Genomic DNA, 57671 nt, shown 5'->3' with positions numbered 1-57671 from the left:
CGAGAGGATGGCCCGGGCGTGGCCGGCGGTGATCTTCTCCTCGTAGAGCAGCTGCTGAGCTTCCTCGGGCAGATCGAGCAAACGCAGGGCGTTTGCCACCGTCGAGCGCCCCTTCGAGACCGCCTGGGCAACCTCGGCCTGAGTCATGGAACGCCGCTCCATAAGACGACGGTATCCGTACGCCTCCTCGATGGGATTGAGGTCGCTCCGCTGGATATTCTCGATCAGCGCGAGCTCCAGGGCCTGGTTATCGTCCGCCTCCTTAATACGGATCGGCACACGGGAGAGACCAGCGGCCTTCGACGCCTGCCAACGCCTCTCACCGGCGATGATCTGGTAGGAGCCATCTTCCATATGGCGAACGAGAATTGGCTGGAGCAGCCCGTCCTTCTCGATAGAGGTAGCCAGCTCTTCGATCTCTTCTTTCTTAAACTGGGTGCGGGGCTGATCAGGATTGGGAAAGATAAGATCGATAGCCACCTCGTCTGTAGTCCGGGCCGCCTCCGACACTTGAGAGGAAACCGGAGCAGGGGCGCTCACCTCGCGGGGAATGGGCTCAGAAAGAACTTCTTCGATTCCCTCCTCGGCGATCACAATACGCGTGGATCCCTCAGCTGCGGCAGTGCTCGCAGGCTCTTCCTCAGCCTCCACCGTTAGGCGCTGTCGATCGGGGGCGGGCTTCACGGGAACAGGGGGCTCATAGGATCCGGGGAGCAACGAGCTGAGACCTCGTCCCAGACCACCACGACGTTCTGGCTTAGCCACGAGCGATCACTTCCTTCGCAAGCTCGATATAGGACAAAGACCCGCGGCCGCGCGGATCGTACTGGGTAATTGGCTGGCCGAAGCTCGGAGCTTCGGAAAGCTTAACGGTACGGGGAATAGGTGTCGCGAAAACGAGTCGGCCGAAGTAATCCCTCACTTCATCGGCCACCTGTTTCGACAGGGTGGTGCGGCTGTCGTACATCGTCAACAGGATACCGTAAATATCGAGGGACGGATTAAGGCGTCCTTTGACACGTTTCATTGACTCAAGAAGTTTTGTCACACCTTCGAGGGCATAGAACTCGCATTGAATAGGGATAAGTAGCTTATCAGCAGCCACCATAGCGTTCACCGTCAGCAATCCAAGAGCCGGAGGACAGTCGATGATAATGAAATCGTACTTGCCGCGCATGCAACCCACGGCATCTTTGAGGCGATTCTCACGAGCCATCTCAGAAACGAGCTCAACCTCGGCGCCTGCCAGATTGATAGTAGCCGGAGCAACGTCGAGCCCAGGGCACACATCGGGAATAATGACTTCCTCAAGCGGCACATCATTGAGGAGAACATCGTAGATGCACTGGTTAATGAGCCCCTTCTCGATGCCGAGGCCGCTCGAGCAGTTACCCTGGGGGTCGAGATCGATCAGGAGAACCTGTTTGCCCATCTCACCGAGGGCAGCAGCGAGGTTGATAGCCGTCGTTGACTTCCCTACTCCACCCTTCTGGTTGATGATACCCATAACGCGCGTATGCCCGATAGCATGGGTCACCGGAGCCTTGTCTTTATAGCTCTTCAGAGTCCCCGTGGTGGATGCTGGAGGAGTATAGGTGTTCACCTCACGAACGAGAACCTCCATATCCTCGGCCTCGCGGGACTCCACGGCGGCCTTAATTTCTTCTTGCTGTTCCTGAGGCGAGCTGACTCGTCTTTCCTCGACAGTCTGGCTTTGTTTGTTGTCCCGTTTAAGACCATCAAAAAATCCCACAGGAACCTCCTTCCTAACGTGCAGCACAGTATAGCATCGGCTGGAATGACTTCGAGCCGTTGTTCATAAGAGTGGTTAACATTCTTGATGTTTCACGTGAAACATCAAGAGCGAGGGCGAAGAGGATCCTTTTGAGCAAGTCCAACTCGCCGAGGAAGCTTCAATCGGGGTGACCTGATTTTCTCGAACACCAGGATAGTGCGGGATGTTTCCCCATCGCTCAGCATCACCTGCCGCTGCGAGACGAGCTTCATACCGACGAGGGACTCAATAGCGCGGGCCTCCTCCATCTCTTCTTCCGAAGGACGAGCCTTATAGCAGACCAGGCGCCCTCCCTTCCTGAGAAGAGGAGCAGACAACTCCAGAAGGGAAGACAACCGGGAAAGCGCTCGGGCGGTGAGCACTGAGAACTCCTCAGGCCTCTCGAGGGCCAGCTGCTCTATACGGCCGTCATAGGTGGCAACCTGATCCGTCAAACCTAAGTCTGCGAGAATATCGGAAACGATGGCCATCTTCTTCTTAACCGAATCGACGAGCAGTGTCTGCCGCCCGGTCGCTATGGCAAGGGGAACACCAGGAAAGCCTCCACCCGATCCTAAATCCCCATACAAACCAGCAGGAGCTTCCTGCACCTCGGGGAGACCGACGAGAGAATCCTCGATATGAAGAACACGCGCTTCCTCGGGTGAGGTTATGCGTGTGAGATTCGTCACTTTATTCACTTCGAGAATCTGGGCCAAAAATCGGCTTACGAGCTCGTCCTGCTCTTTGGAATCCATAGCCCGTCGCCCCTCTCCGTGAATCGATGTGCTGCCATTGTAAATGAAAAGGGGCGGAGTCTCCTCCGCCCCCGAGATTGTTGTTGAGAAATTCTCGGTAACTACAGGGGAACCACCACAACGTGCCGGGCAGAGCCCTCGCCCTCCGAGATCGTCTCCACGCGATTGTCATCGCGAAGCGCAATATGGATGATACGCCGCTCGTAAGGCGTCATCGGGCGCAGGCCGACGCGACGATGCTGGCTGGCCGCACGGTTGGCGGAAGAATGGGCAATAGACTCAAGCTTCTGGCGCTGGCGGTTCTTGTAACCCTCCACATCGACCACAACCGGATATCGGAAGCCGATGGTGCGGATGGTGATCATCGAGACGATGAATTGAAGCGCGTCGAGAGTCTTGCCATGACGTCCGATCAGCACCGCCATATCATCGCCGCTGATATCCAAGATCAGCTCGCCCTCGTCACCCTCGTACTCGTCGATTGTCACATCGCCCACGTTGAAGTACTGGAGGATGTCCTGCAGAGCGGCGATCGCGGTATCGGCGATATTGTCGAGCATTTCATCCGTCACCACCAGCTCTTCGCCGTCCTCCGCCTGCTCGGGCGCAGGAGCGGAACCCGGCTCAACGGCTTCCTCCGCCTCGTCGACGATCTCGACAACGTCGGGTTGCTCTTCGGTCATAAGGAGCTCCTTTCCTCCTCGAACGGCCCTGCACCGGAATCTAGGACGTGCAGGCAAATAAAAGAGCGTGTTTCACGTGAAACACGCTCTTGGAACAACGATCTCTAGCGCTTCTTCTTCGGGCGCTTCTTCTTCTCCTTGCGGACCACATCGACCTCGATAGGCTTCACAACGAGAGACTCCTCTTCCTCACGCTTGCGATCCTGAGCGCGGCAACGCGCAAGGGTGAGTTGATTCTGGCCGATGCCGATCACCGAAGAAGCTCCCCAGAACAGCAGCACGCCGGCAGGCGAGCCCCAGGAGATCCACAGCATCATGATGGACATGATGCCGCCCATCATCAGCGTCTGGTTCTTCTGCTGGGTGTCCTCGGTCTTCAGCTGCTGGAGCACCATGGGCAAAAACGTGGCGCCAGCGAAGATAACCATGAGGATGAGATACGGGATAAACGTGCCGAAACCCTCAGCGAAAGCCCCTGAGGGAGTCTGAACCAGATTGGGAACCAGATTGTAGAAGGAATAGCTCGTGTCGCCCACACGGTCGCCCATCTCGCGCAGCACCTGGAACAAGGCGATGAAGATAGGCATCTGGAGAAGCATGGGGAGGCACCCGGCGAGGGGGTTGAACTTCATCTCCGCGTAAATCTTCTGCATTTCCTGCGACTGACGGGTCGGGTCGTCGGGGAAGCGGTCCTTGAGTGCCTGAATCTTAGGCTGCACCTTCTGCATAGCGTAGTTCGACTTCGCCTGCTTGTGCATGAGCGGCGCCACGATGATACGGAAGATGATCGTGACGATGATGATCGCCAGACCCCAGTCGTGGCAGAAGTTGTAGAAGAACTGAATGACGTCGAAGATCCAGTCCTTGAAGATATCCCACATACGCAACCCTTCTCGTGACGACAGGTAAGCCTCAGGGTACGGGGTCGTACCCGTGGGGTCCTCCCGGCCGGCACTTCAGTATCCGTTTAGCCGTCAGAACAAATCCCTTGCGGAATCCGTAGCGCTTGAAAGCAATGAGCCCGTACTCGGAGCAGGTGGGGACGAAGCGGCACGCGGGGGGAAGCAGGGGCGAAATAGCCATACGGTAGAACATGATGAGGCCTATCGCCACAAGGGCTGGGATTTTCCCTAGTGCCGCCGCAAGCCGCTTCATCGAGCCTCCCCGAAAGAGGAGAGCTTCTGCGCGATCCCCTCGCATTCCCCGAGCACTTTCCCGTAAGGCGCCTGGGTAAGCGCCCCTTTCGCGAGGAATACCACCTTCTTGCCTGCCCACGGCCCGCCCATCTCTCGGCAGAGAGCTCGCATACGCCGCTTGGCACGGTTGCGCCACACCGCGTTACCGAGCTTCTTCCCGGCAATAAAAGCAACACGACCAGGGAGGTCGTGTTGCGCTTCGTTGCCTCGGTCTTGGGCCGATGTCTCATCACCAACGATAAACGTTATATAACGAGTCTTGTAACGTTTTCCCGTGGAGAAGAGCTGGGAGATCTCAGTGCTGGACTTGATGGTATCCACGCCTGGGTGCTCCTAGACGGTGAGGCGCTTGCGCCCCTTAGCACGACGGGAAGCGAGAACAGCGCGGCCGCCCTTGGTGGACATGCGGGCACGGAAGCCGTGGCACTTGGCGCGCTTGCGTTTGTTCGGTTGATAGGTGCGTTTCATTGTTTTCTTTCCCTTTCATGGTTCAAAGAATAGTTTTCAAATTATATACCACACACCCTAGCTGTCAACGGGGAACTCTTGGTGAAATCGCGAACCTCACGTATCCGCGGGGTAGGCGAGCATTCTGTACAGGTCTCCTCCAGGACACCGACAGGTGATCTCTAGGCCAAAGCGGGAATCAGGCGAAAGAGGAGAAGGCGGTAAGTGGGGAAGGGGTGAAGCTGTTCCCCCTTGGACCGCGGTTGGGGACAGGATCGTGCGGAAGTCCCTTTTATATCTCTATCCTATTGTTGTTGTAATAATGTCGGTGGATTAGTTGATAACGAGAGTTTTCCCTGATCGCCTCCGACGAAGCGCTCGTTAAAACCCGTGCATTACCGCTTGCCCTTTTCCACCGGCCTTGAAGGGGAGAGGCTTGGGCTCAAGGGACGCTGGTGGAAAAGGGCAAGGGTTATCCCCCGTTTTCCCCGCATAACCCTCCGGATATCCGCCTAAAGCTCGCGGATGGTTCGCTGGAGCGCCTCGATCTCACATTGAGTGTTCCAATCCGTTTGGAGCTTACTCTCGATGACGCCCGTGGCATGCATCGCCGTCGAATGGTCGCGGTTGAATTTCGTCGCGATGTCGCTGAACGGGATGTCGAGAATCTGGCGGCACAGGTAGATGGCGATCTGCCGCGGGTAGACGAACGGGCGATTTCGCGCTCGTCCGACGAGATCTTCGTGGCTGATCTTGTAGAATTCCTCGACCACGCGCTGGATGTCCTCGACGACGAGATTACGCGTCATGCCTCCCGAGAAGTGGTTCTCCAAAAGGGAGCGCACCTCGGTCGTGGTTATGTCGTCGCGGTCGAGGAAGTTCATCCGAGAGACCACCGTGGTCACGGCGGCTTTCAGCTCGCGGATGTTCGACCCCGACATCTCGGCGATGCACATCTGAATATCGTCGGACGGCGTGAGGTGCCCGAGCCCCTCGTGCGCCTGGATCTCCTGCAGTACCGATTTCACGATGCCCAGCTTCGTCTCCACGTCCGGGGGCTGAATGTCCACGAGTGCCCCTCCGGCGAAGCGCGACTGGTACCGATCGTCGATTCCGAGTGCCTTCGGCGCGCGGTCGGCGGAGAGGACGACCTGGTGCCCCTGGTTGGTGAGCGTGTTGAAAAGCTGGAAGACGATATCGAGCGTGCGATCTTTCCCCCGAAGGCCCTGCACGTCGTCGATGAACAGGACATCAGCTTCCTCGTAGAAAGATTTGAAGTTCTTGAAGCTGCTCTTCTCCCGGTCGTGGGTGGCGCTCGCCTCGGCGTACTGGTTCAACAGCTCGGCGGCGTCGACGAACACAGTGCGCCGATAGGGCTGGGTCTCGCGTATGTTGTTCTGAATGGCCCGCATGAGGTGGGTTTTGCCCAGGCCGCTCTTCCCGTAGATGAACAAGGGGTTGAATCCCCGCTGCCCTGGTTTGTCGGCCACCTCGAGGGCCATGGAGTAGGCGTAGCGGTTCGAGTCTCCGATGACGAAATTGCTGAAGGTGAGGGCGGAAGTGGGCACGTCGGCCTCATCCGCCCCGCTCTCCGCGCCCGCAACTTCCGTCTCGCCCGTGGCGGCCTGCTCAGGGATAGCCGACGCCGGCACGATCGGCGCAGCAACGGACAGGGGAGGCGCGGCCGCGGCGGGGGAGGGGGTCGGGAACGGCACGGGAGCAGCCGTTTGGACCGGCGCCGGTGCGGCGGTCTCGGCCGCCTTGCGTGCCTCCTGCCCCGGATCGACGGCCACAGCCACGGCGAAGGCCACGCCGGTCAGGTCGAGAAGCGCCCGCTGGATGACAGGCACGTAGTTCTGCTCGACCCAGGTCTTGATGAAATCGTTGTCGGCGGTGAGCATGAGAAAGGAGTTGCTCATGGCCTGGGCTTCAAGACGGGAGAAAAAGGCTGCGACCTGGGATTCATCCACATCGGGGTAGCTGCTCACCTGCGCACAGATCCGCCTCCATTGTTCGTTGAGCTTCTCGCTGTCCATCGTCGTTCCTCCGCGTCGGACGCGCGCCGCGTCGCCGGAAAGCTGACGATGAGGCGCAAAGGGTGGTTATAGTCTATCGAATGGTTTGGGCTACCTGCTGCCCCAAGGGGGTAAGAACGTATTTCCCGTCGTATTTCTGCACGTAGCCGAGCTGTTTGAGCTTGTTGAAGTTGTTCGTCGTGTTCGATGCGGTAATGCTGAGCGCCGCGGCGACGTCCTTGTTTCCGAGCGGCCCTTCGAAGAGGAGGGTCTGGAGGAAGCGGGTTTGCGTGGAGGAGAGGTGCGCGGTAGAGGCGCTGGGCATCGGCGGCTGCCCTCCGACGACTTCGTAGAAGGGCTGCCCGCCCGCCGTGGCCAGGTAGGAACCACCGACCTGCGCTGCCGGATAGGAAGTCTGGACGACGACGGGCATTCCGCCGTAAACGGCACCAGGCGCGGTGTAAGATTGCGCCGGAGCGGGGGATGCGATCACGTGGCCCTGATAGGGAATTTGCTGCAGGGGTATCGGTTGGCTGCTTTGAGGCACCGTGACGGCCTGGGGGACCGCCTCGGGGGCGGCCATTCCATAAGCGGGCGCTCCGCCGGCGTAGGACTGGGCGGCCATCTCGTTCAGGGCATCCTCCCCGTCGTCTCCGGCGACGGAAATGGTGACGACGGCCCCTGTGCCCAGGTTGTCCTCGATAGTGATGGTTCCCCGGGACATCTCGAGGTACTCCCGCACGATGGGGAGACCCGACCCGACCCCGCGGATGTAGTTCCTCATGGGCTCCACGGCCGACGAGAACCCCGGCATCTGGGCCTTGTCCTTGCAGGGGATGCCCGGTCCGTGGTCGGCGAAGATGATGGTGTTCCCGCCGTCCCTCACGGTGACGAGCACCTCTTTGAACTGGGCGTGGATGAAGTTCTCCGACACCTCGCGAATAATTGTGTAGGAAATGGAGCCCCCGAGCTCCTGGGAGCTCTGATAGATGGTGGAGGCCAGGGCCTCGATGTAGGTTCCCGTGTCCGAGGGTTGGATCTTAATGACGCGGGGGCCGCTGAGGGCATCGTCGTACACGGCGATGTTGCTCACCGTGTTGACGAAGGAGTAGTCGTAGCCCTCGCTCTCGGAGGGGAGGCCGGCGCCGGCCGAGGAGTTCATTTCCATAGTGTTCGATCTCGTTCCGTGGGGTTCGTCGGTCATTCATCGTTTCGGAAGAAATTCACCGGTATTGTATCGTGTTTCAAGGTTTCCGTTGAGAGTTATGAACATTTTTTCAGGCCATTGGAAAGTAATTCACTACGAGTTCAGAAATTGTTGAAAACTTCAGTCGATATACCGCGTGTTTTTCAACTAATTCAAACTTATAAACAAAATATTCAGCAAAAGTGGAAAACTTTGAAAAGTGGAAAAGAAAAAAGAAGTCCAGTAATCCCCAAAAAGTGAAAAACTTTGCTCCGAAACCCTTGACAAGGGGATAAAACGGCTCTTCTCGGCACGAAGTGGGGGTGTTTTACCCTGCTTACCGTTACCTGGCGGTAATAAGCGAACAAAAGTGCCAAAGAGCGGGCAATGATTGTGGAGAAATGATATTTCACCAGGTAAATAAGGTATTTTCATCGGTTTAGAAATAACTAAACGATCTTCGATAAAAGCATGGAAAGCAGTTTGAAGGGATATCCACCCGGTGGAAACCTCGTTTTCCACCGATATTGCTGGGAAGAAACTCGGTTTTCCACTTTATCCACCAGAGAGTACACTCTATATTGTGGAAAACTCACCCTCCTTCCCCTTGTTGCGCCTGTGGTTCTGCCGAAGAGCGTCGCCGAGTATCTTTCATCGCGGCAGGATGGCGGTATAATGCCGCCTTGAGCTAAGAGACCATCTCGTGTATGCGAACTGCCGTGCCATGGCAGGGGAAGGCCCCATCTTGAAACTGAGCATCAACCGCACCGAGCTTGCCAACGCCCTCTCCATCGTCCTGAAAGGCGTCTCCACCCGTTCGACGCTGCCCGTGCTGTCGGGCATCCTCATCGAGGCTACGGGCGACACCATCATCCTCCAAGCAACCGACTTGGAGCTTTCCATCCAGTATTCGGTGGCCGCGCTCGTCGAGGAGGAGGGTCGAGCCGTGGTGCCCGGCAAGCTGTTCTCCGAAATCGTGAAGAACCTGCCCGATGCCGCCGTTCATGTGGAGGCGACCGAGGACCAGGCGTTCATTACCTGCGACACCTCCTCGTTCTCCATTCGCGCCCTTAACGCCGAGGATTTCCCCGGTTTCCCCAAGGTGGAGACCCATCAGCGCATCGAGATTCCCTTCCAGCAGTTCTCCACGATGGTCAAGCGCGTCTCGCGTGTGGTGTCGAAGGACGAGAGCCGCGCCATTCTCACCGGCGTGCTCATCACCCTGGAGAACGGTGTGCTGCGCATGGTGGCCACCGACTCCTACCGCCTGGCCATCACCGACGCCCCCATGCCCGACGCGACCGCCGATGAGTTCCAGGCCGTCATCTCCGGCACGTTCCTCTCCGAGATCGCCTCTCTTCCGAAGACTGAGTCGCCGGTATCGCTGGCCCTCGCCGACAACCAGATCGTGGTGACCTGCGAAGACACCGTGTTTATCAACCGCCGTATCGAGGGGAACTTCCCCAACTATAAGCAGCTGCTGCCCGACACCTACGCCACCCGCGCGACCTTGGAGGTCGATAAGCTCGTGGCCAGCGTCCGCCGCGCCTCGCTGTTGGGATCGGCGGCTTCCCCGGTGCGCTTCGATTTGAACGTCGCATCGCAGACCGCGCAGATTACCGCCGCCTCCCAAGATGTGGGCAGTGCTCAGGAGATTCTCCCCTGCACCGTGGAAGGCGAGGATGTCGAGATCGCGTTCAACTACGCTTATGTACTCGACGGCCTCGGTTCCATCGCCACCGACGAGGTGTATCTCGAGGTGCTTTCCTCCCTTAAGCCCGGTATTTTCCGCGCTCTCGAGCCTGAGAACTTCCTCTACCTGGTCATGCCAGTGCGCATTTCCTAACCGATGTTTCACGTGGAACGCTCTCAGATTCGGCTGTTGCACTGCGGCCTCGGTCCGATCCTCTTCAGCCGGGGCGGTCCCCGATGACCCTGCGCATTGAAGAGCTGACGTTCCGAGACTTCCGCAACTACGAGCAGTTGCACTTGGACTCCCTCGGCGATATCACCGTGCTCGTGGGGGACAATGCCATCGGCAAGACGAATATCGTCGAGGGTATCCAGTTGCTCACGGCCTTGACGTCGTTTCGCCACGGCACCATGGAGCAGCTCATCCGTCACGGGAGGCCTGAGGCTCGCCTCGAGATGCTCGTTTCCGATGGGAACCGCGCGCTCACTATCGATGCCCACCTCGACGGCAAGACGCGTAAGTACCGCCTGAACGGTAAGGGCAAACGGCCCTCGGATCTCAAGGGGCTTATCCCCTCGGTCATCTTCACTCCCGATGATTTGGAATTGGTGAAGGGTCCCGCCTCGGGCCGTCGGGCGGTTCTCGATGCCCTCGGCTCCCAGGTGAACAAGAACTATTACACTGTGCGCCGTGATTACGAGAAGGTCATCCGTCACAAGAACCGCCTGCTGAAAGACGATGCCGACCAGACCCTCGTCGCGGCCATCAACGAGATGGTTATCACCGTAGGAGCGCAGCTTACCTGCTATCGTGCGGCTCTCTTCGCCCGTGTGCTGCCCTTTGCGGCTGAGAAGTACCGTCAGATCTCCGGCGGCCGCGAGCAGTTGACCGCCGAGTACGTTCCCTCGTGGAGCGCTCCCCGAAACTCAACGGAGGAAAGGGATGCTTTCGAGCCTGAGGTTCTCTCCGGCGGCGTCTCCTCGTTCTCCCGCGACGAGGCCCGAGCCGCCCTCGCCCGCGCTCTCGATGAACGCGCCGCCGAGGAGCGCCGCCGCGGCCGGGCGGTAGTGGGACCCCATGCCGACGGCATCTCGTTCCTTCTCGACGGGAAGAACGCCACCCTCTACGGCAGCCAGGGCCAGCAGCGCTCCATCGTGCTCGCCTACAAGCTCGCCGAGGCCGCGGTCATCGAGGAGCTTCTGGAGCAGAAACCGGTGCTGCTCCTCGACGACGTGATGAGCGAGCTGGACGGCCGCCGCCGCGAGGCATTGGTGGAGGCCATGGAGCGGGGAAGCCAGACGTTCATCACTACGGCGAATCTCGATTATTTTGACCAGAATATGATTTCCCGCGCTAACGTGGTTGAGTTGCCCTACAAACCGCCGACGCCGGAAATATGATATTTTCCCCACAAAGAATCAAAACCACCCCTTAGAAGGCCCCATACAAGCCGTTCTCAGACCGCATTGAGAAAACTAGGTCATGTAACACGGGCCGCCATGCTATAATCGACACTCGGTCAGCGTCCGCCTCGGACGCATTTTCTATGTTAAGAGCGAAGGAGTGTCAGTGGCACAGAAACCAGATCATTACGACGGTTCTGACATTCAAGTCCTCGAAGGACTTGAGGCCGTTCGCAAGCGCCCCGGCATGTACATCGGCTCCACGGGCCCGCGCGGTCTGCACCACCTGGTCTACGAGGTGGTCGACAACGCCGTGGATGAGGCCTTGGCCGGGTACTGCGACACCATCGAGGTGTGGATCCATCCCGATAATTCCATCTCCGTCAACGACAACGGCCGCGGCATCCCCGTGGACAAGCACCCCAAGGAGAAGATTCCCACGGTCGAGGTCGTGCTCACCATCCTGCACGCTGGTGGCAAGTTCGGCGGCGAGGGCTACAAGGTGTCCGGGGGTCTGCACGGCGTGGGCGTCTCGGTCGTGAACGCGCTTTCCACTAAGGTGGAGGTGCAGGTGCGCCGCGACGGCAAGACCTACGAGATCGACTTCGACCACGGTAAGACCCGCACGAAGCTGCACGAGGTGGGCCCGGCGAAGGATACCGGCACCATGGTCACCTTCTGGCCCGACCCGGATATCTTCACCGAGACCACGACCTACGACTACGACGTGCTGGCGGCCCGATTCCGCGAGATGTCGTTCCTCAACAAGGGCCTGAAGATCATCCTGCACGACGAGCGCGTGACCGACGCCGACGGCAACCCCCGCACCGAGGTGTTCCAGGCGCTCGGCGGCATCGTCGACTTCGTGAAGTTCTTGAACGACGGCAAGGAGACGCTGAACAAGCCCATCTACTTCGAGGCCGAGAACGCCGACGGCACGGTGGAGGTGGCTCTCCAGTGGTCCAGCTCCTACTCCACCAATTCGGTCATGGCCTTCGCCAACAACATCAACACCCACGAGGGCGGCACGCACATGGACGGCTTCAAGCAGGCCATCACGCGTACCATCAACGACTATGCCCGCGCCAAGGGTCTTCTGAAGGAGAAGGACTCCAACCTCTCCGGCGAGGACGCCCGCGAGGGCCTGGCCGCCATCATCTCGGTGAAGCTGCACGACCCGCAGTTCGAGGGCCAGACGAAGACGAAGCTCGGCAACACCGAGATCCGCCCGCTCGTGCAGAACGCCGTCACCCAGGGCCTCGCCGAGTACCTGGAGGAGAACCCCACTCCGGCCAAGCGCATCATCGGCAAGGCCACTCAGGCCCTGAAGGCCCGCGAGGCTGCCCGCAAGGCCCGCGAGATGACGCGCCGCAAGAACGTGCTCGACTCGTTCAGCATGCCCGGCAAGCTCGCCGACTGCGCCAGCAAGGACGCCAGCCAGTCCGAAATCTTCATTGTAGAGGGCGACTCGGCAGGCGGCTCGGCGAAGCAGGCCCGCGACCGCAAGTTCCAGGCCATCCTGCCGCTGCGCGGTAAGATCCTGAACGTGGAGCGCGCCGGTTTGCACCGCTCGCTGTCTTCCGATACCATCAGCTCGCTCATCACTGCCATCGGCACCAACATCGGCGAGGACTTCGACGCCGAGAAGGCCCGCTACCACCGCATCATCATCATGACCGATGCCGACGTGGACGGTGCGCACATCCGCTGCCTGCTGCTCACGTTCTTCTACCGCTACATGCCCGAGCTCATCAACCTGGGCTATATCTACATCGCCCAGCCGCCCATCTTCGGTCTGAAGAAGAAGAACTCGCGCAGCCCCAAGGTGGAACGCTACATCTACGACGAGAAGGCGCTGTCCGCCACCCTGGCCGAGTACGACGATCCTGGCAAGTTCGATGTGCAGCGCTATAAGGGTCTCGGTGAGATGGATCCCGAGCAGCTGTGGGAGACCACCATGGAGCCGGCCACCCGCACGCTTCTGCAGGTGAACATCGACGACGCCGTGGAGGCCGAGCGCGTGGTGAGCGAGCTCATGGGCGAGCAGGTGGAGCCCCGCAAGGAGTTCATCCAGAAGCACGCCCGAGACGTCCGCTTCCTGGACATTTAAGGAGTAGGTAAGAGTAGAGGGAGTGCGGCCGGGGTGGCCGCGCGCAGGTTGCGCAGCGAACGAAACAGTCCACTGGACTGTTTCGCTGAGCGAGCCATTGCTTGAGCACGGCCACCCCGGCCGCACTCCCTCGGACAGAGCCTTGTAAGTTTCTAAAGAAAGGAAACTGATGGCAGATTTTGAAGACGAGAACTTCGACGCCGACGAGCGCGACGAGGTAGAGGCCGCCGAGGAGGACGCCCTCTACCTGGCCGAAGATGTCGACACCGATGACGAGGGCGACGAGGACGCCGAGCTTGCCAGCGCCAGCTCCACTATCGACGAGGAAGACGATGTGGAAGACGCCGACGCCGACGGCAACGAGCCGGGCTTCGTCTCCGAGGAGGAGCGCGCCCGCTCGCTGATCGTGGATATGCCCAACCCCCACGGCTCCATCATCGAGGGTGCCAACGGCGGCGAGGGCACCACGGTGCGCGCCGCGTTCCTCGGCAAGGAGATGCAGACCTCCTTCCTCGAGTACTCCATGTCGGTTATCGTGTCCCGCGCCCTGCCTGACGTGCGCGACGGCTTGAAGCCGGTGCATCGCCGTATTCTGTACGCCATGAACGAATCGGGCTACACGCCCAGCAAGCCGCACATGAAGTCGGCCCGTACCGTCGGCGACGTGATCGGCAAGTACCACCCCCATGGCGACTCGGCCGTGTACGACACTATGGTGCGCCTGGCCCAGCCCTTCAGCCTGCGCCTGCCCCTCATCGACGGCCATGGCAACTTCGGCTCCATCGACGGCGACTCCGCCGCCGCCATGCGTTACACCGAGGCCCGTCTGGACAAGCCGGCCATGGAGCTGCTGCGCGACCTCGACAAGGAAACCGTCGACTTCCAGCCCAACTACGACGAGAGCCTGCAGGAGCCGACCGTCCTGCCCTCCCGTTTCCCGAACCTGCTGGTGAACGGCTCGAACGGCATCGCCGTCGGCATGGCCACGAACATTCCGCCGCACAATCTCGGCGAGGCCATCGACGCCACCTGCCTGATGATGGACAATCCGGAGTGCACTACCGAGGAGCTGCTCCAGGTTATGCCCGGCCCCGACTTCCCCACCGGCGGTCTCATCATGGGCAAGAAGGGCATCCTGGATGCCTACGAGACCGGTCATGGCAACCTCACCATCCGCGCGAAGTGCGAAATCGAGGAGAAGAAGAACGGCCGCGCCTCCATCGTGGTGAAGGAGATTCCCTATCAGGTGAACCGCAAGCGCCTGCTGGAGAAGCTCGGCGAGCTCGTGCGCGACAAGAAGCTGCCCGAGATCAGCAACATCCACGACGCTGCCGATCGCAAGGGCATCGACATCATCATCGACCTGAAGTCCAACGCCATTCCGCAGGTGGTGTTGAACAAGCTGTACAAGCACACCCAGCTGCAGGTGGGTTTCGGCGCCAACATGCTGGCCCTGGTGAACGGCACTCCGCGCGTGCTGTCGCTGAAGGAGATCCTGCACTATTACATCGAGCACCAGAAGGACGTCGTCACCCGCCGCACGCGCTACGAGCTGGCCAAGGCCGAGGAGCGCGAGCACATCCTCGAGGGCTACATCATCGCCCTCGACAACATCGACGAGGTTATCCAGATCATCCGCTCGTCCCAGACCGACAAGGAAGCCGGCGCGCGCCTGACCGAGCGCTTCGGTCTCTCCGAGAAGCAGACCAACGCCATCTTGGAGATGCGCCTGCGCCGCCTGACCGGACTGGAGCGCGAGAAGATCGAAGAAGAGCTGGCCGAGCTCCGCGAGAAGATCGCCTACTACAAGCGCATCCTCGCCGACGAGAACCTGCTGAAAGAGGTTATCAAGGAGGAGCTGCAGGAGATCAAGAAGAAGTACGGCAACCCGCGCCGCACCCGCATCACCGGCGAGGCGAAGGATATCGAGGTGGAAGACCTCATCGCCGAGGAGAACATGGTCGTCACCATGACCAAGGCCGGTTACATCAAGCGCCTGCCCGTGAGCACCTACCGCCAGCAGAAGCGCGGCGGCAAGGGCATGCAGGGCGTGAACTTAAAGGACGCCGACTTCGTGGAGCACCTGTTCGTGGCTTCCACTCACTCCTACATGCTGTTCTTCTCCACCAAGGGCAAGGTGTATCGCCTGAAGGTGTACGAGATTCCCGAGGCGAGCCGCCATGCCCGCGGCACGGCCATCGTGAACCTGCTGCCGTTGGAGAAGGGCGAGTCCATCTCGGCCGTCATCGCCACGAAGGACTTCCCCGCCGAGGAGTTCCTCATGTTCGCCACCGCCCAGGGCAACGTGAAGAAGACCTCCATGGACCAGTACGACCGCACTCGCCGCGACGGGCTCATCGCCATCAACTTGAAGGAAGACGACGAGCTCATTTCGGTGAAGCGCGTGGCCAAGGGCGAGAAGGTCATCATGGTGTCCAGCGCCGGCAAGGCCATTCTGTGGGACGAGTCCGAGGCCCGCGCCATGGGCCGCGGCACCATGGGCGTGCGCGGCATGAACGTGCCGGCCGACGCCCACGTGCTCGGCATGGAAATCGCCCGCCCCGGTACCGACCTGTTCGTCATTACCGAGAAGGGCTACGGCAAGCGCACCAAGATCGAGGAGTACCCCGAGCATCATCGCGGCGGCCAGGGCGTGTACACCATCACCATGACCCACAAGAAGGGCCTGCTCGCGGTTATGAAGATTGTCGCTCCCGAGGACGAGATCATGATCGTGTCCGAGGAGGGCGTCATCGTGCGCACTCCGGTGAAGGGCATCTCCGAGCTCGGCCGTTCCACTCAGGGCGTGAAGGTGATGAACGTAGCCGACAAGGACAAGGTCTGCGCCGTGGCCATTTCCTCCACCGGCAAGAAGAAGGCCAAGAAGGAAGGCCCCGCCGACGAGAACCAGCTCGACCTGCTCGATGAGGAGAGCACCGACGGCACGCTCGCCATCGACGACATCGACGGAGACGACGGCGATATCGAAGAGGTTGAGATCGAGGCGACTGAGGAGTAGTTCCAACTCGTTTCAATCGCGAGAAGGGAAGAGCCGCACTAACCTGCGGCTCTTCTTGTCTGAATGGCTAGGAAAGTTCCCCGAAATCATCGGGTGAAATATGGTCGAGGAAGGTCTTGAACTCGGCCAACTCCGCCTCGGTCTGCTGCTCACCCCGGAACAGGAAGGGAAACGAAGCCGAATCGAGCACTGCTTCCTCAATATAGAGAGGTGCATCCTGGCGCAGCGCGAGGGACACGGCATCGCTCGGCCGCGCATCCAGGGTGATAAGGCGCCCCGCCTGGCTCAGAATGAGGTGGGAGAAGAACACCTGCCCCCGTGCCTGGTAAATGACGACGGAATCCACGCGCGCATCCAAGTTGGTCAGCGCATCCAGGAACAGATCATGGGTCATAGGGCGCTCCAACTTCACATGCTCGAGAGCCATTCCGATTTGCGCTGCCTCGGTGGGTCCCACCCAAATGGGAATGATACGCGACTTCCCCGCCGGCGAGTCCTCTACCGGTTGCAGCACGAGTACCGAGGGCTGTGTCGGGCCGGCCACGACCAATGTGAGCACTTTCAGGGGAACCATGCCGACCTCCTCGCTTCGCCTCAGCTTCCCGCGCCGTTCAAGGGGCTCAGCCGCACGGGTTCGCAGCTTCGTTTCGTGCCTCTTATTTTCCCATGTTTGCCGCTCGCCGCTCCGAAAATGAATTTTGCAATTCGGTAAAGTTTTTTCTTGACCCGCCCCTCTGTTCATCGTAAGATAGTCAAGCACTTTTTCAAGGGCCCGTAGCTCAGTTGGTTAGAGCGCACGCCTGATAAGCGTGAGGTCGCTGGTTCAAATCCATTCGGGCCCACCATTACTTTGCGATAAACGCTCCACCGTGAGCCGAGTTAGCCGGTGGAGCGTTTATTATATTCTGGCCCGTTTTCACGTGAAACATGCCAGGGCAATGATCGAGAAAGTGTATCGCCACGGGGCATTAGCTCAGCTGGGAGAGCGCGGGCTTTGCAAGCCTGAGGTCAGGGGTTCGATCCCCCTATGCTCCACCAATCATTTCAGAAGCCGGGTCATAGGATCCGGCTTCTTCTTTTTCACTCCCTCTTCGGTCTCTTCTGCAACGTGAGCGGTGGCAGATGGGCTTATCCCATTCATTTTTCCTATTCGATACCATGTCAACTTACTGTCATCTTCCCGTAAAGTCTGACAAATCTCAGTTTCTATCTATGATAGAAAAGTCAGATTGACTCCTGATACGGCCCAGTTCATCTAAAACCGAATTGACGAGTAGACAACAGCAAGTTGACGGCGGTACAATAGATGATCACAAATATCAGGGAATTTCGGGCGGATGCCCGTGCAGAGAGAGGAACCAGAGGCGGAGAAGGAGACTTCGCCTCGCAAGAGGAGCGGTGAACTATGAAGGCGATGACTCACCACGTTACGTATGAGTTCTCGAAGGCCAAGAAGGTGCTTGCCTCAATGGTCGCCGCCGCGCTCGTGGTCTCGTTCGGCAACTTTGCCGTAGCGGGCACCCATCAGGCGCTGGCGGACGATCAGACTGTCGAGGTGCAGTTCAAGATCGAGGCGCCCGGCGCTACCGTTGAGGTAGATGGCCAATCGTTCACGGCGGATTCGGCGGCTACCTACGCCGCCGCTACTGATGCCGATCTGGCGTTTAGCGTCGATGCCGGTGCCGACTCCTCTCCGGTGACTGTGTCCTACGCAACCGAGGGAGGCCAGCCCCAGGCCCGCGCTGCCATGGGTTCCAAGCAGCCTTCCGATAATCTGATTATCGGAGAGTCGTCCGCAGAGGACGACTCTATTGACGCTTCTGATGCGACGGCTGAGAGTGACCCTTCCGCTCCCGAAGATGCGACGGATAGCTCCGAACCGGAAGGCGCGGTCGAGGCAACTCACGACGGCGCTATGTATATGGAGCAGGAGATGGAGGTCATTCCGGAAACGGCCGTCATCCTGCAGGATTCCATTGAGGACGATGCCACGGCCCTTGCTTCCACGAACGGCGACGCCGTAGAGGAGGAGCTCGTCGACGAGTATCCCCCGATGGCCGCCGCTCCTACGGTGGACGATAGTGAAGAAGAGGCAGTGGAGTCCATTACGCTGCCCGCCAACGAAGACGGCACCTACACCATTCCCATGAGTGTGCTCTCCTCGGCCGCCGATCGCGGTGCCACGGTAGTGGTCACCATTGTGGCTGATGAGGGCGTGACCACGTGGGCCGAGGTGGCCGATGTTCTGCAGAACGGCGAGCAGGGCACGGTGAAGCTCGCCGCCGACATCACCGAGGGCGTAGAGCCGGTGAAGGTGCAGGGCAACAAGACCCTCGATCTGAACGGCCACGACATCACTGCCGAGTACGCCGAGCTTCTCTTCAAGGTGAACAAGGGAGTTACCCTCACCATCACCGACACGAGCGAGAACGCCACGGCGAAGGAGCTCGAGGTAGTCGATTCCGAGTTCAACGGCAAGAAGATTCCGAGTCCTGCTGACGGAGAAGAAGCCCGCGCCAAATTCGAGGCCATGACCGGCAAGACCGCTACTTACAATGCTGAGGATAAGACGCTGCAGTACTTCATCACGAAGGCCTACACCGATCGCCCGGCGAAGGGACAGACCGAGGAGTACCTGTTCGAGTACAAGCTCGACCTGAGCGGTGCGGGTTCCATCGATATTGCCGAGGGCGTCTCCATTGCCCAGGTATATGGCGGTACGCTCAACATCGAAGGCGGGCGCCTTACCATGGCCGACGCCGCCCAGATGATCATCGCCGCCGAATCGGCTACGATCAACATGTCGGGTGGCTTCCTCGTGGGATCCACTGGTGACAACGGCGCTGCTATCTATTCCGAAGGTGCCACCGTGGACGTCGGCGGCAATGCCATTCTTGCTGGCAATACCGCCTCGGGCGACAACAACGGCGGCGCCATCTTCGCCTATAACACCGATCTTAGCATCGGGGGTAATGCCCTGCTTGCCGGCAACACCGCCGGCACTGAGGTGCTGAAGGAGGTCAAGACCGACGGCTTCGCGGACATACGCCTGGGCGGCGCTGTGTACGCCGAGGGCGACACGACGGTGAAGCTTTCCGATAACGCCGTTCTCTCGGGCAATGTCGCGAATGCCGACGGCGGCGCTATCTATCTGCACGGCAAGGGCGCCAATAAGGAGGCCGGCTCGAGCACTCTGGAGATCTCTGACGATGTGTTCATCACCAACAACCGTGCACTGAACGACAAGACCGATGACCATCAAGCCGGCGAGAAGTCCAATGGCGGCCGCCTCGGCGGCGGCGGCGGTATCTTCGCCCTGGATGCGGTGACCATCAACAATGCCCAGATCACCAGCAATTATGCTTCTGATGCAGGCGGCGGCATGGTGATTACCTATTACAAATACGGTATGGTGCCTCCCACCCTGTGTGTCGAGAACGTCATAGTGGCCTCGAACTGGGCCGGTACCTCCGAGGGCGGCGGTATTCATGCTCGCACGTCCTACACGCCGTTGGATTCAAATCCCAACAACGACAGCTACATCAACGCTGGCTACCTCACCAATAACATGACCTCCACCACCTGGGATTACGGCGGAGGGGCTCTCTTCCTTGAGCAGGCTACGAGCAATACCTCGAATCCCACCACGGGCATGCTCGTCCGCTATCCTCTCATCACTGGCAACACGGCGCATGCCTTCGGCGGCGGCGTGGGCGTGTGCACCAACGGCTTTGTCGTCACGGCCGATGCGGCAATTTACGACAACACGGCAGAGCAGGCCAACGCCACGACGAACCCCGGCGAGTTCGGCGATCAGTGGGCCTATGATAAAGACACCTACGGCCTCGATATCGAGGACGGAGCTTCGGACGATTTCTTCTGCGCACGACGCAGCGAGGTGTACAACTCCATGCTCGGCGGCGGCTTCTACCGTTGGACGGGCTATACGAGCGGCACTATTACCTATACCGAGTCCTACAAGGGCACCATCAGCACTTGGCGTGACGGTAGTTGGCCGAACGTACAAACGGGCCTTACCCTTAGCGGCCAGGAAGTGGTCTCGCCGCCCAACGCCCTCTTCAACCCTGCGACTAAGGTAGCTGAAATCTACATTCCCGACGGAAGCAGCGATGTGACGGACTTCTCCGACTACTATGTGACTGTTGAAGTCAAGCAGAGGGTGAGCGACACGTACCCCAAGGGAAAGTGGTCGGGCCGTGTGGAGAAGTCGGAACAAGTGAAGTCTGATGTGGAAGGCTTCTCGAAATTCCTCCTCACCTTGGAGCTGACTAACAGCAGCGACGGCTTCCGCAAGAAGGTCGATTTCGATGACAGCCCGCAGAAGTTGGTGGCTTACACTAACAGCGAGTCCAAGCAGGAACATCTCATTTACCATCTGACCAATCCCGACACCTTCCCGAAAACGGCCGATGCGGTGCTTCAGTCCGACCGGTTCACGGCGCTGAAGGCGGATCCTCTCCCGGATGACAAGGATGCAGCCTTGGCCAAGGCAGTACTCTTCGTAACGGGCAACTACTCCAACACCAACGGCGGCGGCATTGGCTGCAACGACCGCATTGCCATCGGCCGCGATCCGGGCAGCCCGGAGGATCCCGGCGAGTCCACGGAGCCGGAGGATCCGAAGAAGCTTATCGGGGCCTTGCAGATCAACAAGACGCTGAATGAGTTCTCCGCTGAGAGCGGCACGGCCACGGCCCTGTTCAAGGTGACGGGCTACACCGACCGCCACACGGCGGTGAACCGCATCCCCGAGTTCGTGATCTACGAGAACACGGTGGGCTTCACCTTCGGCGCGGGCGAGAACATGAACGCCTCCGAGCTGCTTGAGGGCCTGCCCGCAGGTTGGTATGTCATTGAGGAACAGTACTACAGCGGCGATAACTTCGACGGCACGCCCAACCGCTCCCTGGTGGAGGTGAAGGGCGTCGAGGAAGGCTCGGAAGTCGAGACAGCTGTGGTAGAGGTGTCCTTCGATAACACCTATGTGGACGAGTCTTACGGCACCGGCGCGGTGAACCGCTACGCTTCCGGTGAGAACGGATTCACCTATACGCCTATCAGACCTTCGACGGAAGAGGGGAGGTAGTCATGCAGAAGAGCGCCCTTTCCAAGCGCGTGGCCGCTGCGCTGTCTGTCGCCCTCGTGGTTTCCCTCGGGGCTGCGGGCACGGCGTGGGCCTACTATACCGACACTACCAAGGCCGCCGGCATGATTCAGTTCAAATACGATCCCAACCCGCCCACGACCGAGGTTCAGGAAACGCCCGATGGCGCCAGCAAGATCATCTCGGTGCAGAACACCGGCGAGGTTGACGCCATGGTACGCGTGAAGGTGTTCGACCCCGAAATCAACGGCGTTGAGCTTTCCTTCGAGCCCGGCGATGGCTGGACCCAGGCAGTGAACGAGAACGAAGAGGGCTGGTGGTACTACACCGAGCCTATCGCACCCGGTGCTTCCACTCCCGATCTGAAGGCCGTGGTGGAGGTTGACCCCGCTGTCACTCACGGCTTCGACGTCATCGTCGTGCAGCAGTGCGCCACGGCCAAGCTGTTCGGCACCACCACCAAGGACGGCAACCCGGTGCTCGGCAAGTTCGCCGACGGCGATAAGTACCTGACCTCGCAGAATGCTCGGGAGGGTGAGTAATCCATGATCCAGACGCTGAAGAGCCTCGATCTGAGGACCCGCATCCTGCTCATTGCCCTGTGCGCGGCGCTTGTCGCCTGCCTTGTGATGATGACAGTGGCCCCCGCGCGCTCCGCGCTGGTTTTCCAGAGCGACGACTACGTGGCCGAGATCCAGCAGACCCATATCGGCGTGACCCTCACCGAGAACGGCGAGGACGTCGGCGCCACCGGCCAGCTGCTGCGCGACGATCAGGCCGCCCGCGAGTACCTGCTGTTCAACGAGTCCACCCAGGAGGTGGACGAGTTCATGCAGCCGGGTCAGGTGTACCGCGAGGCCATCTCGGTGAAGAACGTCTCCGACGATATGGACGAGTACGTGCGCCTCACGGTGCGCAAGTACTGGGCCGAGGGCGAGAACGGCCAGGCCACGAAGTCAACCGCGCTGAATCCGGGTCTCATCGAGCTGGTGTTCGACGACGTGAGCGCCGAGAAGTGGGTGCTCTCCGAGGAGGAGAGCAACGACGAGCGCCTCGTGTTCTACTACAAGACGGTGCTGCCCAAGGGCGAGCACGCCGCCGAGCCGGCCATCACCGGCATCCGCGTGAGCGAGGACATCAAGAACGTGAAGCAGGACTATTCCAACTGCTACCTGGCCCTTTCCGCTCAGGTCGACTCGGTGCAGGTGAGAAACGCCGTGGATGCGGCCAAGAGCGCCTGGGGCGTGGACGTGACCAAGTTCGCCGATCAGGGCCTCGATTGGTCCTACGAAGGCTAGTGGGGTGCCAAGATGAGCCACACGATGTCAACGAGGAGGTGCGCGGGCTCCTGGAAGATGGCGCTTGCCGCCGCGATTGCGCTCGCTCTGGCGGGCGTCTGCCTTATCGCGCCGCCGGCCTTCGCCGAAACCATCAAGAAGCAGTGGACCGTTGAGTTCACCGGCGACAAGATGGAAGGCAACGGCTCGGCCTCTCTGCTTCAGGCAGTGAACGGCATGCAGCCGGGCGATTCTGCCGAGTTCACCATCGATCTGTACGAATCGTCGGACAAGGCCGCCGACTGGTACATGAGGAACGAGGTGCTGAAGTCGATGGAGGAGTCCTTCGACGACGCGAACTCGAATTCCGGCGGCTCCTACAGCTACCGGCTGGTCTACATCAGCCCCCAGAACGAGGAGAAGGTCATCCTCACCAACGAAGTGGTCTCCGGTGACAAGGGCGCGGGCGACACCGAGGGCCTGTTCGACGCCACCGAGTCCACCGGCGAGTGGTTCTACCTGGATACGCTGGCCCCCGAGGCCCTGGCGAAGGTGATCCTCACCGTGGGTATCGATGGCGAGACCCACGGGAACAGCTACTTCGATACCAGCGCGAAGATACAGTCCTCCTTCGCGGCCGAGCCGACCGACGAGCCGGGCACGCCGGGACAGGCCAAGCAGCCTGACCCGGACACCCCCAAGAAGGACAACCCTACCTCCGACCAGCCGAAGAACCCGGCAGATCAGACGGAGAAGACGAAGGGGAAGCTCTCCCAAACCGGCGATATGATCCCGCTTACCATCATCGCGGTCGTGGCCATTGCCGCGGGCATACTCGTGGTCGTGGTGGCGATGCGCAACCGACGTGAATCTCGTGAAGACGAGGAAGGCGATGCTCGATGATCTTCCGCAAGAACCTTTCCACCCGGGCCGTGGCCCTTATCTGCGCCGGCGCCCTTGTATCTTCGCTGGCGGCTGCCCCCGCCTTCGCGGAGCCTGCCTCCGAGAGCGCTGCCCCCTCGCTGGCGCAATCTTATGAGGGGACGACTTATTCCGTCACGGTGTATGGTGGCAACCAGGGTACCGTGAACGGCGCTGAGAGTGTGGAGCTGGGCCCGCTGGCCATGGGCGATACGGTGGACTTCTCCGGCATCACCGTGGAGGTGCCTGCCGACAGCAAGTACTACGCCAAGGGCATCCGCCTGGCCGGCCTGGACAACGTCCGCTCCGACAAGAACCGCGACGGGAAGAACACCGCCGGCGAGCTGACCGTCATGGTGGCCCAGGTGAACGCGGCCACGGGCGAGCTTGCGGGCTCCACCACGGTGACCGAGGACACCGACTTCGTGGTGGCCTACGGCATTATGGCCAACCGCGTGTCCTTCACCGTCACCTATACCGATACCGAGGGTAACGAGCTCGCCGAGCCCCAGACGTTCTTCGGCGACATCGGCGATGTGCCCGCCACGGCGCCTGTGTACATCGAGGGCTACGTGCCCGATGCGTCGCTGCTCACCAAGACGCTGGTGGAAGACGAGTCCCAGAACGTGTTCCCCTTCGTGTACACGCGCCTGGCCTCGGATTTCCAGACGGAAGAGAACCCCAGCGGCGGCGTTGACGTCATCGGTCCCGACGGATCCACGGCTCCCGACGTGTACGTCACGGCGCCGAACATCACGATTCCCGGCCTGGGCGGTACGACGACCACCGGCGGCACGGCCACGGGTGGTGCGACCGGCACGGGCACGACTACAGCCGCGGGCACGGGCGCTGGCGCTGCTGCCGGCGCGGATGCCGCTGCCGGCGCTGGTGCGACCCCGGCGGCCGTTCCGCTCGTTACCGATACCGGCACCGAGGTGGTGGCCGATGACGGCACGCCGCTCACCGTGCCGCAAGAGGAGAGCCTGGACGACGACGAGACGGCGCTGACTTCGGGGCTGTCTGAGAGTGCCGCTCCCGATGCCGCCCCCACTGCGGCGAACGGAAACTGGCTGCCCTGGGCCATTGCGGCGGGCGTCATCGCCGTGGCCATTGTGCTCGTGCTCGTTCTCGCCGCGCGCAAGCGCCGCAAGGAGCAGACCGCGGTGCGCTAGGGCTCTCGCCACGGGAATGAATTCGCGCGAGGAGGACGGTTTCCGCCGTCCTCCTCGTGTTTTAACCCGCAGACACGCCGCGCGCATGATACATTGATTCCATGGTCAAACAGGTATCCGACATATCCGCCGCATCCGCCGGAGACGCGTTTTCCCGAGCAGTTGAGCGACGCCTGGCTCGCTTGCGCATTGCGGCGCGGCTGTGCTCGGTCCTCGGCGCGCTGATCTTGCTGGCGCTGGCGGTGGTGGCCATCGGCTCGTCGGTCGCTCCCCGGGTGATGGGCATGCAGTCGTACGCCATCATCTCCGGATCCATGGAGCCGGCCTATCCGACGGGAAGCCTGGTGTACGCCGAGCCGGTCGACGGCGCCGAGCTGCAAGCGGGAGATGTGGCCGCCTTCTGGCGCGACGAGGATGTGATCGTCCATCGCGTGGAAGAGGTGGACGAGGGAGCCGGCGAGCTTGTCACCAAGGGCGACGCGAACGCCGAGATGGACTTGCGGCCCGTTCCCTTCGGCAACGTGCTCGGCCGCGTGGTGGGATCGGTTCCTCTCGTGGGCTACTTCCTCATGGCCCTGGGCTCCACGACAGGAAAACTCTTGCTGGGATGGATTGTGCTCATGGGAGCCGCGTTCTGCGTGGTGGGATCGGTGCTCGGGAATCTGGCCGATCGCCGGGAGCAAGAGGCTTAGGGCTCCGCTGAGGGGCCGTCCGAGTGGCCCATATCATCCTTTCCCTGGGAAAAGGTAACCGCAAGGTAACCGTTCACCCCGTTTCCCATGGATATTACCTAGTCATTAACATGTCAAATGCCGCCAAAGTTGAATTCTGTTACAAAGTAACTATCACTAGAGAATTACCAGTTCAGAATAAGAAAAATATCGCCATTTACCTTTATTACTGACTTTTTGGTCATAATTGTCAGTTGACCACATTTCTTAACTTGGTAAAGTGACCATAACCGTAATATTACGGAAAGATGACGAATTGCGCCGTAAGGCCCCGTTTGGTGCCAGGCGAGCGTGGTTCGCAGAGGTTAAATGTCCGGCTCGAGGGAGCCGGTGTTTAAAGCAGCAGTGCAATGTAGTAGCAGCGTCAGAGTAGAAGGTAGGGTGAGGAGTATGCGGACCATCGCGCGCTTCATGGATGCGCGGAACACCGCCGAGGGCAAATTCCTTTCGGTTTTGCTGTCGGTGCTGCTGGTGTTCTCGTTCCTGAACGTGACCATGTTCACCGATCTCGCGAACGCCGACGACGAGGCCGATGCCGGCGTCGCCACCACGTTCGTCGAAGAGAGCGGTGACGTGGAGGCGGACGAGGACGTTCCGGAGGTGACGGAGCCCGAGCAGGAGCCGGCCACCGACCCGGAGCCCACAGTCGACGAGCCCGCCGAGGAGGTGAACACCCCCACCGAGCCCGAGACCGAGGTGACCGAGACCACGGAGCCGGAGACCGAAGAGCCCGCCGTCCCTGAGACGCCCATCGTCACCAGTGACGATCAGGACTCGTCCATGGACGAGTCCAATGAGGGCTCTGAGATTACGACTCGTGAAGCTGAGATCCCTTCATTTTACGGAACGAGCTCCTTGGCTGACTCAGCTGTCCAGACTATCAAGGTTGGCGAGACGATTACGCTGACGGGCACGAGCGGCTCCAATCACAACTGGAGTGCTAACAAGTCGGATGTTGTCTCTCTTAAGGCGAGTGGCGCAAACGTCACAGTTACTGGTGATAAGGCAGGTACGGTAACGCTGACCCATAGCTATCGCTCCAATTCGTGGTCGTGGATTATTCAGAACGAAACTTTTACGATTGAAGTAGTGGATGACGATTCTCCCGCTGAAGAGATGACTCGTATCTATATCTACACCAAGATCGAGGGTGATGCCGCTGATGGTTGGATTGTGAACGCGAAGGGCTGGTATACCATCGGATACATCGACGTTCCTTCTTCGGCGGTCGTTAAGGCCGACGAGTACAAGGGAGGCGATTATCTTGAATTCGATCCTACGCCCTACCTGGATTCAATCGTTCGCCATGAAACCAATGCCGGCAAGGCCTTTGATCTTTATGCTGTGAACTGGAACACGGAGGCTGAAGGACAGAAATACGGCCTTCATGTTTCCAGTGGGGCTAACGACTTCGCGGGCGCCACGGGCAAACAATGGCATCTTGATGGGTTGATTGAGCTTAAAAAGGAAGAGACCCATAGTTTTACCGTGCACTATGTTGACGAGGAGGGAAATTCCGTTGCGGATGATTTCGTGAGGGATGGTCTTAAGCCCGGTGACAAGGTGGAAGTCTCTTCGCCTTCTGTGACCAACTATGTAGCCGATAGAAAAATGGTTGTTGCCGAGATAATCAATGGCGACGTAGTCGAAGAAGTGATCTACTACCGCATCAGTCCTATGGTGATAAAGGCAAACGGTGCCGAGTTCACCTACGATGGTGATCCGAAGTCTATTTCCGGTTACACGATGACTATCGATGGGGAAGAGATCGCGGTCTCCGATGGCGCCTTCACGTTTAAGGGCGAGCAGTACCAGATTCGGAACGTAAGCGCCGAAGCGACCCGCACTGAAGCCGGCGAGACTAACGTTAAGATTGAGGGAACTCCCACCATCCTCAAAGATGGCGTGGATGTGACTGAGCGATTCGATATCAACACGGAGCCAGGTTTGCTCGTTGTAAACAAGCAGGCCATCAAAATCATCATCACTCTTGGTAGCAACAGTGTTAAGTATAACGGCACATCTCAGAGTGCCGCTGGCTTTACTACTACGAGCAGCCTCCCTGAGGGTATTGTCGTTACATACAACAAGTCTATCGTCTCTGATCCTCTGATGCAGGGTCCGGCTGTGACGGGTACTGATGCTGGGATATACGAGTTGACGGCCGATGAAGACGACTTCACGGTAACGGGAGCTTCCTCTTATGATGTGTCGGTTGAAGTGGTTTCTGGCAAATTGGAGATCACTCCGCGCACCGTGGTGATGACGTCGGAGACTGCCAGCAAGGAATATGACGGTACTCCTCTTACCTCCTCTAAAGTGACCGTTAGCGGCGACGGTTTTGTCGAGGGAGAGGGTGCAACGTACAAAGTCACCGGCTCCCAGACTCTTGTGGGCAGCTCAGACAACGCCTTCGAGTACACGCTGGATGACAACACCAAGGCGAAAAACTATTCCATCACCACAAAAAAGGGCACGCTGACGGTTACCAATCGTGCTGAAGATGCGAAATACGAAGTGACTGTGACGGCCAATTCCGACACCTTTACTTACGACGGCACCGAGAAGACCGTCTCCGGTTTTGTGGACGAGACCCCTGGCCAGGGCATTGAGGTAATTGCTAACGGACAAACCTTCTATGTGACTGGACTAACGGCCACTGCTTCTGGCAAGAACGTGGCTGACTCCAAAGATGTCACTATTGAGGGTGCTCCGGTGGTCAAGGATGCCGAGGGCAACGATGTGTCCTCCGAGTTCGTTGTCAAAACAAAGAACGGTCGTTTAGATATTAATAAAGCGGTCGTGAAGCTTGAGTCTCAGGATCTGAGCAAGCAGTACGACGGCACCCCTCTCACCAATGGAGATGCCGGGCTTGAGGTTGAGACCGGATGGGCCGACGGCGAGGGCGCGACCTACACCTTCACGGGCTCCCAGACGCTCGTGGGCAACTCCGCCAACGCCTTCACGTACGAGCTGAACGAGGGCACCGCCGCGAGCAACTACGAGATCTCCAAGTCCGAGGGCACCCTCACGGTCGAGAACCGCGACGCGGCCTACGAGGTGACCGTGACGGCCAACTCCACCACCGCCACCTACGACGGCACCGAGAAGACCGCCTCCGGCTTCATGGGCGAGACCGAGCAGGGCATCCCCGTGACCTCCGAAGGCCGGACCTATTACGTGACGGGCCTGACCTCCGAGGCCTCTGGCACTGATGTCACCGACAGCACGACCACCATCCCGGTGACGGGAACTGCGGCTGTGAAGGACGCCGACGGAAACGATGTGACGGAACAGTTTGACGTGGTGGCGACCCCAGGTTCGCTTACCATCAACACGCGATCCATTGCTGTCCAGGCGAAGAGCGCTAAAAAAGAATACGATGGCAAGCCCTTGGAGGCTGCCGAGGTTGGGTATGAAGATGTGGCTGATCTTGTTGATGGCCACCGCGCGGAAGTGGAGCTGGTAGGTTCACGCACGCTTGTGGGCACTGAATATTCTCGGGTTGCCAGCGTCGTCGTCAGGGACGCTGATGGGAACGATGTCACTGCGAACTATGACATAACCAAGCAAGACGGGTCTCTTGAAATCACCCGTCGCGATGCTCTCTATGAGATTGAACTCGTAGCAAAGTCCTCCCTTGCTAACGTGTACGATGGCGCTGCCAAGACCGTAGAGGGCGTTGAGTCCGACACCTTTGAGATTGAAGGCGTGACCTATACGGTTTCGGGTTTTACGACGAGCAATCCGTCGGAGACCAATGCCGGAATCTATCCCAACACCATTACGGCTAACGGTTATACGGTAACCGATTCCGAGGGTAATGATGTTAGCGATCAGTTTGCCGTAAACACTGTCGCGGGTAGCCTGGAGATAGCCAAGCGTCCCGTGACATTCACATCGGAGACGGCTTTCAAGGTGTACGATGGAACGGTTCTGACCGGCCGCTCCGTCGAATGGACCGTACCCACCGACGAGAGTCCCAACAGGGGTCTCGTGGAAGACGATGCCGACAAGATCGTCGCGATCTTCCGAGGGGCCATCACCGATCCCGGCACGGCCAATAACACGTTCGCGGTCAGCAGCAACCCCTCGGACGTCCTCGGAAACTATGACATCTCACTCGTTGAGGGAAGCCTCACCGTGATTCCTCAGAGCATCAACCCAGACGACCCCAAGCAGCCCGACCCGGACGACCCCAAGCAGCCCGTCTACCTGGGAGTGAAGGTCGAGGCCCCCGCCGACACCGTGTACAACGGCACCGCGCAGGAACTCAAGCCCGTCGTCACCGACGCCGCCGGCAAGGAGCTCATCGAGGACGTCGACTACGAGCTGTCCTGGACCGACGCCGTCAACGCCGGCGCCGTGACCGTGACCGTGACGGGCGTGGGCGGCTACGCCGGCTCCGTCAAGGTAAGCTACAAGATCGCCAAGCGCCCCGTGACGCTGATTTCCGACAGTGACGTTCGGTCCTATAACGGAGAGGCACTTACTCGCCCCGTGGTAGTTATCGAGGATGAGGTTCTTGCTGCCGAAGCGACTGCTCGTGCAACCGGTTCTGCATTGAATGCTGGGGACAGTGTTGAAAACACCATTGTCATTGATGGTATAGAAGGCGCAGGCTTTAACGAAGCTAACTATGAAATTACGCTTCAGCATGGTGTGCTTCGCGTCGTGGCTTCTGATGAGAATGCTGTCATCATCGAGGGCATCAACGACATGGAAGCCCAGAGCATCGTGAAGACCTACGATGGCCAGATGGTTTCGATCGAGGCTTCTGCGGTGCACGAGGGTTCCACACTGGAGTACTCGGTTGACGGGAGCGCTTGGAGCACCGAGGTTCCGACGTTCCTTAATGCCGGCACTTACGAGGTGGCCGTGCGGGCCACCAACCCGAATTACGAGCTTGTGGAGGAGACGGTTACGGTGGTGATCAACCGCGCCCCGGTGACGGTGACCGCCGTGGCGTCGGGCAAGTACTTCGGCACCGTCGACCCTGAACTGACCGCTACGGTTGAGGGCATGGTCGATGGGGAGAGCGCCGACGAGCTCATCTCCTACGCAGTGACGCGTCAGGCTGGTGAGGCTCTCGGCCAGTACGAGATCGTCCCGACGGGCCTCGCCCAGCAGGGCAACTACGTGGTGACCTACGTGAACGCGGTGTTCACGATTGCCGCCGCCCCGGTGGTCCCGCCCACGGTGACGCCCACGCCTGATCCGGTGGTGCCGCCTGCGGTGACTCCCGTGGTGACGCCGGCTGCTGTGACGCCTGCCCCCGCGGCCGTTGCGCCGGCTCCGGCCGCCGCACCTGCGGCTCCGGCTGCTCCCGCGGCTCCCGCCGCCGCTCCGGCCGATGCCGCTGCCCCGGCCGCGACGCCTGAGGTGATCGACGACGACGCTACGCCCCAGGCCGCTGCGCCACAGGAGCGCACGCCGCTGGCCGAGACCGAGGAGATCGCCGATGAGGAGACTCCCATGGGCGCCTTCGACGAGCCTCACTGCTGGGTGCACTGGGTGATGATGCTGGGCATTCTGCTCACCGCCGTGTACGGTATCCTGGTGGTGCGCCGCCGCCTCGGTCTGACCGACGACATCGACGACTACGAGGATCAGATCCTCGGCCGCGTCAACGGCGCTGACGAGACGTTCGTTCCCCTGACGGGACATCAGGCCCTGTAACGTAAACCGCGAGGGCGCGGGCCCGAAGACCCCGCGCCCCCTCTTCTCAGAAAGGACATCATCATGAGAAAGAGCAACTGGCTGGTCATCGCCATCGCGGTCGTTGCCTGCGCCGCGCTGCTGTGGGCCTGGTTCGCCCTCGGCTTCAACCATGTGGACGATCCGCTCGACCTGGTGGTCGCCATCGTGTGGTGGGCCGTGGCCGCCGCCGTCATCGGCGCCATCGTGTGGGCCGAGAGCAAGCGCCGTCAGAAGATGCGCCTGGCCTTCGTGGGCGAGGGCGTCATCTACAACCCCGAGTCGGGTCTCGTGCAGGCCGACCGCGGGGAGACCGAGATCGGCGCGCTGGAGCGCACTCTCTCCGGCATGGCCTTCCCCGACGAGGTGGCCAGCTTGGACGAGCGCAACCGCCCGGCCTTCCGCTGGGTCGTTCGCTCCGAGAAGTTCAAGGACAACGGCAACGTGTGGGAGGGCGAGGTCGTTCCCGTGCACGATCCGCAGGCTCAGGCCGTTCGCTTCACGGGCCGCGAGGAGCTCGCTGCGCTCATCGGCTGCGCCGCCTAAGCGCCGCCACAACATATCTAGCCCAGTAAGGGGAAGCCGCGCTCGCCGCGGCTTCTTTTTTTGCGCAGTGTTCCTTGCTGCTCCATTTTCTGTCCGCATCGCCTTTACCGCGACTCCGGCGGGACGGCAGCGGGCGGCGAGCGGGATGGCGCCGCGACGCAACGACGGCTCGCAGCGGGAACGAAATGCGATCTTCTCGAGACAATAATAAGACTCTGAGATTGTAGGATGGCCTCCTGGTACTGGCATTGAGGAGGCATCTGATGAAAGAGGGAAGACTGGAATTCAGCGATTGGCCTATGTTCGACCATGTAATGATGAGGGAGGACTTGTGTCGAGAGTTCCTTGAAGTGGTGCTGGAGCGACCGATATCGAAAATCGAATACATTGTCGCGGAGCAGGAGATACACCCGACGTTTCTCAACCACGGCGTGCGGCTCGATGCGTTCGTCAAGGCGCAGGGCGAGGTCTATGATGTTGAAATGCAAACCTTGAAGAGGGGGCAACTCGGCCGTCGTCTTCGCTATTACCAGGGGGCCATCGATGCGCTGACGCTTCAGCGCGGCGCGGATTACGACAGCCTGCCGCTGTGCTTCGTGGTGTTTATCTGCATGCACGATCCCCTTAATCGAGGACTACCCGTGTATACGCTCGACATGAATTGCCGAGAAGATCAGGAAGTGCAGATAGGCCATGGATTCAAATGGATTGTCTTGTCGGCCCCGGCATGGGAGAAATTGCCCGCAGGGCGGTTGAGGAACCTGCTACACTACGCAGTGACCGGAGAGGCAGGAAGCGACTCGTTTATCCAAAGGCTTGATGCGGTAGTATCGGAGGCCAACGACGACGAGCTGTGGCGAAGGGAGAAGATGGGATTGCTTACGCTGGAAAAAGATCTCGAGATTCAGAAGCGCATCGCCCAAAAAGAAGCTCGCGAACGAGGAATGGCTCAGGGCCTGGCCGAGGGTCGTGCCGAGGGGGAAGCCGTGTTCGCGCGTCTCGTTGAGGCGCTTGTAAGTGAGGGCCGCATGGAGGATGTGGCTCGTGCCGCCTCCGACGCCGATGCCCGCAACGCGCTTTTCGAGGAATTCGGCATAACTCGATAGGCTTCATCTCGCAGGCGCAGTGCGCTCGTCTGGTCCTATGAGAGAGCGATACCCATGACCCAGATGACGAGCAGGTGGGCGGGATAGTAGGCGTAGAAGAACCACTTGAGGGGACGGCCCCGCTCTCCGTTGTAGCTCGCGATGAGAACGGTGGCGAGGCCGAACCCGGCAGTATAGTAGCCGAGCACTCCCAAGGAGAGGGGCGTAGGATCACTGGCGGCCCATGAAAGCGCCGGCAGCCCGTGGGCGAGAGCGGCCACGAGCATGGTGAGAGCCGATCCGCGGGGCCGGTCGTGCAGATGCCAGAACAGCAGGATCATAATCGGCCCGATGATGCCCCAGTCGCACAGGCTGCTGAGGGCGATGCCTCCCACGATGGCAAGCGCGCGCAGTCCTACGCTGGGCACGTGATCGGTTGCCCAGAGCAGGCCGAGCCCGATGAGCAGCGTAACGAGCACATTGCCCGTCGCCCCGAATAAAAGCGAGAAGGGAACTTGCGAGATTGCGGCGAAAATTGCCAGCCGCATGGCGTAGCGGCGCACGTTTGAGGTGTGACGGTAGCCCTCGCACAGCAGATAGGCCATGATGGGGAATGTAAGGCCGCCGAGGGAGTAGAGCGTCACCATGGCCCAAGAGGGCAGCGCCGTGCCGAACACGTTGGCAACATGGTTCGCGGTCATGCCGACAATGGCGGCTATTTTCAGGGTGAACGCATTAACGCCCACGGGGCGACTCACAGGCAGTCCTTTCACAGGGGGAAGGGTGGCGGCTGGGCCATTATACCGTGCGCTTCTTGCCCGCTGGCGCCGGTTCGCAGGGCCTCGCGTTCCGAACCTCCCGATTTCACCTGCATATCGTGTGATTCCTCTCGCCCCGTCGGGCATATCCGCTCATTTCTTGCGGGATTGGCCACCTGTGCTTCCATCTTCTTCCCGCCGTGCTAGGATGCCCGCATGAACAGAAACGAAGCCCTTCACATACTCGGCCTGGACGACGATGCCACGGCCGACGACATCAAGATCGCCTATCGCGAGACGGTGCAGATTCTTCACCCCGATAAGTTCGCGGGCAACGAGAAGCTGCAGAACCGCGCCACCGAGCAGTTCAAACGCCTACAGGAAGCCTACGAGCTGTTGAACTCGGCCTCCGGCGGCTCCTCGCGCGGCAGCCGACGGGGCGGCTCGTCCCCGTCGAACTCCGCCGCCCCTGCCGCTCGCTCGTGGGTCGAAACCGAGGGCGACGTGGAGGTGGAGTACCTCACCGAGGCCGAGATAAAGGCCCGCCTCGCCGGTATCGCCGCCGCCCGCGCCCAGCTGGTGGCCCAGCGCGACACGGTCACCGACGAGCGCCGCAACGGCCTCGCCATGGCCGGCATCGGTGCTGTGGCTGCGTTCTTCACCATTCGTCGCCCCTTCGGCATCTTCGGGTTCATCGCGGCCATGGCGGTTCCCGCTACCATTTGGGGCATCGTGCAGGCCGTAGGGGCCCAGAAGAGCCTGAACACCCTGAACGACCACCTGGCGAAGCTTACCGAGGAGCGCAAGGAGTACGAGGCGCTGCTCGACGAGTAGGGCGGCTCGGTCGTCTTCCAGCTCCGGCTGGCTTCCATGAGTGCTCTCTCGCCCGCAACTCCGTCGATTCCTCCCTTTGCCTTGCGCCCGCGGTTGTCGTCCCCGTGCCGTCTGCGGCAGTATCAGCCAAGAGTCCCCGCAAAGCGCTATAATTTCTGCGCCTTAAAACGAACAGGAAAGAAGATTCATGAAGCAAGAGAACATCCGCAACGTCGCCATTATCGCCCACGTCGACCACGGCAAGACCACGCTCGTGGACCGGCTGCTGTGGGCCTCCCACGTGTTCCGCGACAACCAGCAGGTGCAGGAGCGCGTGCTGGACTCCAACGACCAGGAGCGCGAGCGCGGCATCACCATCCTCTCCAAGAACATCTCCATCAACTACAAGGGCGTGAAGATCAACATCATCGACACGCCGGGCCACGCCGACTTCGGCGGCGAGGTGGAGCGCGTGCTGAACATGGCCGACGGCGCCCTGCTCATCGTGGACGCCTACGAGGGCCCCAAGCCCCAGACCCGTTTCGTGCTGTCCCACGCCCTGGAGCGCGGCCTGCGCATCGTGGTGGTGGTGAACAAGATCGACCGCCCCAACGCCGATCCGGAGGGCGCGGTGGACAAGGTGTTCGATCTCATGGTCGAGCTCGGCGCCACCGACGAACAGCTTGACTTCCCCGTGGTGTACGCCTCGGCCGTGAACGGCTACGCGCGCATGACGCCCGACGACGACAACATGGACATGGTGCCGCTGCTGGACACCATCCTCGCCGAGATCCCCGCCCCCGACGTCGATATCGACGGGCCGGTGGCCCTGCAGGTGTGCACCGTGGACCACTCCAGCTACGAGGGCCGCATCGGCGTGGGCCGTTTGGTCAGTGGCACGCTGCACGAGAAGGAGCAGGTGCTCGTGGTGAAGCCCGACGGGGAGGAGCGCCGCGCCCAGATTCGCAAGGTGTACACCTTCGAGAACCTCGGGAAGGCGGAGGTCACCGCCGCCGACGCGGGCGACATCGTGGCCGTGATCGGCATCGAGGACGCCGATATCGGCGACATCATCACCGATATCGTGAACCCTGTGGCCATGGAGCCCATCGCCGTGGAGGAGCCCACCATGGCTGTCGTCTTCGAGGCGTCCACGAGTCCGCTCGTGGGTCGCGAGGGCGAGATCGTGGGCGGTCGCCAGCTGAAGGAGCGCCTCATGCGCGAGAAGGAGAGCAACATCTCCATGCGCATCAACGAGCTGGAGGACAAATCGGGCATCGAGGTGGCCGGCCGCGGCGTGCTGCACCTGTCGGTGCTCATGGAGACCATGCGCCGCGAGGGCTTCGAGTTCCAGGTGGGCCGCCCGCGCGTGGTGTACAAGACTGCCCCCGACGGCAGCAAGCTGGAGCCCATCGAGGAGGCCACGGTGGACGTGCCCAACGAGTACGCGGGCAAGGCCATCGAGGTCATGGGCACGGCCGGCGGCATCATGGAGGACATGTCCTCCGACGAGACCATGACCCATCTCACCTTCCGCATTCCCTCTCGCGGCACCATGGGCCTGAAGACCCGCATCCTGAACGCCACCCGCGGCGAGGCCATGCTGTTCCATCACTTCAAGGAGTACGGTCCCTATTCCGGCGAGATGGCCGGCCGAAAGAACGGCGGCATGATCGCCATGTCCACCGGCAAGGCCGTGGCCTACGCGCTCGACACGCTGCAGGAGCGCGGGCGCCTGTTCGTGGGCCCGGGCGATGAGTGCTACGAGGGCATGATCGTGGGCGAGTCGGCTAAGGAAGGCGACATGGTGGTGAACGTCGAGAAGACGAAGAGCCTCGGCAACCAGCGCTCCAGCTCGGCTGACAAGGCCATTCAGCTGACGCCACCGATCACCTTCACCCTGGAGGAGGCCCTCGAGTACATCGAGGACGACGAGCTGGTGGAGGTCACCCCGCAGTCCATCCGCCTGCGCAAGCGCCTGCTGTCGGCCACCGACCGCAAGAAGGCCGCGAAGAAGTAGGAGCGCCAACCGACGCCTGGCGCGAACTCGCCGGCGCTCGTATGCGCCGGCCATCGGCCCGAGTATCACGGTCGTTATGCAATCCCCACGTCGCTTCCTCAGGGTTGACGTGGGGATTGTCTTTTCTGTAATTGACGAACCGTGAATCAAAAGTGGGCAAATTGTGCGGCGGTTGTTACCTTGCGTGCCCGCATGGGAAAATGCACTTCGAAATCATCTGGGACTGTCTCCAAACGCAGTCGCGAAACGAAGTCGGCAGCCCAGTCTCCTCTGAGGGAAGGTATGTATGAAGAAGCTGACCTTTGCGAAATCGCTTGCCACCATGGGTCTGGCGGCCGTATGCGCCGTGAGCATCGTCGGATGCTCCGAGGGGGGCAGCGACAAGCCCACCTACACGGGCGGCGTGGCGGCCACGGTTAACGGCGTGGAGATCCAGGAGGACACCGTCACCCAGGCCATCGAGGACATTCGCACCCAGATGGGCCTCACCGACGAGCAGGCGTGGGGCGAGTGGCTGGCCGAGAACGACTACACCCCCGAGACCGTGCGTCAGGAGATCATCGACGGCTACGTCGATCAGGAACTTGTGAAGCAGGGGAGCGAGTCGCTCGGCGTGAGCGCCGACGCCGACGAGGTCAATGATTACGTGGAGGCCATGAAGGGTCACTACGATTCCGACCAGGCGTGGGCTGACGCCCTTGCCGCCGTGGGGCTGACCGAGGACGAGTACCGCGAGAACATCGAACTGTCGCTCGTCTCCCAGGAGCTGAAGACCAAGGTGGCCGAGGAGGCCGACGAGGCGACCGACGAGGACGCGCTGACCCTGGCCAACGAGCAGGGCTACCTCGCGTCGTTCAACGGCGCTAAGAAGTCGTCCCACATCCTGTTCGATGCGAGCGACGAGGCCACGGCCCGTGAGGTTCTCGAGAAGATCAACGCCGGCGAGCTGGGCTTCGCCACGGCTGCTGAGACGTATTCCAAGGACACCGGCTCTGCCGCCGACGGAGGCAACGTGGGTTGGAACAACCTGAGCAACTTCGTGACGGAGTACACCGACGCCCTGGCCGCCCTGAACGAGGGCGAGGTGAGCGGCCTTGTGACCAGCTCCTACGGCATTCACATCATCACTTGCACCGACGTGTACGAGGCGCCTGAAACGTTGGAGAGCCTGGACGAGCTGCCGGCCGAGTTCCAGGACGCCCTGCGCAGCGCGGTGCAGACGACCAACGAGTCCCAAGCGTACTACACCTGGCTCCAGGCCCAGCGCGATGCCGCCGACATCGTGGTGAACGACATGCCGCAGGGCGTGCCCTACTACGTGGACATGGCGAACTTCACGGGCGACGAGTCCGACGAGGGTGCCGATGATGCTGCTGGCGTCGTGGCTCTCGACGAGAACGGCAACCCGATTGCCGCCGAGGGCGACGCCACGGCCGACGGAGCCGATGCCGCGGCCGACGATGCGGTGGCCGGTGGCGTTGAGGCCGGCGCCGAGGATGCCGAGGGCGAGGCCGACGATGCCGCCCAGCAGATGGCCGACGAAGCTGCGGCCGAGGGTGCCGAAGAGGGCCAGCAGCCTGCCGAAGGTGCCACCGAGTAGCCTCACCAACTTCCATTCGACAAGCGAGAACCCGCGGCCGCGCTGCGGGTTCTTTTGTTTCATCGGTGGTGATGAAAAAACTTCTTGAGTGGGCGGCGTTGCTGCGCTATACTTCTTAGACGCTTCGCTTATGCGGGGCCAAGGCTATGTGGAGAGGTGTCCGAGCTGGCCGAAGGAGCACGATTGGAAATCGTGTATGCGCCAAAAGCGTATCCGGGGTTCAAATCCCCGCCTCTCCGCCAGAGTTAATTCGCGAGCCGTCAAGGCTCGCTTCGCTATAGCGCCCCTTGCGGCGCATCACCCCATGCGGAGGGGTGGCAGAGTGGTTGAATGCGGCGGTCTCGAAAACCGTTTCACCGGTAACCCCGGTGACGAGGGTTCGAATCCCTCCTCCTCCGCCATCTTTGTTTTCTTGCTGCCGCTCGCTGACTTTGCCTGGCAAGCGAGTAACCATTCACGCATTTTGCCGTCAAGATGGGCGAATTGGTCATTTTTCCGCGGCTTCCGCTTCCTTACAATAGGGGAAACGCACGGTCTGTGTCGAAGGAAGTTCCCCATGTCGGTCATTGATGCCCATTCTCATATCTATCCCGCCAAAATCGCCTCGAAGGCCTCCGATGCTGTGGGCGACTTCTACCACGTGAGCATGGCCGCGCCCGTGGCATCAGCCGAGGCGCTGCTCACTGCCTGCGAGGGAACGCCCATCACTCACCATCTGGTGCACTCGGTGGCCACTACCCCGGGTCAGGTGGAGACTATCAACACCTTCATCGCCGACCAATGCGCAGAACATCCGGAGTTTGTTGGCTTTGCCACGATGCATCAGGATTACGTTGATATGGAAGGTGAGATCGAGCGAGCCATCGAGCTGGGTCTGAAGGGCGTGAAGATTCACCCCGACACGCAGAAGGTGGACATGGACGACCCGCGGCTCATGCGCCTGTACGAGATCATCGAAGGCCGACTGCCCATCGTCATCCACACGGGAGACTACCGCTACGACTACTCGCATCCGCGCCGCTTGAAGAAGATTCTGCGCGCCTTCCCCAATTTGGTGGTTGACGCGGCCCACTTCGGAGGATGGTCGGTGTTCGACTACGCGCTCGAGTACCTGGAAGACGAGAGGTGCTACGTGGACACGTCGAGCGCGCTGGAGTTCCTCGGCCCCCGCCGCACGATGGAGCTCGTGCGGGCTTACGGCGTGGAGCGCGTGATGTTCGGCAGCGACTTCCCCATGTGGAGCCCTGCCACCGAGTACAACATGCTCGCGGCCATGCCGTTCACCCCCGAGGAGTTCGAGGCCATAACCTGGAGCAACGCCCAGCGTTTCATCGCCGGCGAGCTGCCGCGTTAAGAACAGCGGAAGAAGCCCCAAAGGGCTGCGGAGTGCTGTTCTGCTACTCCTCGTCGGGGCGGTCGATGGCCATGCAGATGCGGTCGATGCGCAGGCGGTCCATAGCCAGCACCGTGAAGGTCACCTTGGTGCCGCGGTTTTCCAGCACGGCCACGTCGCCCTCGGCGGGGATGCGGTCGAACAACTTCAGCAGCAGGCCGCCGGCCGTTTCCACCTCGTCGGCCTCCTCGGGTTCGAAGCCCAAAAGCTCCACGAGGTCGTTGATGGCCAGCGTGCCGTTGATCTGGTAGGTGCCGTCGGGCAGCTCTTCCACGTCATCATCGGTGTCGTGCACGTACTCGTCGTCGATGCGGCCCACGATCTGCTCCATGATGTCGCTCATGGTCACGATGCCCGCCGTGCCGCCGTGCTCGTCCACCACCACGCAGATTTTCGTGCAGCGCTCCTGCATGGTCTCGAGCAGTTTTGCGATGGGAATGCTCTCGGGCACCGCGGGAAGCTCGCGGATATTCCACTCGGAAAGCGGGGTGTCCAGCGGCATGTCCACCAAGTCCTTGGTGTGCACAAAGCCCACGATGTGGTCCTTCGAGCCGTTGCACACGGGGTAGCGCGAGTACTTGTACTGGCGGATGAGCTCCAGGTTCTCCTCCAGCGTGTCCTCGGTGTCCAGGCAGATCACATCGGTGCGGGGGGTCATGATGCCCTCGGCGTCCTTGTCGCCCAAATCGAAGATGTTGTCCACGAACTCGTTCTGCTCCGGATCGATGAGGCCGTTTTCCGTAGACTCGTCGATGAGCAGCTTGATCTCGTCGCCGGTGTACACCTCGTGCTCGTCGGCCGGGTCATGGCCGAACAGACGCATGACGCCGTTGGTGATGCCGTTGAAGATGACCATAACCGGGTAGGTGATGCGGTAGAACACCCGCAGCGGCCCGGCGGTATGCAGGGCGTACTTCTCGGTGGAGAAGATGGCGAAGGACTTGGGGATGAGCTCGCCGACCACCACATGCAGGGTGGTCACGATGAAGAAGCCCACGGCCACGCAGATGGGGTACACCGCCGATTCGGGGAATCCCCAGGCCAGAAGCGGGGCCTCCAGGACGGCGGACACCGCCGGCTCGCCGAGCCAGCCGATGGCCAGGGAAGCAAGGGTAATGCCGAGCTGGCAGGCCGACAGGTAGGCGTTGATGTGGGTGGTCACATCGCGGGCAGCCTCGGCGCCACGGCGCTTCTCGGCCACGGCCATGTCGATCTGGCTGCGTCGCACGCGCACGAGCGCGAACTCGGCCACCACGAAGAACGCGTTCATCAGCAGGAAGAACACGACCAACAGCAAGCAAATGGCGGTTTGCATAGCTTCAAACACCCTTTCGCGAAGCGGCCGTACCGCGGTCGCTTCCGTCTCAGTAGGAATAGGTGACATATATCCTAGGCGATTTCCGCGCCGTACTCCCGCAGGTAGGGAAACTGGCATCAGATTATTACGAGCAGCGGCCGGCGCCGGGGCCGCAAAGCCGTTCCTACAGGAAGCCGACGGTTTGGCCGATAAGCGGGTCGGCAAAGGAGGGGCGGTGGTAGAGTAGTCCAGTTTCCATCGAGCATAGGAAGAGCGCGGCGGCCGCACGGGGAGAAGGTCGCCCAAGCAGATGAGGTGTTGTGTATGAAATTGACCCGCAAGCAATGGATGATGCTGGCCGTGCTGGTGTTCGGCGCGTTCGTGACCGTGTTGAACCAGACCCTGGTTACGCCGGCTCTGCCCTCCATTATGGAGGAGATGTCCGTCGACCAGTCCACCGCCCAGTGGCTGACCACCGGCTTCACCTTGGTGAACGCCATCATGATTCCCATTACGGCGTTTCTGCAGGACCGCTTCTCCACGCGCAAGCTGTTCGTGTTCTCCATGGGCATGTTCGCCCTGGGCACGCTGCTCGCGGCTGTCGGCCTGAACTTCCCCGTGCTGCTGGGCGGCCGTCTCGTGCAGGCCGCCGGCGCCGGCATCCTCATGCCGGTGACCATGACGGTGCTCATGCTGGTGTTCCCCGTCGATCGCCGCGGCTCGGCTATGGGCATCTTCGGCCTCGTTATCGCCTTCGCGCCGGCCATCGGCCCCACGGTGGCGGGCTTCGTGATCGACCAGGCCGACTGGCACATCCTGTTCTACATCATCTTCGGGCTGGCGCTCGTCATCATCGCGGCGTCGCTGTTCCTCGTGGACGATAAGGTGCCGGAGAACAAGGGCGACTCGGTGCTCGACCCGCTTTCGCTTGTTCTTTCCACCCTGGGCTTCGGGCTTATGCTCTACGGCTTCTCGGCTCTGGGCTCGGCGGGCTTCACCCTGGTGCCGATGCTCACCACCGCGGTGGGCATCGTGGGCGTGGTATGGTTCTTCATCCGCCAGACGCGGCTGCCTCATCCCATGCTGCGCGTCGATGTGCTGAAGAACCGTCGCTTCCTCGTGGGCACCATCATCGGCATGCTCGTGCAGGGCGCGCTTCTGGCCGCGGGCATCCTCATGCCCATCTACATCCAGTCGCTGCACGGCCTGTCGGCCACGGTGTCGGGTTTGGTACTCATGCCTGGCGCCATTCTCATGGGCGTGATGAACCCCATCGCCGGCAAGTGGTTCGACCGCCACGGCCCGCGCCGCATGGCCATCGTGGGCATGACCCTGCTGACGCTGACCACCTTCGCCTTCGCGCTGCTTAACACCGCGACGAGCATCGTGTACATCACCGTGGTGTACACCGTCCGCATGTTCTCCATGACGCTCGTGAACATGCCCATCACCACCTGGGGCATGAACGCCCTGGACAACAAGGTGATGAACCACGGCACCTCGGTGAACAACACCCTGCGCCAGGTGGCGGGCTCGCTCGGCACCGCCATCATCATCGCCGTGAGCACCCAGGTGCAGAACATCGCCTCGCCGGGGCTCGGCGCTACCGAGGGCACCATGCTGGGCATCAACGCCGCCTTCCTCGTGTGCACGGCGCTGTGCCTGATCGGCCTGGTCATGACTGTCGCGCTCGTGAAGGACAAGCCCGGCGAGGAAGCCGCGGTGGACGAGGAAGGCACCCGCAAGTCGCTGCTGACGTCCATCATGAAGACCGACGTGTACTCGCTGAGTCGGGAGGCTACGGTGGAAGAGGCCATGCGTCTGTTCGTGGAGAAGAACATCTCGGCGGCGCCCATCGTGGACGAGTCGGGCGAGCCGGTGGGCTTCATCTCCGACGGCGACATCCTGAAGCGGCTGAGCCCGCGCAGCAACTCGTTCACCGATCCCATTGTGCTGATCAACCGTACCGTTATGGACGACGAGGGTTATGCCGAGAAGCTGGCGAAGGTCATGCAGATGCGCGCCAGCGAGATCGGCGCGGGCAACCCCATCTGCGTGAGCGTGCATGCCGATTTGACCAACGTGTGCCGCGTGCTGGCCGAGAACCACCTGAAGAAGGTGCCGGTGCTAGAGGATGGCCACATCGTGGGCGTCATCAACCGCAGCGACATCACGCAGTACTCCATGGCCGCGTATCTGTCCGAGCATCCGAATCGCGCCGTGTTCTGCGATGATGAGCCGAGCGGCCAGATGGAGGCCGTGGTGGAATGCGATTGCGAGAAGGAATGTGCAGAGCGCCGCGCCGCGATGCCGACGGCGCATCCCGCCGAGCCGCAGCGGGGCGTGCGCTCCGAGGGCCGCGAGGGCTAGGGCCGCGCGGAAAAGCCAGCAGCCCCGGCGAGCGAGGGCAACGGGGCTGCTTGCGTTCGGGAAGCCACGAGGCCGGCTTCCATGGGTGAAAGACCCAGGTGCTCAGAGGTGCGGTTCGGCGTCGTTCGGGCATCTAGTATCTCCACCTCGATAGTAGCTGTTTCGTTTACGTTGCCGATGCCCGCACGGGAAACTGTGGCCGAACTGGTACACTGGGCAAAACTCATCGCCGACCCGTGAGGAGGCCCCATGTTCGGAGACAATCTGGAGCGCATCGTCGCCGCTATCGAGAAGAACTACGAAGCTGACGAGATATTCTTCACGAAACCGGGGCGCCGATTCCCCAGCCGCACGGCCATCAAGGGGCTCATCACCGAGCTGCGCCGCGTGCTGTTCCCAGGCTATTTCGGGCCCGAGATGCTCTCGCCCTCCACGAGCCCCAGCTACTTCATCGGCCAGACGCTCATCGACATCGAAAGCGTGCTGCGCCAGCAGCTGATTTTGGCGCTCACCTACACCTCCGACGAGCGCGACGACCTCATCGGCAGCGGCAACCACCTGTGCGGCGGCTGCACCTCCGACACCATCTGCCAGCAGACGGCCGACATCTGCACGAAGTTCTTCGACGCCCTGCCCGAGGTTCAGCGCACGCTGCTCACCGACGTGCAGGCGCTCTACGACGGCGACCCGGCGGCCGGCTCCAAGGAGGAGGTCATCTTCACCTACCCGGGTCTGTACGCCATCTACGTGTACCGCATCGCGCACGTGCTGTTCGAGCTGGGCGTGCCCATCATCCCGCGTGTGATGACCGAGATCGCCCATTCCTCCACCGGCATCGACATCGGCGCCGGCGCGACCATCGGCGACTACTTCTTCATCGACCACGGCACGGGTGTGGTCATCGGCGAGACCTGCGTCATCGGCGAGCATGTGAAGCTGTACCAGGGCGTCACCTTGGGCGCGCTTTCCACCCGCGGCGGCCAACGTCTGGCCGGCGTGAAGCGGCATCCCACCATCGAGGACAACGTGACCATCTACTCCAATGCCAGCGTGCTCGGCGGCGAGACCGTCATCGGCGAGGGTTCGGTCATCGCGGGTTCCACCTTCGTCACCTTCTCGGTGCCCCCGAACTCCCGCGTGTCGGTGAAGTCCCAGGAGATCTCCGTCCGCCAACCGGGCGAACGCGACTAGGGACGCGAGCTCAAGGGGACTGCTGCAAGGGGAGGGCTTGTGGAACAGCTATTGAATCGGTTCGTCGGGAACATTTCCCCGGCGGCGTTGCTGGTGTCGTCGTTTTTCTGGTCGTGGCTCGACGTGGTTGTGTTTGGCCCCGCGGTCTTCTGGGCTGCTGGTGCCGAAATGCCCATGGAGCCCATGGTCGTGTCGTTTGCGACGAGCGTCGTGGTGCTGGGCGTCGCGGCGGTGAACGCTCGGCTACGCCAGACGCTGGTGAGCGTGCGCGGCTTCGCGGCTCTCGCATTCGTGACGGGAACGGGCGGCACGCTGCTGTTGTTCGCGGGCGCTGTTGCGTCCTCTCCGTCGGCGTTGATTGCCGCCGGTATTGTCGTGGGCGTGTTCGAGGGCGTCGGCATCGCCGTGGTGGGCGCGGTGGCCACCTGCCAGGGAACGACGAACGCCCTCATCCATATCGCCGCTGCGCTGCCCATGAACATCGTGATCATTTTGCTGGCGGTGTTTCTGCTGCCGGAGGCGTCCATCGTGCTCATCGCGATGCTGCCCCTGCTCTCGGCCCTCTGCTTCAGCGTGTATCTGGCCCGGGCGGCCAACCGTACCTCGCTCGCCGGCGTGCTGCGTCCCGTCGGATCCCTTCCGCGACGGCCCTCTGCGCGCCCTTGGGGAGTAAACCGCACCTTTCTGCTCGTCGTGCTGGCAGTTACGGCGGCTTTCGGCATGGTGAACGCCCAGACTATCGAGGTGACGGGCAACGGTCCCTTCGACGCCTATAGCGGGTTGGTGGTGCGCGCGGTGGTGAGCGCTGCGGTTCTCGTGGGGTATGTGCGCTATTCGTGGCGGCCGCAGTCTATCTTCAGCGCCGCTTTGCTCATTATGGCCGTGAGCCTTATCGTGAGCGCGGCGGTGGCGTTGCCCGCGATGCAGCTGCTGTTCCTTGCCGGCTACGTCTGCTTCGATCTTCTCATCTGGGCACTTATCGTGGGGATGAATCACGGCAGCGGCGCTCCCGTGTTGCGCACCGTGTGCATGGTGCAGGCGGTGGATCAGCTGGGAATTCTGCTGGGAACGTTCATTCCCTGGAGCGGCACTCCCCAAGTCGTCGCGGTGGCGAACGCCGGCTTGGGCGTTGTCGTTATGCTCCTGGTCATGTATTTGCTGCTGCGCGATCGCGGTGTGGTGGAGAATTTGGGCGGCAACGACTACGGATTCGCTGCAGATGATGAAGCTGCCGAGGGGCCCGGAGCAGATGGCCAGAGCGCATCGCTTCCCTTGCCCGGGGAGCCCGATACCTCCAGCACGGCTCTGCCGGCAGCGCTCGATGCGATTGCGGGCCGCTACTTCCTCTCGACGCGCGAAGTAGATGTGCTCGCTCTGCTTGTAGCCGGCCGCAGCGGTCCGTACATTGCCGATCACCTGTGCATCTCGGCCAATACGGTGAAGACTCACATTCGGCATATCTATACGAAGCTCGACGTGCACGACCGTCAAGAGCTTCTCGATCTGGTGCATACGGCCGACAGCTCCGCTGCGGTCTCTCCGAGCGGACGGTAAACCTCATCACAATCGGGTGATTATGGCGAAAAACACCCGTTGAGGGCGAAATCCTCTCAGCCTTCTTGGCGTTCAATAACAGTGCCACCCATGCTCGCATGAGCCAAACGGAGGGGATGGCAGACCAAGGAGGAAGGACCATCATGAGAGGACTAACAGGTAGGAAAACGGCTCTGCTGAGCACGCTGGCGCTGGTTGCGGCCTTGTCCGCCGGCACGCTGGCGGGGTGCGCGGGGGCCTCGGAGGGCGGCACGTCCATGGCGAGCACCGATCCGGCGACCATGACCACCAAGACGCTCGTGAAAACGGCCACCAACGAGATGACGCTCGTCGATTGGGACGTGACAGCCGACGAGAGCCCGCTGACCATTTCGAGCGACGATGCCCGGTTCGCCGATTACCTGGCTTCGCTCGAGGAGCTGACCGGCTTCGACATCGAGAGCATCACCATGCAGGTGACCATCACCGAGTTCGCCGGCGCCGAGATCGCGGCGACCCACGAGAACGTGACCGACAACATGTATCGCATCGATTCCCTGGAGGCGGTTGTCGACGGGCAGGCCATCACCTACGCCGACGGCGACTTCAAGTAGCCGCTTGGGTTGGAATGCCCGGCAGGCTTGGCGCCCGTATTGCCCGTGGCGATAGCGTGCGCCGGCTTCACGGGGCGTCGAGCCCCATCTGTTCAAGCAAACGCTTCAATCGAAAAGAGGTGCCTATCATGGCAGAATTGACGAGAAGGAACTTCCTGTTCGGAGCCGGTATGGCCGGCGCGGCGATGGCACTGGCGGGCGTGGCTGCCCCCGAGCGCGCCCTGGCAGCCGAGGAGGAAGAGGAAGATTGGGCCAGCCAGGTGACTGAGGAGATCTCCTGCGACGTGCTCGTTGTCGGCGGCGGATTCTCCGGTGTCGCGTCGGCCGTGCAGGCCGGCGAGCTCGGCGACAAAGTGCTGCTCATCGAGGGACAGTCGGCTCTCGGCGGCAATGGGACCGGCGTGGAGTGCACCAACGCCTACGGGCTGCATCCCAATTCGGGGGAGGCCACGCTCGGCGAGATGGTGCGCTACGAGGCCGACGCCCAGTCATACACGGTGAATCAGCAGTTTATCCGCGACATGATCAGCCACGCGGCCGAGAACGTGCAGTGGCTCATCGACTGCGGCGTGCAGTACGAGGCCGTCGAGGACCTGGATCCGGCGTACCTGGCCATGTACAAGGAAGGCCGTTACCGCGCCGAGTTCAGCTTCGACTACGTGTACAAGGGCGGTGCGGCAGGCATCGGGTATTTCCCCTTCATGAAGAAGAAGCTGGCGGAGTATGGCGTCAACCTGCGCTTGAACACCCGCGCCCGCGAGATCATCTTGGGTGAGGACGGCACGGTGGCCGGCATGTACGCCACCGATACCTACGGGGACACCATCAAGATCAACGCGAAGGCGGTCATCGTGGGCACCGGCGGCTTCGGCGAGGACGAGGATCGCATGGCGAAACTCGGCATCGACCTGTCCGACATCCGCATCATCGGCACTCCGGGCCACTACGGCGACGGCGTTTCCATGATGATCAAGGCCGGCGGCATCGAGCACGGCGCCCCGGCGTTCGGGTGCACCAACATCATCGGCTCGGCCGGCCCGTGGGGCCCCATCTGGGACAAGCTGTGCTGGGGAGGCCCGAGCCTGTGGGTCGACATCCACGGCGAGCGCTTCTCCGACGAGGCCTGCTCCACCTACACGCATAACTTCGAGCTGCAGAACGTTCCGGTGCGTCTGGCCGGCGGCACCTGCTGGGCCATCTACGACGCGAAGATCCTGGAAACGATGATGGACGGCGACGAGGAATGCGCTCAGCTTTGGGACGAGATGGTGGCCAACGGCGATGATGCCTACAAGGCCGACAGCCTGGAGGAGCTCGTCGAGGTGATGGGCGTGGAGAAGGAACTGTTCCTATCCCAGGTAAAGCAGTACAACGACATGGTGGCCAAGGGCGTGGACGAGGATTACGGCAAGGACGCCCAGTACCTCATGCCCATCGAGAACCCTCCGTTCTACTGCGGCCTCATTCGCGGCGCGCTCGAGGGCCTCTACTCCGGCGGCGTGAAGACCGACCGTCAGTTCCGCGTGAAGAAGCCCGGTCGCGACCAGGCGTTCCCGAACCTGTTCGCCGTGGGCGCCGATGGCGGCATGCTGTACAACAACATGTACGGCATCGACATCAACGGCTCCATGACCTGCCACGGCGTGAACAGCGCCCGCACGGCGGCCAAGACCGCCCACGAATACGTGACTGGCGCGTAGTTTCGCTTACACCCTCCCCCTTGGCGCGCGAGCCCCTCCTCCCCGGCTCGCGCGCCGCTACGTTCGCCACCACTCCAAATATGCTATACTGCTAGCATTATGGAAGGAGCTGCTATGCCGAACGCCCAAATGAACTTCCGGATCGATGCCGAGTTAAAGCGGCGCGGGGACGAGCGGTTTGCTCGTCTCGGCATCACGCCATCGCGTGCCATGCGGCGGCTCTACGAATGCGCTGCCCGCTACGACGACGAATCCGAGCGAGTTCTCACGGCGCTCATCAAGCCTGAGGGGATCTCTCCGGAAGACGAGGGGGAGAAGCGGTCCCAGGCGGTTTTAGATTTCCTCGATTCGCTTCAAGCCCAGCGAGAAGCCATGGGCATTCCCGCAGGAGCTACGAGCCGTATATTCACTGACGAAGAGCTCGATGATCTGTATTACGACGCCCAGATGGAGCGAATGGCGGAACGGGGGCTCAAGTGATTACCGGGGAGAACGCTATTGTCGTAGACAAGAATGTGTGGCTCGACTTTTATCTTCATGAGCGGACGTTTCATGAAGAGGCAGCTCGCTTTATTCAGGTTGCGGAAAAGTTCAGCGCCAATCTGGGCACTCCGGCCGATGCGGTCAACTTGGTATTCTATACGATTGAAAAAAGCATGAAGCAGCTCGTGCGTGAAAGCGGCGGTACGGTTGACGCCGCCACGGCGCGGGGGATCAACAACTATGCCTGGAGCTGCGTCGATCATATGACGGAGTTGTCCATCTCCATTCCCATGGACGATAGAACAGCGTGGCTTGCGCGCCACTATCGTGACACTACCTCCGACTACGAAGACGGCTCGGTGCTTGCCGCCTGCGAGCTCTGCAAGGCGCGTTACCTGGTCACTCATGACAAGAAGCTTGCCGCCCAGGCCAATATCGCCACGAAGACCGCCGCCGAGATGGCCGACCTGATAGCCCACGCTCACCGCGGCTAGGGCTGCACGACCTATAGAAACTTGGTCTCGGCCAGCTTGGCGAGCACCCAGTTGTTCAGGCGCACGACAGGGCGGCGCAGGACGAGGCCCAGGATGAGGCTCGGCACGAGGAAGGCGGCGAGCAGGCCCATCTGCACGAGGTACTGGTTGCCGTAGATGCCGGCCATGGCGCCTTCTAGCGCGGGCATGGAGTGGGCGAAGGGCAGCCACGGATAGATTTCCTGGAACAGCGGGGCCGAGAGCATCTGCACGGGCATGAGGCCGCCCGCGCCTGCCAGTTGCAGCACCAGCCCGATGATGGCGATGGCCTTGCCGATGTTGCCGAACGACACGGTGAGCGTGTACACCATGCTCGTGAACACCACCGCCGCCAGGCAGCAGGCGAGCAGGTACAGCGCCAAGTGCTCGCATTCCACCCCGAGGAAGAACACGTTGCCGAGCCCCACGATGAGCGCCTGGGCCAGGCCGATTAGCCCGAACACGCCGTATCGGCCGAGGTACAGCTCGGCAGGCCGCGGCGCGCGGCCGAGCTTCTTCTCAAGCGCCTGCTGGCGCGCCGGCGAGACGGTCACGCTCATGAGCGCCACCATGAAGATGGCGCCAATCCACAGGCACAGCGATGTGTAGAAGGGGCTCATGGCGCTGCCGTTGTCGGCCATGGGGTACACGGTGTGCTGCGCGAGCTTCGTCGGCGCGGCGATGAACTGGGCGATGGCGGCCGGGTTGTTGCCGATGATGCGCCGAACCTCGTTGATGTCGCCGGTGTTCAGCGCCTGGCGCAGGTCGTCGCGCGCCTGGGTCAGCTGGTCGGCGGCGGTGCGCAGGGTGTCGGCCGTCTTGCGCAGCGATTCCTCGGCCGCGTGCAGGCTCGCGCCGAGGGAATCGGTGGAGTCGCCGAGGCCCTCGGCGGTGCTCTGGAGGGAGGAAGCCAGGGTTGCAGTGTCGTCGCCCACCTTCTGCAGGCTGGCTGAAAGGCTCTCGAGCTCGCCTTTCAGCTGGTCGTTGTAGGTGGCTTGCGAGGCGTCCAGTCCTGCCCGCGCCTTCCCGATGGCATCGGTCACCTTCTGGTGCGCCTCGTCGAGCGAGGCGGCGTCCTCTCCGACCGCGCCTTCGGCGGCCTGCAGGCTTTCCCGCAGGGTGCCCAGCTGCGCGATGACCCGGTCGAGGGCGGCCAGGGCCGGGCTGTCCGGGTCGGCGGCTGCCAAGGTGTCGCGCATCGACTGGTAGGCCTGCTGCAGCGACTGCACGTCGCCGGCGGTGGAGGCTAGCACCTCGCGGGCGGCTGCGGGGTCGTCCTTTATGGTGGCGAAGGCCGCATCGGCCGCTTGGGCCACGGCATCGTAGCTCGCGTCGGCGGCATCGAGCGCTTTCTGCGCCGCATCCGCCGCGCTCGCCAGGCCGTCCTGGGCGGTCGCCAAGCCGTCGCGTGCCTCGCTCACCAAAGGCGCCGTCTCGTCGGGTGCGCTCGCGGCCTCCTTCAGGATGGAGCCGGTGGCCGCCACGAGCGAATCGGTGGATCCCACCAGGTCGGCGTAGGCTTCGGCTTGGTCGGCCGCCGCCTTCACCTCGCCGATGGCCTCGTCCAGCCGGCCCCCGAGGTTCTGCGCGTAGGTGAGGATGCCCTCGCCGCTCATGAACGAGGTGAGGCTGCTCGTGGTGTCCAGCGCCACCGACGCCACCGTCTCCGTGAAGGTCTCGTCGATAGTCTCCTGCAGGGTATTCGCGCCGGTGGACGTCACGCGCTGGGCGATGGCGTTCTCCTTCTCGTTGTCGTAGTAGACGATCTTCGGCTCGGCGATGTCGTCGGAGAACACCGTCATCAGGTCGGTCGAGAATTCTTTCGGAATGACGAGCGCCGCGTAGTATTCGCCCGAGCGCACCCCCTCCACAGCCGCGTCGGCGCTGACGAACTGCCAGTCGAACTTGTCGTTGGCGCGCAGCTTCGCGATGATCTGCTCGCCCGCGTTGATGCGCGACGGCAGCAGGTCGGAGACGTAGCCCTCATCTTCCGAGGCCACCGCTACCTCGATATTGCCCGTGTTGTCGTAGGGGTCCCAGAAGCCCAGGGTCGTGAACCAGGCGTACATGGGCGGCACGAGCGCCAGGCCCATCACCACGATGGCGGCGATGACGTTCTTGAACAGGTTCCGCACATCACCGGAGAAGATTTCCCAGATCATCCTCATGCGGAATCACCACCTGAAGGGTTCTCGCTGTGGGATGGCTCTTCCTTTACTGAGATTCCTGCGGCCTGCGAGGCCCTTTTCTGCAGGTCGGCGGCACTCAGGTTCGCCAAAGCCAGTTGGCGGGTGATATTGGCATCCAGGTAGCTGATGACAATGAGGTAGGCGTCAACGGCGATGATACCCACCACCATGGCCATGAGCATCATCACCCGCGTGTTCACGTCGGCGTGCACCAGCACCATAACGGCAAAGGTAGCAATGGGCTGCGCGATGAGCGCCGCCCAGCCGATGCGCCGCAGCACGGGGTAGCGGCGGCGGAACCGCTCGGCCCGGGCGATGAGCGCCCGTCGGAACTCGGCGGTGTTCAGCAGCGCGCGAATGAGGGTACGCGTGCGGAAGTGCCCGCGGGTGTCGGCAGCGGCCTTCGCGCTCGGCGTGACCGGCTCGGCTAGCAAGAGGTCGGTGGCGCCGAGCTTCTCGTCGAACATGAGGGTCAGGTTGAGGTCGCAGCGGCCCACCACCAGGCCGATGAAGAATCCGATCGGCACGAACAGCAGGCCCAGCAGCAGCATGTCGCGCAGGTAGTCCAGGCCGTAGAAGCCGCCGATGGCCTCGCGCATGGCGTCGATGGAGTAGGTAAAGGGCAGCATGGGGTGGATGAAGCGGAAGAAGTCGGGCATCATCTCGATGGGGAACATGCCCGACGAGCCGGGAATCTGCACGATGAGCAGGATGACGGCCACGGCCTTCCCGATGTGGCGGAAGGCGTAGGACAGGGCGAACATGAGGTTCACGTCCACGAACACGGTGAGCAGGCCCGCGGCGATGAAGGCCGCCGGACTCTCGCACTGGATCCCCAAGGCCAAATCGCCCGCGCAGCACACGAGTCCCATGGCCAGGCCGCACACCACATAGAAGAGCCAGCGTCCGAAGTAGGCCTGCACGGCAGTGAACTTCGGCAGGCCCTCGGGATCGACGTGCAGCTTCACCATGGCCATGAGAATGAAGCCGGCCACCCACAGCGCCAGGTTCGTGAAGAAGGGTGCCACGCCGCTGCCGTAGTTCTTCACGGGGTACACGAGCTGCGTGTCCAGCGCCACGGGTGCCGCCATGAAGCTGCCGATCTCGGCGGGGTCGGCCTTCAAGTACTCAGCCAGGCTCTTCACGGCCGCGGAGTTCTGCAGGGCGGTAAGATCGGTGAGCGAGTGGGCGAGGTTGTCCTCCATGGTGGCCAGCGAGTCGGAGGTGGCCGCAAGCGATGCCTGCGAGGACTCCAGCGTATCTTCCAGCTCCGCGAGCAGCGATCGCGCCTGAGTAAGCGACGGGGAAAGGCCGCGCAGGGCCCCTTCCAGGGTGCCGCAGGCCTCCACCTGCTCATCTAAGCTGCTCGTCAGGTCGGGCAGCACGCTGTCCTGGAAGGTGGCCGCAGTGGCGCGGACGGTGTCGGCCGCCGAGGCGGCGGCTTTGTCGATGGCGCCCGCTTCGTCTTCCAACGCGCTGGCTGTGGAGGCCAGGTCGTCGTTGGCGGTGCGTAGGGCTTCCACGGTGGCGGTCAGGCGCTCGTCTGCCGCGCGCGCCTCGGCGAGCGCTTGGGACACGGCGGGATCGGCCCCTGCGGCTTCGGCTTCTGCCGCCAGATCGTCCACGAGCGCTTGGTTGTCGGCGAGCAATGCCTCGGCCGTGGCGAGCGCTGCCCGGGTGGCCGCTTCAGCGGCGGCCACGTCTCCGCTTACGGTGCCGAGCGCCTGCTGTGCCCGGGCGCCCGCTGCCGAAAGCTGCAAGGCGCCGTCGGTAGCCTCCCGGGAAAGCGAGGTCCCGTAGGTGTTCGCGGTGTTCCGCACGCTGGCCAGCAGTTCCTTCGATTGGCCGACGGCGTCCAGCAGGTGAGGCACATCGTCCTGCAGCCCGGCGAGTGTGTCGTCGGCGCGTGTCGTCGCCTCGCGGGTGTCAGCCACGGTGCCGACGAGCTCATCTAGGGTGGAGCGCGTCTCGGCGATGGTGTCATGCGCGCTCCGAATGCCGCTGGTCAGGCTGCTCTCGGCGGCATCTCCCTTGCTCTCGGCCTCGGCGCCGGCCTCCTGGGTGGTTCCCACCACCTTCTCCGCCACGGTCTTCACGAAGCTCTCGTTGATGGACCGCTCCACGGCCGCAGCCGCCGCGTCGGTCACCTTCGGCGCGATGGAAGACGGCTTCTCGTTCACGTAGTACTCCAGCGTGGGCTGGGTGAAATCGCCGGTGAACACGCTGGCGAAATCGGCGCTGAAATCTTCGGGGATCACGAGCGCTGCCCAGTACTTCCCCTCGTAGACGCCGTTCACGGCGCTTTCGGCATCGGTGAATTCCCAGCCCATATCGTGGTTGTCGCGCAGCTGGTCCACCACGCTTTGGCCCACGTCCAGCCGCCCCGCCTCGGGGCTGTCGCAGCCAGCATCTTCGTTGGCCACGGCCACTTTCATGGAGGCGGTGTTGCTGTAGGGATCCCAGTTCGCCACCACCACGTACCAGGCGTAGGCCGAGGGCATTACAATCATACCCAGCACGATGACCAGCGCCACGGGGTTGCGCAGCACGCGTTTCACGTCCCTCGCGAAAATGGCGAAGATGACGGAAAGATATGTCGCTGCGCGCTTGAGCATGGAAAAATTATCCGCGCCCTCATCGAAAGCTTGGGGCGCGCCGTCGGTTTGTCAACGCCTTGTGGCCGAAGCCGCCGAAGTGTTGCGATACACTGCGATGAAAGCGCAACCGGGCGCCGTCGCGCCCTATCGCCTCATGCTAAGGAAAGGAGGCCCTCCGTGGCCGATCGCACTATTGAGAACGACAGCACCGAAGTTCCCGAGATTCCCGAGGAGCTCGAGCGCGTGCTCGTCTTCGCCCTGGACGAGGGCAAGGCGAAGCTGGAGGGCGGCGAGGACCTCATCCCCTTCACCGCGCTCATCGTGAAGGACAACCTGTTTTTGGAGACTCATCCCGGCGAGAACGCTGAGGAGTGCTTCGCCGCCGCCGAGGCCAACGTGCGCGGCGCCCGCGGGGCCGGCGGCTACGCCTTCTGCTATGACGGCTACATCGAGACCGACGACGGGGTGAAGGACGCCGTCATCGCCGAGGGTGGTCAGCCCGGCGCCGAGGACGGTTACGCGGTGGCGTACCTGTACACGGCCGACGACGAGGGCGCCTATACCTTCGAGCCCGAGCCGGCCTACATCGGCGAGGCTCCGAACTTCATGGAGGCCCTGAAAGAGCCGGTCGCCTACGCTGCCGACGAGATCGACGAGAAGTTCGCGGATGCCGTGGAGGCTGCCGAGGGCGAAGGCTCCTGCTGCGGCGCCCACGACCATGCGACCGGCGAATCCTGCGGCTGCGGCTGCGCCACCGAGGAGTAAGCCCACATCTACGGTTGCGCCACGGGCAACAACTCGCGCCCGCGACTGTTATTCGCACAAGGAAGGCCCCGCAAACGGGAGGAGTTTGCGGGGCCTTCGTGTCCCTTGCAATAAAAATGCCGGCAGGACCGATCACTGTCCTGCCGGCGTGCTCATCGTCGCGAGCAATCGACATCGCCCAAGGGGGTGCGACGCGCCAAGTGCCGCGCCAGCGGGTTCCCGCCAAGGCGGCGGAGCCCGTCGTTGCGAGAACCGTTAAGGAGGCCCTCGCGAACCCCAGCGAAGATCGCAAAGAAAAGAAGTGGCGCGGTGAGGAGGGGTGCCTCACCGCGCCGGAGGAGGGGGTAGCGGCATCGAGTGCCGCATCTGCTTTCAAGGGGATTGAAGCAGAGCGATGGAAGCAGGGGAACTTCCAAATCGCTGATACGAATAATAAAGCAAGACTTGTTTTCGCGTCCAGAATGTGTATCGCCTCTCCAAGAGAACGGCGCAAATTTGGCGGTGAACTGTCATCTTTGGTGAAAAGGTCACCGTTTGCCCCGCTCAGAGGGCCGCTCGCCCTCGAGGGGGCCTCCAGAAAATCTTCGGCCGCTTCCTGTATCATAGACAAGAAAACTTTCGCGGAAAGGATTCCTCATGGCCGATATCGCTCTGCGCTTCTTCAAGGACATGCTCGTCGTCGCCTCGCCCGTGCAGGCGGCCCTGCGCCGCCAGGGGATCTGCGACGCGCGCGATCAGGCCCTCGCGGTGCTTTTGGAGCCTGAGACCGTCGAGGACATCTACCGTTTGGAAACGGTCGCCGGACCCCAGTGCCTCGTCACTCCGGTGGCCGACTTCGCCCCCGCGCGCTTGGCGGCCTTGGGAATGGAGGGCGACGGAGAAAAGCTGGCTCGTGCGGCCCTCGCCATCCCGCGCGCGTTCAAGCCCCAGCACCTGCTGGTGGAGATCGCGCCGTGCGGCTTGCCGCTCGACCCCTCGTCGAAGGGGTCGCTCGTGGAAAACCGCGACCAGTACGCTCGCGCAGGGCGTCTGTTCGGGGATGAGGAGTTCGACGCCTTCTTCCTGAACGGCTTCACGACGGTCGATGACCTGAAGTGCGCGCTCATGGGGCTGCGGAAGGTGAGCGATGCTCCCATCTTCGCCTCGGTGGACGTGGCCGCCGCCGGCATGCTGGCCTCGGGGCGGGGAACGCTCGCCGAGGCCGTGGCCGTCATGGTGGAGTTCGGTGCCGCCGTGGCCGGTTTCGCCACCCCGGCCGTCCCCGCCGACGCTGCCAGGCTGGCAGGCACCGTGCGCGAGACGCTCGGGGCCCAGGGCGCCGATCTCTGCATCATGGCTACGCTCGTCGTGGCCGAGCGCGACGGCCGCCAGCAGGCCCCCACGCCGGAGAACCCCTACTATGTTCCCGACACCATGGTGGCCGCCGCGGCCGAGCTGCGCGCCGCGGGGGTGCAGTTCCTGCGCGCCGCGGGAGATGCCACCCCGGCCTACACCGGTGTCCTCGCCGCCGCCGTGGCGGGCCAGGACGTGGCGGTGGCGTAAATCGGCCGTGCGAGTTGCCGTCGGGGCGTGGCAAGGTGGCCCGTCCCCGCCGTCTCCCTTCAAATTCGAAAACCTAAGCGTTCGGCGGTCAGGTAACCTGCGCTGCTGACGCTGCGTCACCTTCCGTCGAAAAAACTTCTGTAGTTTTCGGCCTCTTAAAAACACAAATTGTTCGGTTGAACTCGAACGCGTTGGCGAGTACCATATGTATCCGCCAAAAGAACCCCTAGACACAATATATAGTGGTTCTTGCGGTTGATAACCTGTGGATAGCATGTGGGTAAAACATTGCGAAACATAGGTTTACCCCTTAGGAGTTTCGGAAGTCCGGCAGTGGGGAAAACATTGCCGGGCTTCTGCATGTTGTGGTTGGCACAGCGCGGAAACGTGACAGACGAAAGGAAGAAAGCGGTTATGGTCAAGACCATCATCAAGCGCGACGGGCGCACGGCGGAGTTCCATCCCCAGAAGATCGCCGACGCGGTGGAGAAGTCGTTCCAGGCTTGCGCGGCCATGCAGGATCGCGCCACCGCCGAGCAGATCGCCGCGACGGTCGTCGAGAAGCTTGAGAGCGGAGCCATCGAGGGCACGCCCACGGTTGAAGGCGTGCAGGACCTCGTGGAGGAGACCCTCATCGAGTCCGGCTTCGTACAGACCGCCAAGGCCTACATTCTCTACCGCGCTGAGCGCAGCCGCGTGCGCGACGTGAACTCCCGCCTCATCCAGACGCTGAAGGACATCACCTTCTCGAAGGCCGCCGACTCCGACATGAAGCGCGAGAACGCCAACATCGACGCCGACACCGCCATGGGCACCATGCTGAAGTACGGCTCCGAGTCGGCCAAGCAGTTCTACGAGATGTGCGTCATCGACCCGCGCTACGCCAAGGCCCACCGCGAGGGCGACATCCACATCCACGACATGGACTTCTACACGCTGACCACCACCTGCTGCCAGATCGAGCTGCGGAAGCTCTTCAAGGGCGGCTTCTCCACCGGCCACGGTGTGCTGCGCGAGCCCAACGACATCTCCAGCTACGCGGCCCTGGCCTGCATCGCCATCCAGTCGAACCAGAACGACCAGCACGGCGGCCAGTCGGTGTGCGACTTCGACTACGGCCTGGCCGTGGGCGTGCGCAAGACCTTCCGCCGTCTGTTCAAGAAGCACATCGCCGAGGGTATCGACCTTCTGACCGACATCGCCGACGACCGCGACTTCGCCGAGAAGACCCTCGCCCGCATCGAGGAGGAGACCGGCACCACCGCCTCCCTGGAGATGGACGCCGACTTCCGCGCTGCCGTGGTTGCCGCCCTCGTCGAGGCCGGCGCCGATGAGGCCACGGCCGACCGCATCGTGGCCTACGCCGAGAAGAACGCCTCGCGCGACACCGACCGCCAGACCTTCCAGGCCATGGAGGCGCTCGTGCACAACCTGAACACCATGCACTCCCGCGCCG

Annotated in this window: 43 protein-coding genes and 4 tRNA genes (1 of these 47 running past the window's edge); 31 read left to right on the top strand and 16 right to left on the bottom strand. The window is 61.8% G+C overall.

From position 1 onward, the window contains the following. The 11 genes from Q5064_RS00235 to Q5064_RS00185 all read right to left on the bottom strand — a co-directional run. Positions 1 to 594 carry the 5' portion of a ParB/RepB/Spo0J family partition protein gene (locus Q5064_RS00235; RefSeq protein ID WP_302961245.1) on the bottom strand. The gene continues 309 nt to the left of window position 1, outside the view, so 594 of the gene's 903 nt are visible here — the first part of the coding sequence; it begins with the start codon at positions 592 to 594; its stop codon lies off the left edge, out of view. Between the two features lie 163 nt (positions 595 to 757). Beyond that, complete coding sequence (locus Q5064_RS00230; protein WP_368389086.1) at positions 758 to 1753, bottom strand: ParA family protein; 996 nt, start codon at positions 1751 to 1753, stop codon at positions 758 to 760. A 104-nt stretch (positions 1754 to 1857) separates the two neighbouring features. After that, positions 1858 to 2532, bottom strand: coding sequence for a 16S rRNA (guanine(527)-N(7))-methyltransferase RsmG (rsmG, locus tag Q5064_RS00225; protein WP_302961244.1), 675 nt, complete (start codon positions 2530 to 2532; stop codon positions 1858 to 1860). A 101-nt stretch (positions 2533 to 2633) separates the two neighbouring features. Then, the gene (locus Q5064_RS00220) at positions 2634 to 3215 is read right to left on the bottom strand and encodes a R3H domain-containing nucleic acid-binding protein (RefSeq protein WP_302961243.1); all 582 of its coding nucleotides are present in this window, start codon (positions 3213 to 3215) and stop codon (positions 2634 to 2636) included. Positions 3216 to 3319: 104 nt separating this feature from the next. Next, positions 3320 to 4096: a YidC/Oxa1 family membrane protein insertase gene (locus tag Q5064_RS00215; RefSeq protein ID WP_302961242.1), complete on the bottom strand. Its 777-nt coding sequence runs from the start codon at positions 4094 to 4096 to the stop codon at positions 3320 to 3322. Positions 4097 to 4127: 31 nt separating this feature from the next. Then, positions 4128 to 4370, bottom strand: a complete 243-nt coding sequence (gene yidD, locus Q5064_RS00210; protein ID WP_302961240.1) for a membrane protein insertion efficiency factor YidD — start codon at positions 4368 to 4370, stop codon at positions 4128 to 4130. Beyond that, the gene (gene rnpA / locus Q5064_RS00205) at positions 4367 to 4732 is read right to left on the bottom strand and encodes a ribonuclease P protein component (protein WP_302961237.1); all 366 of its coding nucleotides are present in this window, start codon (positions 4730 to 4732) and stop codon (positions 4367 to 4369) included. The genes yidD and rnpA overlap by 4 nt, the downstream gene beginning before the upstream one ends. A gap of 12 nt (positions 4733 to 4744) precedes the next feature. Next, positions 4745 to 4879, bottom strand: coding sequence for a 50S ribosomal protein L34 (gene rpmH / locus Q5064_RS00200; protein WP_016310113.1), 135 nt, complete (start codon positions 4877 to 4879; stop codon positions 4745 to 4747). Positions 4880 to 5370: 491 nt separating this feature from the next. Then, entirely contained in the window at positions 5371 to 6894 is a 1524-nt protein-coding gene (gene dnaA / locus Q5064_RS00195) for a chromosomal replication initiator protein DnaA (RefSeq protein ID WP_302961234.1), read from the bottom strand. Between the two features lie 73 nt (positions 6895 to 6967). Continuing rightward, positions 6968 to 8041: an ATP-binding protein gene (locus Q5064_RS00190; RefSeq protein WP_302961232.1), complete on the bottom strand. Its 1074-nt coding sequence runs from the start codon at positions 8039 to 8041 to the stop codon at positions 6968 to 6970. Positions 8042 to 8227: 186 nt separating this feature from the next. Continuing rightward, entirely contained in the window at positions 8228 to 8581 is a 354-nt protein-coding gene (locus Q5064_RS00185; RefSeq protein WP_302961230.1) for a hypothetical protein, read from the bottom strand. Between the two features lie 223 nt (positions 8582 to 8804). On the opposite strand from Q5064_RS00185, the gene dnaN reads away from it, so the two are divergent. From dnaN to gyrA, 4 genes are all read left to right on the top strand, one after another. Next, positions 8805 to 9905 (top strand): DNA polymerase III subunit beta, encoded by a 1101-nt coding sequence (dnaN, locus tag Q5064_RS00180; protein ID WP_302961228.1) that lies wholly within the window; start codon positions 8805 to 8807, stop codon positions 9903 to 9905. Between the two features lie 83 nt (positions 9906 to 9988). Then, the gene (locus Q5064_RS00175) at positions 9989 to 11152 is read left to right on the top strand and encodes a DNA replication/repair protein RecF (RefSeq protein ID WP_302961226.1); all 1164 of its coding nucleotides are present in this window, start codon (positions 9989 to 9991) and stop codon (positions 11150 to 11152) included. Positions 11153 to 11315: 163 nt separating this feature from the next. After that, positions 11316 to 13265: a DNA topoisomerase (ATP-hydrolyzing) subunit B gene (gyrB, locus tag Q5064_RS00170; protein WP_368389085.1), complete on the top strand. Its 1950-nt coding sequence runs from the start codon at positions 11316 to 11318 to the stop codon at positions 13263 to 13265. A gap of 169 nt (positions 13266 to 13434) precedes the next feature. Next, positions 13435 to 16284, top strand: coding sequence for a DNA gyrase subunit A (gene gyrA, locus Q5064_RS00165; RefSeq protein WP_302961223.1), 2850 nt, complete (start codon positions 13435 to 13437; stop codon positions 16282 to 16284). 67 nt (positions 16285 to 16351) lie between these two features. Here gyrA and Q5064_RS00160 read toward each other — a convergent pair whose 3' ends face one another. Further along, a complete protein-coding gene (locus tag Q5064_RS00160) occupies positions 16352 to 16858 on the bottom strand; it encodes a bifunctional nuclease family protein (RefSeq protein ID WP_302961220.1) in 507 nt (168 codons plus the stop codon). A gap of 194 nt (positions 16859 to 17052) precedes the next feature. Here Q5064_RS00160 and Q5064_RS00155 point away from each other — a divergent pair. The 11 genes from Q5064_RS00155 to Q5064_RS00105 all read left to right on the top strand — a co-directional run bounded on the left by Q5064_RS00155 (position 17053) and on the right by Q5064_RS00105 (position 32859). Next, positions 17053 to 17129 (top strand) — tRNA-Ile (locus Q5064_RS00155). Between the two features lie 117 nt (positions 17130 to 17246). Continuing rightward, positions 17247 to 17322, top strand: a tRNA-Ala gene (locus Q5064_RS00150). Positions 17323 to 17689: 367 nt separating this feature from the next. Beyond that, entirely contained in the window at positions 17690 to 21391 is a 3702-nt protein-coding gene (locus Q5064_RS00145) for a hypothetical protein (RefSeq protein WP_302961218.1), read from the top strand. Positions 21392 to 21393: 2 nt separating this feature from the next. Further along, positions 21394 to 21951, top strand: a complete 558-nt coding sequence (locus Q5064_RS00140) for a hypothetical protein (protein WP_302961216.1) — start codon at positions 21394 to 21396, stop codon at positions 21949 to 21951. Positions 21952 to 21954: 3 nt separating this feature from the next. Beyond that, complete coding sequence (locus Q5064_RS00135) at positions 21955 to 22707, top strand: hypothetical protein (RefSeq protein WP_302961214.1); 753 nt, start codon at positions 21955 to 21957, stop codon at positions 22705 to 22707. Between the two features lie 24 nt (positions 22708 to 22731). Continuing rightward, positions 22732 to 23589, top strand: coding sequence for a hypothetical protein (locus Q5064_RS00130; protein ID WP_302961211.1), 858 nt, complete (start codon positions 22732 to 22734; stop codon positions 23587 to 23589). Further along, positions 23586 to 24779, top strand: coding sequence for a MucBP domain-containing protein (locus tag Q5064_RS00125; RefSeq protein WP_302961209.1), 1194 nt, complete (start codon positions 23586 to 23588; stop codon positions 24777 to 24779). Before Q5064_RS00130 ends, Q5064_RS00125 begins: the two co-directional genes overlap by 4 nt. 101 nt (positions 24780 to 24880) lie before the next feature. Further along, the gene (locus tag Q5064_RS00120; protein ID WP_302961208.1) at positions 24881 to 25471 is read left to right on the top strand and encodes a signal peptidase I; all 591 of its coding nucleotides are present in this window, start codon (positions 24881 to 24883) and stop codon (positions 25469 to 25471) included. A gap of 429 nt (positions 25472 to 25900) precedes the next feature. Beyond that, positions 25901 to 31189, top strand: coding sequence for an MBG domain-containing protein (locus tag Q5064_RS00115; RefSeq protein WP_302961207.1), 5289 nt, complete (start codon positions 25901 to 25903; stop codon positions 31187 to 31189). A gap of 63 nt (positions 31190 to 31252) precedes the next feature. Then, positions 31253 to 31753 carry a hypothetical protein gene (locus tag Q5064_RS00110; protein ID WP_302961205.1) on the top strand — a complete coding sequence of 167 codons (501 nt, stop codon included), beginning with the start codon at positions 31253 to 31255 and terminating at the stop codon, positions 31751 to 31753. A gap of 263 nt (positions 31754 to 32016) precedes the next feature. Then, positions 32017 to 32859, top strand: a complete 843-nt coding sequence (locus Q5064_RS00105) for an Rpn family recombination-promoting nuclease/putative transposase (RefSeq protein WP_302961203.1) — start codon at positions 32017 to 32019, stop codon at positions 32857 to 32859. Between the two features lie 35 nt (positions 32860 to 32894). Here the strand turns inward: Q5064_RS00105 and Q5064_RS00100 are convergent, their stop codons facing one another. Further along, complete coding sequence (locus Q5064_RS00100; RefSeq protein WP_302961200.1) at positions 32895 to 33596, bottom strand: TraX family protein; 702 nt, start codon at positions 33594 to 33596, stop codon at positions 32895 to 32897. A 216-nt stretch (positions 33597 to 33812) separates the two neighbouring features. Here Q5064_RS00100 and Q5064_RS00095 point away from each other — a divergent pair, with 216 nt between their 5' ends. From Q5064_RS00095 to Q5064_RS00070, 6 genes are all read left to right on the top strand, one after another. Next, complete coding sequence (locus Q5064_RS00095) at positions 33813 to 34430, top strand: J domain-containing protein (RefSeq protein WP_302961198.1); 618 nt, start codon at positions 33813 to 33815, stop codon at positions 34428 to 34430. Between the two features lie 187 nt (positions 34431 to 34617). Beyond that, a complete protein-coding gene (gene typA, locus Q5064_RS00090; protein WP_302961197.1) occupies positions 34618 to 36429 on the top strand; it encodes a translational GTPase TypA in 1812 nt (603 codons plus the stop codon). Between the two features lie 286 nt (positions 36430 to 36715). After that, positions 36716 to 38029 carry a peptidylprolyl isomerase gene (locus Q5064_RS00085; RefSeq protein WP_302961196.1) on the top strand — a complete coding sequence of 438 codons (1314 nt, stop codon included), beginning with the start codon at positions 36716 to 36718 and terminating at the stop codon, positions 38027 to 38029. Between the two features lie 150 nt (positions 38030 to 38179). Next, positions 38180 to 38271 (top strand) — tRNA-Ser (locus Q5064_RS00080). A 66-nt stretch (positions 38272 to 38337) separates the two neighbouring features. Continuing rightward, a tRNA-Ser gene (locus tag Q5064_RS00075) sits at positions 38338 to 38430 on the top strand. A gap of 155 nt (positions 38431 to 38585) precedes the next feature. Further along, the gene (locus Q5064_RS00070) at positions 38586 to 39383 is read left to right on the top strand and encodes an amidohydrolase family protein (protein ID WP_302961195.1); all 798 of its coding nucleotides are present in this window, start codon (positions 38586 to 38588) and stop codon (positions 39381 to 39383) included. Positions 39384 to 39426: 43 nt separating this feature from the next. Here the strand turns inward: Q5064_RS00070 and Q5064_RS00065 are convergent, their stop codons facing one another. Next, positions 39427 to 40737 carry a hemolysin family protein gene (locus Q5064_RS00065; protein WP_302961194.1) on the bottom strand — a complete coding sequence of 437 codons (1311 nt, stop codon included), beginning with the start codon at positions 40735 to 40737 and terminating at the stop codon, positions 39427 to 39429. A 306-nt stretch (positions 40738 to 41043) separates the two neighbouring features. Between Q5064_RS00065 and Q5064_RS00060 the strand changes: the two genes are divergently transcribed. The 7 genes from Q5064_RS00060 (at position 41044) to Q5064_RS00030 (ending at position 49104) form a co-directional block, all read left to right on the top strand. Continuing rightward, complete coding sequence (locus Q5064_RS00060) at positions 41044 to 43089, top strand: MDR family MFS transporter (RefSeq protein ID WP_302961192.1); 2046 nt, start codon at positions 41044 to 41046, stop codon at positions 43087 to 43089. Positions 43090 to 43338: 249 nt separating this feature from the next. Then, positions 43339 to 44280 carry a serine O-acetyltransferase gene (locus Q5064_RS00055; RefSeq protein ID WP_302961189.1) on the top strand — a complete coding sequence of 314 codons (942 nt, stop codon included), beginning with the start codon at positions 43339 to 43341 and terminating at the stop codon, positions 44278 to 44280. A gap of 39 nt (positions 44281 to 44319) precedes the next feature. Further along, positions 44320 to 45834, top strand: a complete 1515-nt coding sequence (locus Q5064_RS00050) for a response regulator transcription factor (protein WP_302961186.1) — start codon at positions 44320 to 44322, stop codon at positions 45832 to 45834. A gap of 143 nt (positions 45835 to 45977) precedes the next feature. Next, complete coding sequence (locus Q5064_RS00045) at positions 45978 to 46427, top strand: hypothetical protein (RefSeq protein ID WP_302961185.1); 450 nt, start codon at positions 45978 to 45980, stop codon at positions 46425 to 46427. A gap of 128 nt (positions 46428 to 46555) precedes the next feature. Then, positions 46556 to 48127, top strand: a complete 1572-nt coding sequence (locus Q5064_RS00040) for an FAD-dependent oxidoreductase (RefSeq protein ID WP_302961183.1) — start codon at positions 46556 to 46558, stop codon at positions 48125 to 48127. 114 nt (positions 48128 to 48241) lie between these two features. Then, the gene (locus Q5064_RS00035; RefSeq protein ID WP_302961181.1) at positions 48242 to 48607 is read left to right on the top strand and encodes a hypothetical protein; all 366 of its coding nucleotides are present in this window, start codon (positions 48242 to 48244) and stop codon (positions 48605 to 48607) included. Next, positions 48604 to 49104, top strand: coding sequence for a hypothetical protein (locus tag Q5064_RS00030; protein ID WP_302961180.1), 501 nt, complete (start codon positions 48604 to 48606; stop codon positions 49102 to 49104). Before Q5064_RS00035 ends, Q5064_RS00030 begins: the two co-directional genes overlap by 4 nt. An 11-nt stretch (positions 49105 to 49115) precedes the next feature. Here the strand turns inward: Q5064_RS00030 and Q5064_RS00025 are convergent, their stop codons facing one another. Both Q5064_RS00025 and Q5064_RS00020 read right to left on the bottom strand, forming a co-directional pair. After that, positions 49116 to 51290 carry a YhgE/Pip domain-containing protein gene (locus Q5064_RS00025; RefSeq protein WP_302961178.1) on the bottom strand — a complete coding sequence of 725 codons (2175 nt, stop codon included), beginning with the start codon at positions 51288 to 51290 and terminating at the stop codon, positions 49116 to 49118. Further along, entirely contained in the window at positions 51287 to 53926 is a 2640-nt protein-coding gene (locus Q5064_RS00020; RefSeq protein ID WP_302961176.1) for a YhgE/Pip domain-containing protein, read from the bottom strand. Before Q5064_RS00020 ends, Q5064_RS00025 begins: the two co-directional genes overlap by 4 nt. Before the next feature lie 159 nt (positions 53927 to 54085). Between Q5064_RS00020 and Q5064_RS00015 the strand changes: the two genes are divergently transcribed. The 3 genes from Q5064_RS00015 to nrdD all read left to right on the top strand — a co-directional run. Further along, on the top strand, positions 54086 to 54673 hold the full coding sequence (locus tag Q5064_RS00015) for a hypothetical protein (protein WP_302961175.1): 588 nt from the start codon (positions 54086 to 54088) through the stop codon (positions 54671 to 54673). Between the two features lie 636 nt (positions 54674 to 55309). Continuing rightward, on the top strand, positions 55310 to 56215 hold the full coding sequence (locus Q5064_RS00010) for a homocysteine S-methyltransferase family protein (protein WP_302961174.1): 906 nt from the start codon (positions 55310 to 55312) through the stop codon (positions 56213 to 56215). A gap of 414 nt (positions 56216 to 56629) precedes the next feature. Beyond that, the coding region (gene nrdD, locus Q5064_RS00005) for an anaerobic ribonucleoside-triphosphate reductase (protein WP_302961172.1) at positions 56630 to 57671 on the top strand (1042 nt) is incomplete at its 3' end.

It is taken from the genome of uncultured Adlercreutzia sp. (assembly GCF_958431955.1).
GTDB lineage: Bacteria > Actinomycetota > Coriobacteriia > Coriobacteriales > Eggerthellaceae > Adlercreutzia.
The sequence above is the reverse complement of the archived record's forward strand: the minus strand, read 5'-3'. Positions and strand labels throughout refer to the sequence as shown.

What these genes read in the sequence shown, in the direction of transcription:
- rsmG (WP_302961244.1), bottom strand. Translation starts at nt 2,532, where the DNA reads ATGGATTCCAAAGAGCAGGACGAGCTCGTAAGCCGATTTTTGGCCCAG.
- Q5064_RS00220 (WP_302961243.1), bottom strand. Translation starts at nt 3,215, where the DNA reads ATGACCGAAGAGCAACCCGACGTTGTCGAGATCGTCGACGAGGCGGAG.
- Q5064_RS00215 (WP_302961242.1), bottom strand. Translation starts at nt 4,096, where the DNA reads ATGTGGGATATCTTCAAGGACTGGATCTTCGACGTCATTCAGTTCTTC.
- yidD (WP_302961240.1), bottom strand. Translation starts at nt 4,370, where the DNA reads ATGAAGCGGCTTGCGGCGGCACTAGGGAAAATCCCAGCCCTTGTGGCG.
- rpmH (WP_016310113.1), bottom strand. Translation starts at nt 4,879, where the DNA reads ATGAAACGCACCTATCAACCGAACAAACGCAAGCGCGCCAAGTGCCAC.
- dnaA (WP_302961234.1), bottom strand. Translation starts at nt 6,894, where the DNA reads ATGGACAGCGAGAAGCTCAACGAACAATGGAGGCGGATCTGTGCGCAG.
- Q5064_RS00190 (WP_302961232.1), bottom strand. Translation starts at nt 8,041, where the DNA reads ATGGAAATGAACTCCTCGGCCGGCGCCGGCCTCCCCTCCGAGAGCGAG.
- Q5064_RS00175 (WP_302961226.1), top strand. Translation starts at nt 9,989, where the DNA reads ATGACCCTGCGCATTGAAGAGCTGACGTTCCGAGACTTCCGCAACTAC.
- gyrA (WP_302961223.1), top strand. Translation starts at nt 13,435, where the DNA reads ATGGCAGATTTTGAAGACGAGAACTTCGACGCCGACGAGCGCGACGAG.
- Q5064_RS00160 (WP_302961220.1), bottom strand. Translation starts at nt 16,858, where the DNA reads ATGGTTCCCCTGAAAGTGCTCACATTGGTCGTGGCCGGCCCGACACAG.
- Q5064_RS00145 (WP_302961218.1), top strand. Translation starts at nt 17,690, where the DNA reads ATGAAGGCGATGACTCACCACGTTACGTATGAGTTCTCGAAGGCCAAG.
- Q5064_RS00140 (WP_302961216.1), top strand. Translation starts at nt 21,394, where the DNA reads ATGCAGAAGAGCGCCCTTTCCAAGCGCGTGGCCGCTGCGCTGTCTGTC.
- Q5064_RS00135 (WP_302961214.1), top strand. Translation starts at nt 21,955, where the DNA reads ATGATCCAGACGCTGAAGAGCCTCGATCTGAGGACCCGCATCCTGCTC.
- Q5064_RS00130 (WP_302961211.1), top strand. Translation starts at nt 22,732, where the DNA reads ATGTCAACGAGGAGGTGCGCGGGCTCCTGGAAGATGGCGCTTGCCGCC.
- Q5064_RS00125 (WP_302961209.1), top strand. Translation starts at nt 23,586, where the DNA reads ATGATCTTCCGCAAGAACCTTTCCACCCGGGCCGTGGCCCTTATCTGC.
- Q5064_RS00120 (WP_302961208.1), top strand. Translation starts at nt 24,881, where the DNA reads ATGGTCAAACAGGTATCCGACATATCCGCCGCATCCGCCGGAGACGCG.
- Q5064_RS00115 (WP_302961207.1), top strand. Translation starts at nt 25,901, where the DNA reads ATGCGGACCATCGCGCGCTTCATGGATGCGCGGAACACCGCCGAGGGC.
- Q5064_RS00110 (WP_302961205.1), top strand. Translation starts at nt 31,253, where the DNA reads ATGAGAAAGAGCAACTGGCTGGTCATCGCCATCGCGGTCGTTGCCTGC.
- Q5064_RS00105 (WP_302961203.1), top strand. Translation starts at nt 32,017, where the DNA reads ATGAAAGAGGGAAGACTGGAATTCAGCGATTGGCCTATGTTCGACCAT.
- Q5064_RS00095 (WP_302961198.1), top strand. Translation starts at nt 33,813, where the DNA reads ATGAACAGAAACGAAGCCCTTCACATACTCGGCCTGGACGACGATGCC.
- typA (WP_302961197.1), top strand. Translation starts at nt 34,618, where the DNA reads ATGAAGCAAGAGAACATCCGCAACGTCGCCATTATCGCCCACGTCGAC.
- Q5064_RS00085 (WP_302961196.1), top strand. Translation starts at nt 36,716, where the DNA reads ATGAAGAAGCTGACCTTTGCGAAATCGCTTGCCACCATGGGTCTGGCG.
- Q5064_RS00070 (WP_302961195.1), top strand. Translation starts at nt 38,586, where the DNA reads ATGTCGGTCATTGATGCCCATTCTCATATCTATCCCGCCAAAATCGCC.
- Q5064_RS00065 (WP_302961194.1), bottom strand. Translation starts at nt 40,737, where the DNA reads ATGCAAACCGCCATTTGCTTGCTGTTGGTCGTGTTCTTCCTGCTGATG.
- Q5064_RS00060 (WP_302961192.1), top strand. Translation starts at nt 41,044, where the DNA reads ATGAAATTGACCCGCAAGCAATGGATGATGCTGGCCGTGCTGGTGTTC.
- Q5064_RS00055 (WP_302961189.1), top strand. Translation starts at nt 43,339, where the DNA reads ATGTTCGGAGACAATCTGGAGCGCATCGTCGCCGCTATCGAGAAGAAC.
- Q5064_RS00045 (WP_302961185.1), top strand. Translation starts at nt 45,978, where the DNA reads ATGAGAGGACTAACAGGTAGGAAAACGGCTCTGCTGAGCACGCTGGCG.
- Q5064_RS00040 (WP_302961183.1), top strand. Translation starts at nt 46,556, where the DNA reads ATGGCAGAATTGACGAGAAGGAACTTCCTGTTCGGAGCCGGTATGGCC.
- Q5064_RS00035 (WP_302961181.1), top strand. Translation starts at nt 48,242, where the DNA reads ATGCCGAACGCCCAAATGAACTTCCGGATCGATGCCGAGTTAAAGCGG.
- Q5064_RS00025 (WP_302961178.1), bottom strand. Translation starts at nt 51,290, where the DNA reads ATGAGGATGATCTGGGAAATCTTCTCCGGTGATGTGCGGAACCTGTTC.
- Q5064_RS00020 (WP_302961176.1), bottom strand. Translation starts at nt 53,926, where the DNA reads ATGCTCAAGCGCGCAGCGACATATCTTTCCGTCATCTTCGCCATTTTC.
- Q5064_RS00010 (WP_302961174.1), top strand. Translation starts at nt 55,310, where the DNA reads ATGGCCGATATCGCTCTGCGCTTCTTCAAGGACATGCTCGTCGTCGCC.